The 56,516-nt window shown below is 63.6% G+C and carries 55 protein-coding genes (1 of these 55 running past the window's edge); 17 read left to right on the forward strand and 38 right to left on the reverse strand.

The annotated features are described in order from the left end of the window. Positions 1–22: 22 nt before the first annotated feature. The 4 genes from glyS to L981_RS21635 all read right to left on the reverse strand — a co-directional run bounded on the left by glyS (position 23) and on the right by L981_RS21635 (position 6,243). Positions 23–2,188, reverse strand: a complete 2,166-nt coding sequence (glyS, locus tag L981_RS21620; RefSeq protein WP_043620880.1) for a glycine--tRNA ligase subunit beta — start codon at positions 2,186–2,188, stop codon at positions 23–25. 112 nt (positions 2,189–2,300) lie between these two features. Further along, complete coding sequence (locus tag L981_RS21625) at positions 2,301–4,241, reverse strand: DUF2207 domain-containing protein (protein ID WP_043620882.1); 1,941 nt, start codon at positions 4,239–4,241, stop codon at positions 2,301–2,303. Between the two features lie 109 nt (positions 4,242–4,350). Further along, positions 4,351–5,622: a 3-phosphoshikimate 1-carboxyvinyltransferase gene (gene aroA, locus L981_RS21630; protein ID WP_043620886.1), complete on the reverse strand. Its 1,272-nt coding sequence runs from the start codon at positions 5,620–5,622 to the stop codon at positions 4,351–4,353. A 72-nt stretch (positions 5,623–5,694) separates the two neighbouring features. Next, entirely contained in the window at positions 5,695–6,243 is a 549-nt protein-coding gene (locus L981_RS21635; protein ID WP_043620889.1) for a LemA family protein, read from the reverse strand. 247 nt (positions 6,244–6,490) lie between these two features. Between L981_RS21635 and L981_RS21640 the strand changes: the two genes are divergently transcribed. Continuing rightward, complete coding sequence (locus L981_RS21640; protein WP_043621007.1) at positions 6,491–6,688, forward strand: hypothetical protein; 198 nt, start codon at positions 6,491–6,493, stop codon at positions 6,686–6,688. Here the strand turns inward: L981_RS21640 and L981_RS21645 are convergent. From L981_RS21645 to L981_RS21670, 6 genes are all read right to left on the reverse strand, one after another. Then, positions 6,681–7,247 (reverse strand): AAA family ATPase, encoded by a 567-nt coding sequence (locus tag L981_RS21645; protein ID WP_043620892.1) that lies wholly within the window; start codon positions 7,245–7,247, stop codon positions 6,681–6,683. The genes L981_RS21640 and L981_RS21645 overlap by 8 nt on opposite strands. Then, positions 7,244–8,200, reverse strand: coding sequence for a glycine--tRNA ligase subunit alpha (locus L981_RS21650; RefSeq protein ID WP_082006116.1), 957 nt, complete (start codon positions 8,198–8,200; stop codon positions 7,244–7,246). The genes L981_RS21645 and L981_RS21650 overlap by 4 nt, the downstream gene beginning before the upstream one ends. Before the next feature lie 125 nt (positions 8,201–8,325). Further along, a complete protein-coding gene (locus L981_RS21655) occupies positions 8,326–8,517 on the reverse strand; it encodes a hypothetical protein (protein ID WP_043620897.1) in 192 nt (63 codons plus the stop codon). Between the two features lie 34 nt (positions 8,518–8,551). Beyond that, positions 8,552–9,418 (reverse strand): S49 family peptidase, encoded by an 867-nt coding sequence (locus tag L981_RS21660; RefSeq protein ID WP_043620899.1) that lies wholly within the window; start codon positions 9,416–9,418, stop codon positions 8,552–8,554. Positions 9,419–9,601: 183 nt separating this feature from the next. Next, entirely contained in the window at positions 9,602–10,390 is a 789-nt protein-coding gene (locus L981_RS21665) for a tRNA1(Val) (adenine(37)-N6)-methyltransferase (protein ID WP_043620902.1), read from the reverse strand. Beyond that, entirely contained in the window at positions 10,387–10,608 is a 222-nt protein-coding gene (locus L981_RS21670; protein WP_043620908.1) for a DUF2007 domain-containing protein, read from the reverse strand. The genes L981_RS21665 and L981_RS21670 overlap by 4 nt, the downstream gene beginning before the upstream one ends. 107 nt (positions 10,609–10,715) lie before the next feature. Here L981_RS21670 and L981_RS21675 point away from each other — a divergent pair, with 107 nt between their 5' ends. The 4 genes from L981_RS21675 to moaB all read left to right on the forward strand — a co-directional run bounded on the left by L981_RS21675 (position 10,716) and on the right by moaB (position 15,193). Continuing rightward, positions 10,716–11,732 carry a polyprenyl synthetase family protein gene (locus tag L981_RS21675; protein WP_034801067.1) on the forward strand — a complete coding sequence of 339 codons (1,017 nt, stop codon included), beginning with the start codon at positions 10,716–10,718 and terminating at the stop codon, positions 11,730–11,732. A 159-nt stretch (positions 11,733–11,891) separates the two neighbouring features. Next, positions 11,892–13,727, forward strand: coding sequence for a tetratricopeptide repeat protein (locus L981_RS21680; RefSeq protein WP_043620913.1), 1,836 nt, complete (start codon positions 11,892–11,894; stop codon positions 13,725–13,727). Between the two features lie 7 nt (positions 13,728–13,734). Further along, positions 13,735–14,649, forward strand: a complete 915-nt coding sequence (locus tag L981_RS21685; protein ID WP_043620915.1) for a 4-(cytidine 5'-diphospho)-2-C-methyl-D-erythritol kinase — start codon at positions 13,735–13,737, stop codon at positions 14,647–14,649. A gap of 1 nt (position 14,650) precedes the next feature. Further along, positions 14,651–15,193 carry a molybdenum cofactor biosynthesis protein B gene (moaB, locus tag L981_RS21690; protein ID WP_043620917.1) on the forward strand — a complete coding sequence of 181 codons (543 nt, stop codon included), beginning with the start codon at positions 14,651–14,653 and terminating at the stop codon, positions 15,191–15,193. Positions 15,194–15,487: 294 nt separating this feature from the next. Here the strand turns inward: moaB and L981_RS21695 are convergent, their stop codons facing one another. Further along, entirely contained in the window at positions 15,488–16,009 is a 522-nt protein-coding gene (locus L981_RS21695; RefSeq protein ID WP_043620918.1) for a glycosyl transferase, read from the reverse strand. A 173-nt stretch (positions 16,010–16,182) separates the two neighbouring features. Between L981_RS21695 and L981_RS21700 the strand changes: the two genes are divergently transcribed. Together L981_RS21700 and L981_RS21705 are read left to right on the forward strand one after the other, a co-directional pair. Continuing rightward, the gene (locus L981_RS21700; protein WP_043620921.1) at positions 16,183–17,340 is read left to right on the forward strand and encodes a PA0069 family radical SAM protein; all 1,158 of its coding nucleotides are present in this window, start codon (positions 16,183–16,185) and stop codon (positions 17,338–17,340) included. Between the two features lie 212 nt (positions 17,341–17,552). After that, on the forward strand, positions 17,553–18,203 hold the full coding sequence (locus tag L981_RS21705; protein WP_043620924.1) for a ribonuclease HII: 651 nt from the start codon (positions 17,553–17,555) through the stop codon (positions 18,201–18,203). A gap of 298 nt (positions 18,204–18,501) precedes the next feature. On the opposite strand, the gene L981_RS21710 is transcribed toward L981_RS21705, so the two are convergent. From L981_RS21710 to L981_RS21765, 13 genes are all read right to left on the reverse strand, one after another. Further along, entirely contained in the window at positions 18,502–18,987 is a 486-nt protein-coding gene (locus L981_RS21710; RefSeq protein WP_043620926.1) for a F0F1 ATP synthase subunit B, read from the reverse strand. 13 nt (positions 18,988–19,000) lie between these two features. After that, positions 19,001–19,615 (reverse strand): F0F1 ATP synthase subunit B, encoded by a 615-nt coding sequence (locus L981_RS21715; RefSeq protein WP_043620929.1) that lies wholly within the window; start codon positions 19,613–19,615, stop codon positions 19,001–19,003. Positions 19,616–19,691: 76 nt separating this feature from the next. Beyond that, the gene (locus L981_RS21720; protein ID WP_025426100.1) at positions 19,692–19,919 is read right to left on the reverse strand and encodes a F0F1 ATP synthase subunit C; all 228 of its coding nucleotides are present in this window, start codon (positions 19,917–19,919) and stop codon (positions 19,692–19,694) included. A gap of 82 nt (positions 19,920–20,001) precedes the next feature. Then, positions 20,002–20,754: a F0F1 ATP synthase subunit A gene (locus tag L981_RS21725; protein WP_043620932.1), complete on the reverse strand. Its 753-nt coding sequence runs from the start codon at positions 20,752–20,754 to the stop codon at positions 20,002–20,004. A gap of 60 nt (positions 20,755–20,814) precedes the next feature. Next, a complete protein-coding gene (locus L981_RS21730; RefSeq protein WP_043620934.1) occupies positions 20,815–21,174 on the reverse strand; it encodes an AtpZ/AtpI family protein in 360 nt (119 codons plus the stop codon). 301 nt (positions 21,175–21,475) lie between these two features. Then, positions 21,476–22,597 carry a cell wall hydrolase gene (locus L981_RS21735; protein ID WP_052201935.1) on the reverse strand — a complete coding sequence of 374 codons (1,122 nt, stop codon included), beginning with the start codon at positions 22,595–22,597 and terminating at the stop codon, positions 21,476–21,478. 341 nt (positions 22,598–22,938) lie between these two features. After that, the gene (locus L981_RS21740) at positions 22,939–24,840 is read right to left on the reverse strand and encodes a potassium transporter Kup (RefSeq protein ID WP_043620935.1); all 1,902 of its coding nucleotides are present in this window, start codon (positions 24,838–24,840) and stop codon (positions 22,939–22,941) included. Positions 24,841–24,856: 16 nt separating this feature from the next. Further along, positions 24,857–25,834 carry a magnesium transporter CorA family protein gene (locus tag L981_RS21745; RefSeq protein ID WP_043620938.1) on the reverse strand — a complete coding sequence of 326 codons (978 nt, stop codon included), beginning with the start codon at positions 25,832–25,834 and terminating at the stop codon, positions 24,857–24,859. 358 nt (positions 25,835–26,192) lie between these two features. Continuing rightward, positions 26,193–27,356 carry an Mrp/NBP35 family ATP-binding protein gene (locus L981_RS21750; RefSeq protein WP_043620940.1) on the reverse strand — a complete coding sequence of 388 codons (1,164 nt, stop codon included), beginning with the start codon at positions 27,354–27,356 and terminating at the stop codon, positions 26,193–26,195. Between the two features lie 380 nt (positions 27,357–27,736). Next, positions 27,737–28,255: a flavin reductase family protein gene (locus tag L981_RS21755; RefSeq protein ID WP_052201936.1), complete on the reverse strand. Its 519-nt coding sequence runs from the start codon at positions 28,253–28,255 to the stop codon at positions 27,737–27,739. Beyond that, entirely contained in the window at positions 28,249–29,319 is a 1,071-nt protein-coding gene (locus tag L981_RS21760) for an LLM class oxidoreductase (protein ID WP_052201937.1), read from the reverse strand. Before L981_RS21760 ends, L981_RS21755 begins: the two co-directional genes overlap by 7 nt. Beyond that, positions 29,319–29,516: a glutathione binding-like protein gene (locus L981_RS36060; RefSeq protein ID WP_197067180.1), complete on the reverse strand. Its 198-nt coding sequence runs from the start codon at positions 29,514–29,516 to the stop codon at positions 29,319–29,321. The genes L981_RS21760 and L981_RS36060 overlap by 1 nt, the downstream gene beginning before the upstream one ends. Further along, positions 29,517–29,942, reverse strand: coding sequence for a glutathione S-transferase family protein (locus L981_RS21765; protein WP_197067181.1), 426 nt, complete (start codon positions 29,940–29,942; stop codon positions 29,517–29,519). It lies immediately after the preceding gene. Positions 29,943–30,156: 214 nt separating this feature from the next. Between L981_RS21765 and gcvA the strand changes: the two genes are divergently transcribed. Continuing rightward, positions 30,157–31,050: a transcriptional regulator GcvA gene (gene gcvA / locus L981_RS21770; RefSeq protein ID WP_043620942.1), complete on the forward strand. Its 894-nt coding sequence runs from the start codon at positions 30,157–30,159 to the stop codon at positions 31,048–31,050. Between the two features lie 190 nt (positions 31,051–31,240). On the opposite strand, the gene L981_RS21775 is transcribed toward gcvA, so the two are convergent. The 3 genes from L981_RS21775 to L981_RS21785 all read right to left on the reverse strand — a co-directional run bounded on the left by L981_RS21775 (position 31,241) and on the right by L981_RS21785 (position 33,912). Then, complete coding sequence (locus L981_RS21775) at positions 31,241–32,014, reverse strand: LuxR family transcriptional regulator (protein ID WP_052201938.1); 774 nt, start codon at positions 32,012–32,014, stop codon at positions 31,241–31,243. Positions 32,015–32,157: 143 nt separating this feature from the next. Next, positions 32,158–32,898 carry a LuxR family transcriptional regulator gene (locus L981_RS21780; protein WP_043620943.1) on the reverse strand — a complete coding sequence of 247 codons (741 nt, stop codon included), beginning with the start codon at positions 32,896–32,898 and terminating at the stop codon, positions 32,158–32,160. A 195-nt stretch (positions 32,899–33,093) separates the two neighbouring features. After that, a complete protein-coding gene (locus L981_RS21785; protein WP_043620944.1) occupies positions 33,094–33,912 on the reverse strand; it encodes an IclR family transcriptional regulator in 819 nt (272 codons plus the stop codon). Between the two features lie 150 nt (positions 33,913–34,062). Here L981_RS21785 and L981_RS21790 point away from each other — a divergent pair, with 150 nt between their 5' ends. From L981_RS21790 to L981_RS21810, 5 genes are all read left to right on the forward strand, one after another. Further along, complete coding sequence (locus tag L981_RS21790; protein WP_043620945.1) at positions 34,063–34,833, forward strand: SDR family NAD(P)-dependent oxidoreductase; 771 nt, start codon at positions 34,063–34,065, stop codon at positions 34,831–34,833. Next, positions 34,833–35,750 carry a 2-dehydro-3-deoxygalactonokinase gene (locus L981_RS21795; protein WP_043620946.1) on the forward strand — a complete coding sequence of 306 codons (918 nt, stop codon included), beginning with the start codon at positions 34,833–34,835 and terminating at the stop codon, positions 35,748–35,750. The genes L981_RS21790 and L981_RS21795 overlap by 1 nt, the downstream gene beginning before the upstream one ends. Positions 35,751–35,765: 15 nt before the next feature. After that, on the forward strand, positions 35,766–36,401 hold the full coding sequence (locus tag L981_RS21800) for a 2-dehydro-3-deoxy-6-phosphogalactonate aldolase (protein ID WP_043620947.1): 636 nt from the start codon (positions 35,766–35,768) through the stop codon (positions 36,399–36,401). Continuing rightward, a complete protein-coding gene (locus tag L981_RS21805; RefSeq protein WP_043620948.1) occupies positions 36,401–37,285 on the forward strand; it encodes an SMP-30/gluconolactonase/LRE family protein in 885 nt (294 codons plus the stop codon). Before L981_RS21800 ends, L981_RS21805 begins: the two co-directional genes overlap by 1 nt. 96 nt (positions 37,286–37,381) lie before the next feature. Continuing rightward, positions 37,382–39,106 carry an IlvD/Edd family dehydratase gene (locus L981_RS21810; protein ID WP_043620951.1) on the forward strand — a complete coding sequence of 575 codons (1,725 nt, stop codon included), beginning with the start codon at positions 37,382–37,384 and terminating at the stop codon, positions 39,104–39,106. A gap of 63 nt (positions 39,107–39,169) precedes the next feature. Here L981_RS21810 and L981_RS33405 read toward each other — a convergent pair whose 3' ends face one another. Beyond that, positions 39,170–40,264, reverse strand: coding sequence for a hypothetical protein (locus tag L981_RS33405; RefSeq protein WP_156134185.1), 1,095 nt, complete (start codon positions 40,262–40,264; stop codon positions 39,170–39,172). Between the two features lie 358 nt (positions 40,265–40,622). Here L981_RS33405 and L981_RS21820 point away from each other — a divergent pair, with 358 nt between their 5' ends. Further along, a complete protein-coding gene (locus L981_RS21820) occupies positions 40,623–41,240 on the forward strand; it encodes a PRC-barrel domain-containing protein (RefSeq protein WP_043620957.1) in 618 nt (205 codons plus the stop codon). Positions 41,241–41,303: 63 nt separating this feature from the next. On the opposite strand, the gene L981_RS21825 is transcribed toward L981_RS21820, so the two are convergent. Continuing rightward, the gene (locus tag L981_RS21825; protein ID WP_043620959.1) at positions 41,304–43,352 is read right to left on the reverse strand and encodes an NADH:flavin oxidoreductase; all 2,049 of its coding nucleotides are present in this window, start codon (positions 43,350–43,352) and stop codon (positions 41,304–41,306) included. 39 nt (positions 43,353–43,391) lie between these two features. Further along, positions 43,392–44,942: a trimethylamine methyltransferase family protein gene (locus L981_RS21830; RefSeq protein WP_043620964.1), complete on the reverse strand. Its 1,551-nt coding sequence runs from the start codon at positions 44,940–44,942 to the stop codon at positions 43,392–43,394. A 92-nt stretch (positions 44,943–45,034) separates the two neighbouring features. On the opposite strand from L981_RS21830, the gene L981_RS21835 reads away from it, so the two are divergent. Continuing rightward, the gene (locus L981_RS21835; protein WP_043620966.1) at positions 45,035–45,973 is read left to right on the forward strand and encodes a LysR substrate-binding domain-containing protein; all 939 of its coding nucleotides are present in this window, start codon (positions 45,035–45,037) and stop codon (positions 45,971–45,973) included. Between the two features lie 6 nt (positions 45,974–45,979). Here the strand turns inward: L981_RS21835 and L981_RS21840 are convergent, their stop codons facing one another. Further along, entirely contained in the window at positions 45,980–47,326 is a 1,347-nt protein-coding gene (locus L981_RS21840; RefSeq protein ID WP_043621020.1) for a bifunctional diguanylate cyclase/phosphodiesterase, read from the reverse strand. Between the two features lie 263 nt (positions 47,327–47,589). Next, on the reverse strand, positions 47,590–49,308 hold the full coding sequence (locus L981_RS21845) for a response regulator (RefSeq protein ID WP_043620968.1): 1,719 nt from the start codon (positions 49,306–49,308) through the stop codon (positions 47,590–47,592). A 385-nt stretch (positions 49,309–49,693) separates the two neighbouring features. On the opposite strand from L981_RS21845, the gene mutL reads away from it, so the two are divergent. Then, entirely contained in the window at positions 49,694–51,511 is a 1,818-nt protein-coding gene (gene mutL / locus L981_RS21850) for a DNA mismatch repair endonuclease MutL (protein WP_043620971.1), read from the forward strand. Between the two features lie 90 nt (positions 51,512–51,601). Continuing rightward, positions 51,602–51,835, forward strand: coding sequence for a DUF2093 domain-containing protein (locus L981_RS21855; protein WP_043620973.1), 234 nt, complete (start codon positions 51,602–51,604; stop codon positions 51,833–51,835). Between the two features lie 41 nt (positions 51,836–51,876). Here L981_RS21855 and lpxK read toward each other — a convergent pair whose 3' ends face one another. From lpxK to L981_RS21885, 6 genes are all read right to left on the reverse strand, one after another. After that, a complete protein-coding gene (lpxK, locus tag L981_RS21860; RefSeq protein ID WP_043620975.1) occupies positions 51,877–52,917 on the reverse strand; it encodes a tetraacyldisaccharide 4'-kinase in 1,041 nt (346 codons plus the stop codon). Positions 52,918–53,131: 214 nt separating this feature from the next. Beyond that, on the reverse strand, positions 53,132–53,836 hold the full coding sequence (locus L981_RS21865) for an HAD family hydrolase (protein ID WP_043620978.1): 705 nt from the start codon (positions 53,834–53,836) through the stop codon (positions 53,132–53,134). A gap of 24 nt (positions 53,837–53,860) precedes the next feature. Beyond that, on the reverse strand, positions 53,861–55,174 hold the full coding sequence (waaA, locus tag L981_RS21870; RefSeq protein ID WP_043620982.1) for a lipid IV(A) 3-deoxy-D-manno-octulosonic acid transferase: 1,314 nt from the start codon (positions 55,172–55,174) through the stop codon (positions 53,861–53,863). Between the two features lie 91 nt (positions 55,175–55,265). Next, positions 55,266–55,502 carry a DUF4170 domain-containing protein gene (locus L981_RS21875; protein WP_043620984.1) on the reverse strand — a complete coding sequence of 79 codons (237 nt, stop codon included), beginning with the start codon at positions 55,500–55,502 and terminating at the stop codon, positions 55,266–55,268. A 60-nt stretch (positions 55,503–55,562) separates the two neighbouring features. After that, complete coding sequence (locus tag L981_RS21880) at positions 55,563–56,378, reverse strand: 3'(2'),5'-bisphosphate nucleotidase CysQ (protein WP_043620987.1); 816 nt, start codon at positions 56,376–56,378, stop codon at positions 55,563–55,565. An 84-nt stretch (positions 56,379–56,462) separates the two neighbouring features. Continuing rightward, positions 56,463–56,516, reverse strand: partial view of a TldD/PmbA family protein gene (locus L981_RS21885; protein ID WP_043620992.1) — the 3' end only. 1,293 nt of this gene lie beyond the right edge of the window; the window shows 54 of its 1,347 coding nt (coding positions 1,294–1,347); its start codon lies beyond the right edge, outside the window — the gene reads right to left on this strand; it ends in the stop codon at positions 56,463–56,465.

Genomic DNA, 56,516 nt, shown 5'->3' on the forward strand with positions numbered 1-56,516 from the left:
GGTCTCCCGGCGGCATCACGCCTTATCCGACGATCTTCGAGAAGTCCGCGACCGTACCGGTGGCCGAGCGGATCAGGCCGAGCAGCGCCAAACGGTTCGCACGGATTGCCGCATCATCGTCGTTGACGAGCACGTCGTTGAAGAACTGGTCAACCGGTTCGCGCAGCTTGGCCAGCGCTTCCATGGCCGAACGGAAGTCTTCCTTGGCGACCGCGTCGCGCGCTTCAGCCGAAGCAATTTCGACGGCCTGGTGCAGCGCCTTTTCGGCATCGAGACGGAAGAGGCCGGCATCGACAGCGTCGGCGACGGCAGTGCCCTTCTTCTCTTCGGCGGCGAGGATCTGGGTGGCGCGTTTGGTGCCGGCCAAGAGGTTGCGGCCTTCCTCGTCGGTGATGAAGGCGGTCAGCGCCTCCACACGACGGGCGATCATCAGCAGGTCGTCGGCATCCGGCATCAGTACGGCGTCGATCAGGTCGTGACGGGCGCCGAGGTCGCGCAGGTAGACCTTGAGGCGATCATGGAAGAAGGAAAGCAGATCGGCCGAAACGTCATCCGAAAGTGCCGGTTTCTGCGCGCGAAGGGCGACGAGCGCCGTTTCAAAAGCGGGCAACAGCGCCAGGCGCGCCTTGCCTTCCAGAATCAGACGGATGACGCCGAGTGCTGCGCGGCGCAGCGCGAAGGGGTCCTTCGAGCCGGTCGGCTTTTCGTCGATCGCCCAGAAGCCGACGAGCGTGTCGAGCTTGTCGGCAAGTGCCACGGTCACTGCAACCGGATCGGTCGGCGCACGGTCCGAGGGACCGTTCGGCTTCCAGTGATCTTCGATCGCCGTGGCCACTGCGTCATCTTCACCCTGAAGCAATGCATACTTGCGACCCATGATGCCCTGAAGCTCGGGGAATTCGCCGACGGCTTCGGTGCGCAGGTCCGCCTTGGCGAGCACGACCGCGCGGTCGACGAGCTTGGCGTCGGCACCGGTCACCTTGGCGAGTTCACCGGCTAGCGCCCGAATGCGGGCGACACGCTCGCCCTGGGTGCCGAGCTTGGCATGGAAGGTGACGTTCAGCGCATCGAGCTTGGCCATGCGCTGGTCGAGCGGCTTGGCAAGATCAAGATTGAACGTCTTCGCCGATGCTTCCAGCGTTTCGAGGTCCGGCAGGTTGCCCTGGTCGCGGTGCCAGAAGTGCGCTGCGTCCGACAGGCGGGCGCGCACGACCTTGCCGTTGCCGTGCACGATCTCCTTGCCGCCGTCCTTCGCCTCGATGTTCGAGACGAGAATGAACTTGTTGGAGAGCGTGTCTGCACCCGGTGCGCGGGTAACGAAGCACTTCTGGTTGGTCTTGATCGTCAGCCGGATGATTTCCGAGGGGATTTCGAGATAGGCTTCCTCGAAGCTGCCCATCAGCACCTGCGGCCATTCGACGAGGCCGGAGACCTCTTCGAGCAGGCCTTCGTCTTCGACGAGTTCGAGGCCGTTGGCGAAGGCGACGTTGCGCGCGTCGGCAAGGATCATTTCCTTGCGGCGCTCGCCATCGAGAACGACCTTCGCCTTTTCTAGCTTCTCGGCATAGTCGGCAAAGCGGCGGACCGTGATCGCTTCGGGTGCATGGAAGCGGTGACCATAGGTGACGTTCGAGGCGACGATGCCGTCGACTTCAAACGCGATCACTTGGGTCTCGTCGGTTTCAGAACCGAAGGTGCAGACGATCGACTGCAGCGGGCGGACCCAGCGCAAAGCACCGGGCTTGGCCGAGGCCACGCCGGAGCGCATCGGCTTCGGCCAGGGGAAATTGCGGATGATTTCGGGCATCGCCTCGGCGATGATCTCTTCGGCGGGGCGTCCCGGCTTGACGATGTGGGCGACGTAGAAGTCGCCCTTCTTCGGGTCGCTATGGACATGCGCCTCGCTGATCGAGGAAAGGCCGGCGCCGCGCAGGAAGCCTTCGATCGCCTTCTCGTTGGCGTCGGTGCGCGGACCCTTGCGCTCTTCGCGAACATCGGCGGAGCGGGCGTTGAGGCCACGGATATCAAGCGTCAGCCGGCGCGGCGTCCAGTATTCGCGCGCACCCTCATAGGTCAGGCCCGCTTCGACCAGGGCATCGGTCAGCAGCTTCTTGAGGTCGCCGGCCGCCTTGCGCTGCAGGCGGGCAGGAATTTCCTCGGAGCGGAGTTCGATAAGAAGATCGGGCATGGGAGTGACTTTTTCTGTTCCTGACGGTTGCGGCGGACTTAGCAATCTCTGGCAAGATTGTCACCAAGCGCCGCGATGAATTTGGCTTTCCAAGGGCAAGTGCGCGGCGGATTTACCAGCCGCCGCCACCACCGCCGCCACCGCCACCGCCGGAGAAGCCGCCGCCGGTCGAAAAGCCTGACGATGACGACTTCGGCGGGGGCGGCAGGGAGGACGTCATCGTGTCGGCCATGGATCCGGCAAAACCGCCGATGCGATCGCCGAAGGTGCTCGAGCCGAAGCCGTCACCGTGATACCAGCCCGGCTGATAAGCGGCGGCCGCAGCCGCCCCCGCCGCCGCGGCCAGCAGCCAGCGATCGAAGGTCTCGGTCCACGGCTTCTCGACGCCGAGCGCCACGGCGTAAGGGAGCAGCGTCTCGAAATGCCGGGGCGACATTTCGGGCGCCCCCTGCATGTTCATCCGGTCCTTCTCGGCGAGCGTCATATATTGCCGGAGCCCGTCGATGCCATCCATCATCCGCGTTCCAAGCGGCGTCGGCGCCCCCATCAGGAAGAAAAACAGCACGTTGACGAGCACGATCGCGCCAATGACAAAGAGCAGCGGCAGCTCGTCGGTTTCGGCGGCCGAATAGAAGACGGTGGCGAGGATGGCCGAGAAGATCGTGAAGGCGACGAAGCCGATGAAGGCGACCACGACGATCGACATGATCCGGCTCATCAGGCTCTTCTCCCGTCGCAGCGACTTACCGAAGGAGACGGCGAGGATCGAGACGAAGAAGGCGATGAAGACGGGAACGATCACCAGCGGCAGACTGTCATCGCTGAGGTCTCCGAAGAGAAACACCCCCGCGACGGCCAGCACCGAGAGGATGACGCCGGCAACGATGTAACCGCTGTTGGCGTGGTAATACTTGCCGCGATGCTCGCGCTCCATGGCGTTGCGGAAATCGGCGCCGGTCGCCTGCACCCGGGTGCCATGCGCGCGGTCGATGGTGAGCTTGCCGCCGCTCGCATTGACCGCCTTCATCACCGCCGCCTCGCCGGTCGGCAGTTTTTCGTCGGCTTTCTTGCCGGTGGCGGCAATGACGATGGCGTTCTTCAGGTCTTCGAGAACGACGTGTCCCTTGACCGCGAGATTGAGTGCGGCCGCCGACAGCGCCGTCCAGCCTTCGCCGGAAAAGCCCCTGTTGTCGATATAGTTGACCAGAGCCGGCGAGATGCCCTCCGGCGGATCCCAGCGCGGCACCATGACGCCGCGGTGCGGGTCACGCCCGACCCTGAGCCAGGCCTGGCTATAGTAGAGAAGGACGACGGCCAGGCCTGCGCCGGCGATGACGAGCGCCAGATGGTCGTGCAGCCACCAGGCATTTTCCTGGCTGGAGGAAGGCCTGTCGATGCTGCCCTTCGGCATCTTGATCGCGATCGTCAGGCCTTCGCGGGGATCGAGACGGCGGGTGGTGGCAAAGAAGATCTCACTGCCGTCCCTGGAAGCGCGCGCATCCTTGCCGGTCGCGCCATAGCCGCCCGTGAAGTAGTCGAGCGCTTCGGCCCTGACACCCTGCGGCAACGTCACGGTCGCGCTTGCCTCGTCGATCGGGAAGTCCCATTCTGTGCCTGTGACGTTCCAATAGAGTTCGTCGTGATCGTCGAAGAAGCGGATCTGCCGGCCGGTTTCGTAGGTGAACTGGAAGGTATGCTCGCCCCGCTCCAGAAAGACCTCAGCCGAACCGGTATAGATGCGGATGCCGCCACTGATCGTCTCGGTGCGGTAAGATTCCTGCTCACCGTCACGCTCCACCGAGAGCAGCTTGAAATCGACCTTGTTGCGCTTGCCCTTGGCGTCCGTGAAAGTCAAAGGCATATCGCGATAGATGCCGCGACGGATCTTGTTGCCCTCGACCGTCGCGGTGATCGTCTCGGTCACCGTCATCGTGCCGTCCTTCGCGACATCGATGACGGAGCGATAGGCGGAGAAGACCTCCTCCGCCCGACCAGCCCCCGCCGTTGCCAGCAAAAACACCAGAACGGCAAATGCGGCAGCGAAACGAGGCATACGGATCAAGCTTTCTTCCGGTTGAGGTTCAAGGCACGAGATCGGTTCTTATGGGTGAGAGCGGGATGCGCGCGGAAACCGCAGACGCCGCCCCGCTTCCCGCCCGATATCAAGGCCGGTCGCCGCTGAATTCGACCCCCAGGGAAGCGAGCGCGTCCCAATAGGCCGGATAGGTCTTGGCGACGCAGCCGGGATCTTCGATGGTGATGCCGTGGATCTTCAGGCCGGCAAGCGCAAAGCTCATGGCGATGCGATGGTCGGCGAAGGTGTCGATCGAGGCAGGCAAGGTCTGGCCGGCAAGCGTGGGATCGGAGGAGACGATCAGGTCGTCGCCTTCCTCATGCGCCAGATCCGGCCGGATCGCCGTCAGACCGAGCGACAGGGCACGCACGCGGTCGCATTCCTTGACGCGCAGGTTGGCGAGACCGACGAAGCGCACCGGCGTGTTGTTGAAGGCTGCAAGCACGGCGATCGTCGGGATCGCGTCCTGCATCTGGGAACCGTCGATAGTGGCGGGCAGGTTCGGGAAACTCGCGATCACCGCATGGGCGCGGGCATCCGGCTGCGAGAAGGCGTCCGCCGGAACGCCGAGATCGATGGCGCCGCCGGTCAGGACTTCCGCAGCCCAGAGATAGGTCGCCGCCGAAGCATCCGGCTCGATGACATAGTCGGCTGCCTTGTAGCCGGTCGGCGCAACCCGCCAGACGGACGGGCTCACCTGCTCGACTTCGGCGCCGAAGGCGCGCATGGCGGCGACGGTCAGGTCGATGTAGCCGCGCGCGCCGATCTCGTCGCCGGCAAGCTCGATGCTGACCGGACCTTTGGCGCCGGGAGCCGCCATCAGCAGGGCCGAGACGTATTGGCTCGAAAGGCCGGCATCGATGACGACGCGGCCGGCCGGGAAACCGCCGGTGCCCTTGACGGTGACCGGCGGGCAGCCGGTCTCGGAGGTGACTTCGACGCCGAGCGTGCCGAGTGCCTCGACCAAGGGCTTGATCGGCCGCTTGCGCATGTGCTGGTCGCCATCGACCACGACAGTGCCATCGACGAGAGCGGCCGCCGCCGTCAGGAAGCGTGTCGCGGTTCCGGCATTGCCGAGGAACAAGGGAGCTGCCGGCGGGAGCAACTTGCCCGTGCTGGTGACGACGAAGGTCGTCTCATCGGGCTCGCTGACCTCGACGCCCATCGCGCGCAAGGCTTCCGCCATGTAGCGGGTGTCGTCGCTCTTCAGGGCACCGGTCAGCCGGCTCGTGCCCTTGGCAAGGCCGGCCAGAAGCAGCGCCCGGTTGGTGATCGACTTCGAGCCCGGCGGGCGGACATGGCCGCGGAGCGGATGGTCGGTCGGCAGGATGGTCAGTTTTTTCATGCTATCGGAGGTCATCGAATGGGTCTCTTGATGCGAATGGCGCCGCGGCGGGATCCCGCGGCGAGGAATGTTCGGGAAGCGTGGCGGTCAGAACTTGACCTGCGGCACCGCGCGGTCGGCCTCGTTGGTGATTTCGAAGTAGCCGGCTTTGACGAAGCGGAAGGCGTTGGCGATCAGGTTCGACGGGAAGCTCTCGACCTTGACGTTCAGGTCACGGGCCGCACCGTTGTAGTAGCGGCGCGACATCTGGATCTCGCCCTCGATCGTTTCCAGCGAGCGCTGCATCTCGGCGAAGTTCTCGTTGGCCTTGAGGTCCGGATAGGCTTCGGCCAGCGCAAACAGCTTGCCGAGCGCCTGGGAGAGCGCACCTTCCGCCTGGGCCCGCCCCTCGACGTCGCCTGCTGGCACCGCCTGCGCGCGGTTGCGCATGGCAATGACTTCTTCGAACGTCGATTTTTCGTGGGCGGCGTAGCCCTTCACGGTTTCGATCAGGTTCGGGATCAGATCGGCGCGGCGCTTCAACTGCACATCGATGCCGGACCACGCCTCCTCGGCGATCTGCCGCGCCTTGACGAGACCGTTATAGACGAAAACCAGATACAGGATCACGACGACGGCGATTGCCAGACCGATCATAGGGCACCCTCCAAAAAACTCGCGCAGAGATTAGCATTCGCTTCTCAGCTTCATAGCGCTTTCTGCAGCAATCGGGCCGAGAAACGCACTCCTCCCCAATTGCCACCTGCAGCGTGAACAGACTGTTCACCGCAGCAACGCCTCGGCAGGCGAAAACCTCTCGATTCCTGTTCCAATGGTAACGGCGGACCCGCCGGCGATCGGCGATAGTCGTTTCATCGAACAACCCGGAACCGAAGTGAAGACCATGAAAACGCTCGCAACTCTCATCAACGTGATCGCCTTTTCGGCGCTCTTCGTTGCCTATGCGAGCGCTCACTCGCCCGAACGGCCGGCCGGTGTTCGCCGCGCCCTGCAGACCTATTCCGGTCAAGTCTATACCGGCGCCTACCCGACGATGAAACCGTTCTGCAAGAACGACGTCGGCGCCACCCGGATCATCTGACCGTCGACCGCCCCTTGATCTGCGACACGATTGCTTCTGCCGCCTCATCCGCGCCCAGACCAGTGACGTCGATCTCGATCAGCAGGTCGCCGTTGCCGCGCAACAGCCTGTGGGCGCGCCGCAATCCGAGGAGCACCTCGGGATCGGTGAGCTTGTGCTGCTTGGCCCGGCCCGCGCGCGTCAGCCGCTTCAAGTTCTCCTCAAGATCGCAATCGATGACGACCGCGACGAAGCGCACACCCCGTCTTTGCGCGAGTGCTGCATAGTCTTCGAAGGCGCGGCTATCGGCGGCATCGTCCGAGAGTGCATCGGTGAAGACGAAGGATTGCTCGGCCGGCGCCTTGGCGACGTGCTCGAACACGCTTTCGCGGATCGCCGCCCGCAGCGACCGGTAGAGCGGCGTGCCGCGGGCAAACAGCGCCTCGGCCGGATTGATCAGCGTGTGATTGTCGGCGAGCCGCGCGCCCAACCTTTCGGCAAGGTGGCGCGCGATTGTCAGCTTGCCGGTGCCCGGCCAGCCGTTGATGTGAACGACAAGGCCGGACGGTTCAATGCTCAAGCGGCGTCCCGGCTGAGGTTCGCGCCACCGGCGTCGGTCAACAGGAAGGCTTCGCCGCAGGCCTTGGCGAGCGTGCGTACGCGCAGGATGTAGCTCTGGCGCTCGGTGACCGAGATCACACCGCGGGCGTCGAGCAGGTTGAACACGTGGCTCGCCTTGATGCACTGGTCATAGGCCGGGAAGACGCACTTGTGCAGGTGGTTGTTGCTGTTGTCGCCGGGAGCGCCGGCAGCCAGCAACGCCTGGCACTCGGCCTCTGCGTCGATGAAATGCTGATGCAGCATCGCGGTATTGGCGTATTCGAAATTGTAGCGCGAATATTCCTGTTCGGCCTGCAGGAAGACGTCGCCATAGCTGATCTTCTCGGCACCCTCGCGGCCGTTGAAGTTCAGGTCGTAGACGTTGTCGACGCCCTGCACATACATGGCCAGGCGTTCGAGACCGTAGGTCAGTTCGCCCGAGACCGGCGAGCATTCGATGCCGCAGACCTGCTGGAAGTACGTGAACTGCGAGACTTCCATGCCGTCGCACCAGCATTCCCAGCCGAGACCCCAGGCGCCGAGCGTCGGGCTTTCCCAGTCGTCCTCGACGAAGCGGATATCGTGCAGCAGCGGGTCGAGGCCGATCGCCTCGAGCGAACCGAGATAGAGTTCCTGCAGGTTGGACGGGTTCGGCTTCAGGATCACCTGATACTGATAGTAGTGCTGCAGGCGGTTCGGGTTTTCGCCGTAGCGGCCATCGGTCGGGCGACGCGACGGCTGGACGTAGGCCGCGCGCCAGGGACGCGGGCCCAATGCGCGCAAGGTCGTTGCCGGATGGAAGGTACCGGCGCCCACTTCCATGTCGTAGGGCTGCAGCACGGCGCAACCCTTGTCGGCCCAGTAGTTGTGGAGTGTCAGGATCAGAGCCTGAAACGAGCGCTTCGGGTTCATATGATCAGGCAGAGTGGTCATGGATCGCGTCCGGATTTCTTCTGGAAAATGTGCCGGACAGGTGCCACGCCTGATGACAGGGGTCAAGCGCTACGGCAGCGGGCAGGCAAATAGACCGCCGCCACACTGACGCGTTCAGACCGCCCTCACTCGCCGTCGCGCTTCAGTCTGTATTCGCCGGTTTCCGGATCCTTCACCAATGTTCCCTGGGCCCCGGTCTGCTCCTCGCGACGCGCCCGCTCGCGCCGGCGCGTCAGCTTCTGGGCATCCGCCACGAACTTGCGATAGCCGAGCCAGAAGACGAAACCTGCGATCAGGAGCAGGATGAGTTGCGGCATTTTCCCTCCAAGGACATGTCAGGCCGGGCAGGCATCAAAGCCCGAACCGGGCCCACAATGCCCTTTCCTCGATGGCTTCGGCAAGTCCCACCGCTGCGGAAGCGGCCAATGGAGCAGCGATCGCGCCGGCGACGGCGGCACCGCTCTGCCGGCGGCCGAAAAGGCTGCGCACCGGCTGAATGAGTTCGAGGCGCGCCTTGTCGCCATAGCGCTTCTTCACCTCGCCGCGCAGGTCGCCAAGCCCGTCGATGATGCCGAGCTCCAGCCCGCGCCGACCGGTCCAGAAAAGACCGGAGAAGATATCGGGATCGTCGGCGAGCAGCTGGCCGCGGCGGGCCTTGACCATCTGGATGAAGGTATCGTGGATATCGAGCTGCAGGTTCTTCAGGAAAGCGATGTCGTTTTCCTTCTCCGGCTGGAACGGATCGAGCATCACCTTGTTTTCACCGGCGGTGTAAACGCGCCGCTCGACGCCGATCTTCTTCAGGAGTTCCGGAAAACCGAAGCCGCCGGAGACAACGCCAATCGAGCCAACGATCGAGGTCGGGTCGGCGATGATTTCGTCACCGGCAAGCGCGATCATGTAGCCGCCGGATGCGGCGACGTCCTCGACGAAGATCAGCACGCGCTTTTTCTTCTCCTGGGCGAGATCGCGGATGCGCTGGTAGATCAGCCGCGACTGCACCGGCGAGCCGCCGGGCGAATTGACGGAGATCGCAACCGCCGGAGCCTCCTTGATTGCGAAGGCCTTTTCGAGAAGCGGAGCGGCCGTTGCCAGGTTGAGCGCCGGCCGAAATTGCCCACCGCCGGCCATGATCGCGCCGTGGAGCCGGACGACGGGGATCGTCACGCCTTCCTTGCGAAAACGCTTGGGCAACAACCGTCTCAGGAACGCCTTCATTTCAACTCCTGCCTGCTGGGCCATGCCTATGATCTTGGGCCGGAACAGCCGGAAATCAAAGACGTGACCGCGTCTCATTGGCGATAAGCGGAACGCTTCGCCTCCCCTGCCCGGATCGTCGTCAGGGGCTCTTCCATGCCATGTATGCACTGACGCGGCGAACGCAATGCCGCATACGGTAAATCAACGGCGGCGATAGGCGGCGCGGCCATTGTTGAGGTCGTCGACATGGTCGGCGAAGCGATGCCCCTCCTCGTGCATGACGAGCGGCGCGCGGAGGACCAGCCGCTTGCGGCTCTGCTTGATCGCCGTCACCAGGATGCGCACGGCATTTTCACCGACGCGCGGATGCAGCGCCGTGATCTCGATACCGCCAAAGCGGCGGCCACAGGCGGCGATGATCTCGGCGACCGATTCCGGCCGGGCGATCAGCGACAGTTGCCCGCCCGGCTTCATGATCGCGCCTGCCGTCTTCACCCAGATCTCGAACAGCCCGTCGCTCATCGCATGGGCCTCGGCCTTGAGCGCATCCGGCGTCTTGCGGTCGGAGGCATCGTTGAAGGGCGGGTTCATGATCACATGGTCGAAGCTGTCATCCGCCAGGCCCGTCGCGACGCGCGCCTTACCTGTCAACGAAACGTCGGCCTCGACGACCGAGACGCGCTGCGCAAAGCGGGCATTTTCTGCGAGCGCCAGGCTGCGGCGGGCAAACTCCGCCATAACGGGCGAGCGTTCCACCAGTACCACTTCCGCATCGTCGATCCGCGAAGCAACCGCCATGCCGGCCGCACCCGCGCCGGCACCGAGATCGGCGACGCGGCAGGGACGATCCGATGCGACGAGCGACGCCAAGAGCATGGCGTCCATGCCCGACCGGTGGCCCTGGCCGAGCGGCTGGACGACATGGAACTTGCCGCGGTGAAAGGCATCGACGGTCTCGGTTGCGGCCGCCGGAGCCGGAACCGAACTCACGATCGCAACTCCGCCTCGAGCCCGGCGTCGATCAGGATCCGGCGCGCGGCATCCGCGTCTTCCTCGGCGACCAGAAAGCGGCGGGGCAAGAGGCCAAGCGAGCCCTCGAGAATGCTCATCCCCTGATCGGCAATCAGGCTTGCGATGCCGGCGTCTTTCATCAGGCTCTCGGCGAAGGAGAGCAGGACGGCATCGTTGGTACGGATCAATTCCTTCATCCGGCGGTTTTTCCTGTCCTATTTCAGCAAGCGGGACAATTCGCCTCTTGCCGCACGGGACACCCCTTCCTATTGTCGAAAGCGACAATGAAAACAGGAGTCCCGGTGTGGGCGTAGTGATACCGCTGGAAGACAGCAAAAACAAACAGGCGTCCGTAAAGCCGCTCGTTGACCTGACAGCGGCGGACATGGAGCGCGTCAACCAGCTCATCCTGTCGAAGGCCGGCTCCGACGTTCAGATGATTCCTGAGGTCGCCAACCACCTGATTTCCTCGGGCGGCAAGCGCCTGCGCCCGATGCTGACGCTCGCCTCCGCTGCGATGTTCGGCTATGAGGGCGACGCCCACGTCAAGCTCGCAACCAGCGTCGAATTCATGCACACGGCGACGCTTCTCCATGACGACGTCGTCGATGAAAGCGACCTTCGCCGCGGCAAGTCCACCGCGCGCACGATCTGGGGCAACCAGGCAAGCGTGCTGGTCGGCGACTTCCTGCTCGGCCAGGCCTTCCGCATGATGGTCGATGTCGGCTCGCTCGACGCGCTCGACGTGCTGTCGACCGCCGCTTCGGTCATCGCCGAAGGGGAAGTGCTGCAGCTCTCGGTCGCCAAGAACATGGAAACGACAGAGGACGACTATCTCCAGGTCATTCGCGCCAAGACCGCAGCGCTCTTTGCCGCGGCCGCCGAAGTCGGCCCGATCGTTGCCCAGACCAGCAAATCCGACCGCAACGCGCTGAAATCCTACGGCATGAACCTCGGCCTCGCCTTCCAGCTCGTCGACGACGTGCTCGACTATGGCGGCTCGTCGAGCGATCTCGGCAAGAACGTCGGCGACGACTTCCGCGAAGGCAAGATCACCCTTCCGGTGATTCTCTCCTACCGCCGCGGGACGGCGGAAGACCGCGCCTTCTGGCGCGAGGCGATCGAAGGCGGCGACAGCAGCGACGCCAACCTCGACAAGGCGCTCGGGCTGATCAAGCGCTATGGCGGCTTGAGCGACACGATCGCGCGCGCTCAGCACTACGGCACGATTGCCCGCGACGCGCTGGCGCCGCTGCCGGCGTCACCCTGGAAATCGGCGCTTACGGAAGTCATCGACTTCTGCATCGATCGCGTCAGCTGACGGGCTCCGGGCAGGCCAGAACGAACGACAGGATTTTCTTGCCGCGTTGCGCCAAAAAAGCCATTCTGTTCCTCAAGAGTTGCGTTGGGCAATATGTGGCTGACTCCGAAACAACCCTTAGTGGTGCGAAAGCCGAGCAATCGGCGCGAAAGGTTTGACATGCGGCAAAAGACGATTCTCCGCCTCCTCAGCGGCGCAGCACTGCTGGCTCTCGCTGCTGTCAGCGGCGGCCACCAGGCATTTGCCGAGGAGAAGGCCGCAGCCGCCGAGGAAAGCGAACCCTTCGACATCAAATCGGTCAATACCTTTTCCGGCGCGTTTCTCGCTGCCCGCACCGCCGATACGGACCGCGACTTCGCTTCCGCCACCGAACTCTACAGGATCGCGCTGCAGTTCGAGCCCAACAACAACGACGTCAAGCAGCGGCTGATGATCACGCTCTTGATGGCGGGCCAATTCGACGAAGGCGCGAAGATCGCCGAGCAGCTGAAGTCCGACCCGGCCGTCGAGCGCATCACGACGGTCATTCGCGCGATCGAAGCAATCCGCAAGCGCGAGTATCGCAACGCGCAGAAGCTTCTGAACTACCAGGGCCCGAACGATCTCGACCGGCTGATGAACGGCCTGCTCTCTGCCTGGGCGAAATTCGGCCAGGGCAAGCCGAAGGAAGCGCTCGCCCAGATCAAGGAACTCGACGGTCCCGAATGGTTCCGCGTGTTCAAGAATTACCATGCCGGCGCGATCGCGGTTGCCGCGGGTGACAAGCAGACGGCACGCAGCAGGCTCAACGACGCCATTCTCGACCGCGAGGGCGGAAGCGCCGCTCCCGACACCTTCATGCGTGCAGTGGAAGCGCTCGCCCGTTTCGAGGCACGCGAAGGCAACAAGCAGAAGGCGCTCGACACCGTCGCCGTCGGCGAAAACATGGTCAACAACTACACGCCGCTGCAGGCGCTGAGGACCGAGATCGAGAACGGCGTCCCGCAGGAACAGCAGGTCAAGAACGCCACCCAGGGCACTGCGGCCGTGCTCTTTTCGATCGGTGCCGCACTCAACCGCGACGGCGCCGAAGATATCGTTTCGCTCTACCTGCAGACCGCGCGCCGGCTCGACCCTGATAGCGCCGACATCCTGGTCATGCTCGGCGGCATCGCTGAAAACCTGAAGAAGCCGAACGAGGCGATCGAACTCTACAAGGCCATCCCCGAGACCTCGCCGATGCGGCGCGTTTCGGAACTGCAGCTCGGCCTCAGCCTCGCCAGCATCGGCAAGGTCGACGAGGCGAAGAAGCACCTGAAGGCGCTGATCGACGTCGATCCGAAGAACATCCGCAACTATCTCGCCTATGGCAGCGTGCTTTCCGACGCCAAGGACTACAAGGAGATGGGCGAGCTTTACGATCGCGCCGTCGAACAGATCGGCTCCGTGCCGACGCGCAGCGATTGGACCGTGTTCTTCCAGCGCGGTATCGCATACGAGCGCCAGAAGCTCTGGGACAAGGCCGAGCCGAACTTCCGCAAGGCGCTGGAGCTCAATCCAGACCAGCCGCAGGTGCTGAACTATCTCGGCTATTCCTGGGTCGACATGAACATCAACCTCGAAGAAGGCCTGGAGATGATCCGCAAGGCCGTCGAGCTGAAGCCGGATGACGGCTATATCGTCGATTCCCTCGGCTGGGCCTATTTCCGCATGAACCGCTTCGACGACGCGGTTGTGGAGCTGGAGAAGGCGGCCGAACTGATGGCCGGCGACCCGACGATCAACGATCACCTTGGCGACGCCTACTGGCGCGTCGGCCGCAAGCTCGAGGCCGTGTTCCAGTGGACGCAGACGCTCGAACTGAAGCCCGAGGAAGCCGAGATCCCGAAGATCAAGGCAAAGATCGAGAACGGGCTGCCGCCGCTCAAGGAAACGGTCCCCGCCTCGGCCGACGCCAAGGAAACTGCGCCGAAGAAGGTGACCCCGGAAGCACCGGCGCCGGACAAGAAGTCCTGATCGTTCCATGTCGGACGGTGACATCGAGGGCTTCGCGCTGACGCGCGCAGCCCCCGCCAAGATCAATCTGGCCCTTCACGTCGTCGGCCAGCGCGCCGACGGCCACCACCTTCTCGAAAGCCTCGTCACTTTTGCCGATCGCGGCGACCGCATTGGTCTCTCGCGGGCGGATGCGGATCGCTTCACCGTATCGGGCGCGTTTGCCGCCGCGTTGCCGATGGATGCCGGCGCTGATGGCGGCAATCTGGTTCTGAAGGCACGAGACCTGCTGCGCGCCGAACTGCGGGCGCATGCCCCCGACTCGGCCGGGCCGGTTCACCTGCATCTCGAAAAGAACCTGCCGCTCGCCTCGGGCATCGGCGGTGGGTCGGCGGATGCCGCGGCGACGCTTCTTGGGCTTCTCGAACTCTGGGGCGCCACGATCGAGCCTTCCCACCTTGCCGCCATCGCGCTGCGGCTCGGGGCGGACGTGCCGATGTGCCTTGCCGGCAAGCCTCTCTTGGCGAAGGGGATCGGCGAGGAGATCACGCCGATCGACGATTTCCCCGCCCTGCCGATCGTGCTGGTCAATCCGCTCGTCGCCGTCTCAACGCCGGTCGTGTTCCGGACGCTCTCCAACAAAACGAACCCGCCGCTCGCTGCGCTTCACGGTGCCGGAACTGTTGCCGAGTGGATTTCCGCCATGGCCACGATGCGCAACGATCTGCAGCCGCCGGCAGAGAGCCTTGAACCCGTGATCGGCGAGGTCTGCCAAGCGCTGACGCAAGCCGGAGCGACACTCACGCGCATGTCCGGTTCAGGCGCCACGTGCTTCGGGCTTTTCGACAGCGAGGCGCGCGCGGCTGCGACAGCGCGCGCTCTTTCAGAGGCCTACCCCGGGTGGTACGTTCTCGCCTGCAATTCAGTGGGCAAAGGGAATTAGCATGGCCGGCATCGACGAAAAGCGCCCCTTCATTCCTGTCGGGATCGCCATCCTTACGGTCTCAGACACCCGCACGCGCGCCGACGACAAGTCGGGCGACACGTTGGAAGCGCGGGTGCGTGACGCCGGGCACCGCCTTGAGGCGCGCGCCATCGTTCCCGACGACAAGACGAAGATCTACGACCAGGTGAAGGCCTGGACGCTCGATCCCACCATCGACGTGGTGATCACGACAGGTGGAACGGGCTTCACCGGGCGGGACGTGACGCCCGAGGCGCTGGAACCGCTGTTCGAAAAGCGCATGGACGGGTTCTCCGAGGTCTTCCACCGTATCTCCTACGAGAAGATCGGGACGTCGACGATCCAGTCGCGCGCAACCGGCGGCGTTGCCAACGCCACCTTCATCTTCGTCCTTCCGGGTTCGCCCGGCGCCTGCCGCGATGCGTGGGACGGCATCCTCAAACAGCAGCTCGACTACCGGCACATGCCCTGCAATTTCGTGGAGATCATGCCGCGGCTCGACGAGCACCTGAAACGCGGCTGAAGAGCATGGACCGTTCCGGCCCGGCCGACCTGTTACCTTAGTAACTGACGCTCGCTTCGCCTCCCGATAGTTTTCAAGCGTTGACACAGCGAGGAACGACCGCCGCACGTTCCGTTCCTCGCACCGCAAGACCCTTCCGCCTCTGTCCCCCGGGCGGAATGAAATGTTGGATACGACGGGCAGCCAGAATGCTGCCCGGACAGAAATCTTCCAAACAAGGTCATTTGAGAGCCGCTTGGAGGTGCCGTCCCCTAAGGGACTGGCACCTTTAATTTTTTCGCGCGGGAACCGGCGTTACCGCCTGGCTTCGACAGCGACCCAGGCCGGAACGAGTTCGGTCGAAAGCCTGCGGACAGAGCGGACATTCGTCATCGCATCCAGCCCCATGTTGCCGCGGGCGGCCGCAAGCGCGTCGTTCTTGCGCAGGAGAAATCCCGTCTCCAGCGGCTTTCCACGCCCGGTCAGCCGGCGGAAGAAAGGCTTGCGATGTAGTCTCGATCCGGAGAAACGGGCCGGTGCCTTGTTCATCGACACGTACTCGGCCAACTCATCGATCCAGCGGCCGATCGGGCGCGCACCCGGCTCCAGCAACATCAGCCACTCGCCGCGCGCCGAGCCCACCACATCAGCGAGATCCCAATCCCGGCAGAAACGGCATCCGGCGGCATCGGCCACGTCGGACGAACCGTCCTTCGAGCCGTGATCGAGGATGATCACATCGCTGACCAGGCCTTCCACGGCGCCCGCCACCAACACAGCAAGCGTCTGTGCCAGTTCGGCCTCGTTGTCGCGGGTTTCCATGATGATCGTGAGCATGGTTTCTCGTAACGCATCGGCACGGCAATTGCTACATCCGGGACACGGCCTGCAGCGGCACCTTCATCGGCAAATTCGAAACTCCAATTTTGTTCTTGAATTGTTCCTCCATTCGCGATAGGAAAATAATCAGAACAAAACGGGATCAAATATCTGATTCCGGGGAGATTCCAATGACCGAGCTGTCTCAGATCAGGCAGGGTGCGCTTGCGCCCGCCAATACGGCAGATGTGGCCGAAGCGATGATGAGCGCAACGGGCCTGCGGATCGATATCGATCGCCGTCGCGGCCGCGGCGCCGGGATCAACATGTCCGGCCGCTTCGAACCGCGCAGCCGCGAGACGTTCGACGACGGCTGGGAAAGCCTGGAGGATCTGCCGCCCTTCAAGACCGAGGTTCAGGTCGAGAAGCCGCGCACGGTGATCACCAGGAACGAGTCGCCCGACATTTCTTTCGACCGCTCGATCAATCCCTATCGCGGCTGCGAGCATGGCTGCATCTATTGCTTCGCCCGCCCCACACACGCCTATATGGGCCTCTCGGCCGGCCTCGACTTCGAGGCGAAGCTGTTTGCCAAGCCGGACGCACCGCGGCTTCTGGAGCGCGAACTGGCGCGGCAGGACTACAGGGTGCGGCCGATCGCGATCGGCACCAACACCGACCCCTACCAGCCGATCGAGAAGGAGTGGCGGGTCATGCGCCAGATCCTCGAGGTGCTGCGGGATGCCAACCATCCAGTCATGATCGTCACCAAATCGGCGATGGTCACCCGCGACATCGATATCCTGGCACCGATGGCGGAAAAGGGACTGGTGCGCGTCGGCATCTCCGTCACGACGCTCGACCGGAAACTGGCCCGCACGATGGAGCCACGGGCCTCGACCCCGAGCAAGCGGCTGGAGGCGATCCGCATGCTTGCCGAAGCGGGAATCCCGGCCGGCGTTCTCGTTTCGCCGATCATTCCGGCTCTGAACGACCACGAGATCGAGCGTGTGCTCGAAGGTGCAAGGACGGCCGGAGCAACCGAAGCAAGCTATGTGCTGCTGCGGCTGCCGCTCGAGGTCAGCCCGCTCTTTCGCGACTGGCTGCTGCGCAATTATCCGGACCGCTACCGGCACGTCATGTCGCTCATCCGCTCCATGCGGGGCGGCAAGGACTATGACGCCGAGTTCGGCAAACGCATGAAGGGCGCCGGCCCTTATGCGTGGCAGATCGGCCGCCGCTTCGACCTGGCAGTCAAGCGTCTCGGCTTCAACCCGACGCGCCGGCAGCTGCGGGACGATCTCTTCGTGCCGCCGCTTGGAACGGGGGTGCAGCTCTCGCTTCTTTGAAGGCTTTCCGATGTCTCGGTAACCGTCGCTACCCGTAATGGCGCACGGTGAGAGATGATCGCCCCGCCAGGCAAGACCGATGGCGGGCGCCTGAGACCACATAGCAGTTCCGGTGCCCCCTTACCCGCCGTGGGCCCCGGTAATCCCCCGTCCGCCGCCGCACTCGGACCTGGGGGCTTGAAGAGAATCGGTCGATCATGCGATCTAGACTTATGTCTCGCAGATCGACCGATTCTCCCCTTTTTCCCGATATCATCGTAGCGCCCGATTTCAGTTTCGAGCTTTCGGCCAAGGGCGATGGGTTCTGGCCGGTCGCCGGAGCGGATGAGGCCGGTCGTGGGCCGCTCGCGGGGCCGGTGGTTGCCGCTGCCGTCATTCTCGATCCGGACGCCATTCCCGCAGGACTCGACGACAGCAAGAAGCTGACGGCCCAGGCGCGCGAAAAACTGTTCGAAGAAATCCTCGCCACATCCGAAGTGTCGATCGCCTCGGCGTCGGCCGGCACGATCGACGCCACCGACATCCGCAAGGCAAGCCTCGAAGCGATGCGGCGGGCCGTCGCCGGCCTGCCCTCGAACGCACGCTTCGTGCTCGTCGACGGCCGCGACGTACCGCCCGGCCTCTCCTGCCACGCCAAGGCGGTGGTCAAGGGCGACGCGCGGTCGCTGTCGATCGCCGCTGCTTCGATCGTCGCCAAGGTTACCCGCGACCGCATGATGGCTCGCGCCGACCTTGCGCATCCCGGCTACGGCTTTGCGCTCCATGCCGGCTATGCGACGGTGACCCACCGTCGCGCCATTGAGACCCACGGCCCCTGCCCGCTGCACCGCATGAGCTTCCGGCCGCTGCGCCAGGACGGCTAACCGCCGCGCAACCACGTAGCGAGGGCCACGCCGGCACTTCCGGTTTCGGTTTCGGTTCCGACATATCTCGCCAACAGCTTTTCTCGCGTCAGCAGCCGTCCGGTGCCGCGTATGCTGCCGTGCGCCACGTTTGGCCTTGAACGCTGGCACTACTTCGCTTCGGCAGCTGAAGGCGAGACGCCTGCCGAAATCCCAGCGGACCTTGGCGCCTCATCCTTCGGGCCAATGCAGCTTCTACAGACAGGCATAAAAAAGCCCCGCGCGAAGCGGGGCTCTTTCAATCGGAATGTCCGAACGCTTAGTTCAGGCGCGCCTTGACGTCGCCAAGTGCCTTCTTGAACAGATCGTTCTGAGCGCCGGCGTCGGCCTTGGCGGCAACGACCTTCTCGGCAGCGGCAATCGCGAGATCGACAGCAGCGGAACGAACCGCGTTGATCGCATCGCTTTCGGCCTGCTTGATCTTCTGTTCCGAAAGAGCCGTGCGACGAGCGACGTATTCCTCGGTCTTCTGCTTGGCTTCCGCGGTCAGCATTTCGGCTTCGCGCTGGGCGGCAGCGACGATGCCGGCAGCTTCCGCTTCGGCATCCTTACGCTTGCGCTGGTACTCAGCGACGAGGCCCTGAGCTTCTTCGCGCAGGCGCTTGGCTTCGGTCAGCTCGTTGCCGATCTTTTCGGCGCGGGCGTCGAGCGCCTTGCCGACCATGCCCGGAACCTTGAGATAGGCAATCAGGACGAAGAACAGGATCAGGCCAACGAAGGCATAGAAAGTTGCATCAAGATGCATAGTTCAGTGCTCCTCAGTTGCCACCCGATGCCTTGACGGCAGCGGTGATCTCGGCCTTGGTGACGGTTCCGCCGATCAGCTGCTTCACGACAGCCGTTGCGGTTTCCTCGGCGATGGCGCCGACGTCGGCCAGTGCCTTTGCCTTGATGTCGGCGATGCGGTCTTCTGCAGCCGAGATCTTCTTGGCAAGGTCGGCTTCGACGGCGGTGCGGTCAGCATTGGCCTTGGCCTTTGCGGATTCGCGGGCGTCGTCGGCGATCTTGTGACCCTTGGACTTGGCGGCTGCCAGGTCCTGCTCGTAGGAAGCGATGGCAGCGTCGGCTTCGCCCTTGAGGCGGGACGCTTCATCGAGATCCTGAGCGATCCGATCGTGACGGGTTTCCAGAATTCCGCCGATCCGCGGAATGATGACCTTCGACATCAGGAGATAGAAGAGGCCGAACGTGATCGCGAGCCAAAGCAGCTGCGATGCGAAATGGGTCGTATCGAAGGGCGGGAACACGCCGGAGCCAGCCTCGCCTTCGTGAGCCACACCCGTTTCGGTGTGCACCTCACCGGCCGCAGCGGCATCGTGTGCTTCGGCGCCTTCAGTGGTGGTTGACTGGGCATAAGCCGCGGTCACAAACATGCTCACCTCCAGGTGCACTCAAGAATATGCGCGGCCGCGACCTTTTGACGGGTCGCGGCCGAAACTCCAGCCGATATTAGACGGCGAAGAGGAGGAGCAGGGCTACGAGCAGCGAGAAGATGCCCAGAGCTTCCGTAACGGCGAAGCCGAATACGAGGCGGCCGAACTGGCCGTCAGCAGCCGACGGGTTACGCAGCGCGCCAGAGAGGTAGCTGCCGAAGATGTTGCCGAGGCCGAGAGCCGTGCCGGCCATGCCGAGGCAAGCGAGACCTGCGCCGATGTACTTTGCTGCTTCCGCTTCCATGTGTGAACTCCTTCGAATGGTGTTGCGGCTTAGGATTGCGCTTCCGACGGAGGACCGGCCGGAAGCAAGCGACTGTTATTCCTTAGTGGCTTCCGGGATGGACAGCGTCGTTGAGGTACATGCAAGTCAGTACCGCGAAGACATAGGCCTGGAGGAAGCAGACGAGGAACTCAAGACCGGTAATGGCGACGGTCATGATGAGCGGCAGGATGGCGCCACCGATGCCGACCGCGCCGAGGGCGCTGAGCGAGGTGACGAAGCCTGCGAAGACCTTCAGCGTGATGTGGCCGGCCAACATGTTGGCGAAAAGACGGACCGAAAGGCTGATGGGGCGGGAAAGGAACGAGATGACTTCGATCGCGACGACGAGCGGCAGAAGCACGCCAGGAACGCCATGCGGCACGAAGAGCTTCAGGAAGCCGAGACCGTGCTTGTAGAAGCCGTAGAGAATGACGGTACCGATAACGAACAGCGCCAGAGCGAAAGTGACGATGATCTGGCTGGTGACCGTGAAGAAGTAGGGCATCATGCCGAGCAGGTTCGCCGTCAGGATGAACATGAACAGCGAGAACACCATCGGGAAGAACTTCATGCCACCGCTGCCGGCGCCTTCGCGCAGCATCGAGGCGATGAATTCGTAGGACATTTCCGAGACCGACTGCATGCGGGTCGGGATAAGACCGCGCTGCGACGTCGTCAGATAAAGAAAGCCTGCGGCAACACCTACGGTCGCAACCATGAACAGCGACGCATTGGTGAAGGAAAAGTCCATTCCGCCAATTTCGATCGGGACAATCTTATTGACCAGGAACTGGTGGGTCGGATCGTTTGACACCGCGCTTCTCTTTCGTTCTACCCGCCCGGAAGCGGAAACCGTTTTCTTCGGGGCAACGCCTCAGCGGGCGTCGCCGTCCTTCTTGTCATTCCCAGAACCGCCTCTTCCGGCTTCCGGTGTCGCCACCATACCGGCCGAGCGCAGCACATTCAGCACGCCAGCGCAGAAGCCGAGAAGCAGGAAGATAATCAATCCCCACGGCCCTGTACCCGCAAAGTGGTCCAAAAGATAGCCCAGAAACGCCCCGACAACGATGCCGGCGATGAACTCGCTCGAGAGCTTCATCGCCGCCGCATAGCCTTTACGGCTCTCGGCGGCTCTGGCTTCCGCTGCATCAGGCGTATTGGGCCTCTTGGACTCAATCTTGTCGCCGAGCTGCTTCAGCCGCGCTTCCAGACTTTCTTCAGGTTTCTCCGCCACGTGGCTACTCCCTTGTCGTCCTTATCGGGTCTCAGACCGCGATTTCGGTCACACAACAGGCCTTCGCACAAGCCACGTTTCGGCCCCATTTGAAGTCGCGCGCAACATAGTTTTAGGCACCCGCATAGTCAAGGCGTGCGGGCCGCTTGATCGTGGACAATGTTTTCCATGAAATTCAATGAGCTAAGCACGCATTCATCGATCTGCAGCAAGGTCGCGGCAGGATTCCGGCCGGAGACCGGCGGGAATCTCCCCTTTGGCGTGCGCGGAGGAAAGACGGCGGAATCGCGTCAGGCGCCGATCAGCTCCAGCCGCCGCCATAGGTGCGGTAGAAGATATGCATGCCGATCTTGCCGACCCGCTTCATCGTCTTCGCCCACGGCGGATTGACGTAGGTCGCATGGTAATGGGTGGCCGAGCCCACTTCCGGCAGCCAGATCTTGCCGGCGGTGACGGCCATGGCAACTTCCTTGGCGGTCTTCCAGTGCGAGCGGGAATAGATAAGGTCGCGGATCATGTCGCAGGCGAAGGAAAACTGGCAACGGTTGCGCCAGGCCTTGTTCTGGTAAACGACGCCGCAAATGGTCTTCGGATAGGTGGGATTGCGCACGCGATTGAGAATCACCTGCGCGACAGCGGCCTGGCCTTTGAGCGGCTCGCTGCGGGCTTCGAAGTAGATGCCTTCGGCCAGACAGGTCTGCTCTTCCTTGCTGAAAACCGAGCCCGGCAATGCCGTGGCGGCCCAGGCGTGATCGTCCGGCGCAATCTCGGGAATGAAGCGGCCGGCGTTCTTGTCTTCGCGCAGGATCGAATCGAAGGGCGATTCACGCGCATAGTCCGGCTCGGGCCGGACGTAAGCAGTCGCAAGAATGTCGGGGCGATCGTTCGTAACGAGCTTGGCCAGCATCGGCGAGACGCCGGGCTCCGCCTTTGGCGGCGTCTTCCGATAGAAGGCGGTGGCGATCTCGATCTCCTTGCCTTCGATGCGAGACTTGGCGAAGACCATCTTCTCCCCCTCCCCCAGGCTTGGCTCCATCAGGGAGCTGGTGCGCTGCAGGATGGAGCCGGCGGAGAAATCCTTGGGCGGCGTTACCGGGGTCACGGCGACGACGCGGCCTTTCTTTGCCTGACGGTTGACGCGGTCCTCGTCGGGCGTGCCCGAATGTTTAGTTTCCGCGGTCAGCGCGACGCGGCTGCCATCGGGCATGGTGATGCCGGCACCGCCGTCGAGCGCGCCCGTGGTGACCGGATCGGCAAACACCATTTCGGCTTCATGGATCGAACCGGCGGGCGACGCGGTCATATACATGCGCCAGCGCTCGCCGCCCCGGTTGATGCCGGACAAGAAGGTCGCAAGGTCGGCATAGGCGGCAGCCGAGGGAAAGCCCAGATAAAGTGCAAGGCCGATGATCGCGGGCGCCATCCAGGCAGACGGGCTCAGGCGAGACTTTAGACGCAGGTTCCGACTCTTACGCACCAACCGACTCCACGCAACGCTATCAGGCGGCACGGCTTCGCCCGCGCCGGCTATGCGCCAGCGTCGAGAATTCCGCGCGGGAAGATTAGACAATCAAGCAGCCGGACACTTCGCCGGGACCGCTCCGTTCGTGCTTTGAAAATGAAGCATTAACCTTGATGTTTGGTTAATGCGCGATCGCTGAAAGGCGGATGCCCCATAAAGCAGCGAAGCCGCCCTCCCGTCGGAAGGCGGCTTCTTCTGTTGCAGATCAGCGCTTCTCGCGCTCGACCAAGGACCGGATAAGGTCAGATGATCACGTGCGAACCGAGTTCGACCACACGGTTGGTCGGCAGCCGGAAGTAATCCGAAGGGTCGATTGCCGCATTCGCAAGCGCGATGAACAACCGGTCCTGCCAGTGCGGCATGCCGCTCTCCGCATCGGGCACGAGCTTGCGGCGGCCGAGATAGAAGGACGTCGACATGATGTCGAACTTCAGGCCCGACTTGCGGAACAGGCCGAGTGCCTGCGAGACGTTCTGCGTTTCCATGAAGCCGAAGCGCATTTCGAGCAATGTGAAGCGGTCCGACAACGGCTGCATGCTCACCCGTTCCGACTTCGGCACCTTCGGCGTATTGGCCGTGCGGATCGTCAGGATGAAGTTCTGATTGTGCAGCACGTGGTTGTGCTTGATGTTGTGGAGCAGTGCGGCCGGCGTCGATTCCGGATCGCTCGTCAGGAACACGGCGGTTCCGGGCACGGCCACTGGCGCGTGTTCGCTCTTGCGTTCGATCGACTTGATGAAGCTTGCCAGCGGAATGTCGATATGGCGCGTCTTGGCGTGCAGGATCTGTGTGCCGCGCCGCCAGGTCCACATGATGATGATGAAGGTGGCGGCGATCAGCACCGGAACGTAGCCGCCGTCGTGGATCTTCAGCATGTTGGCGCCGAGGAAGATGAACTCCAGCGCAAAGAGCGGCACCAGCACCGCGGCAGCCGCGAGCGCCGACCAGTTCCAGCGCATGCGCAGGAACTCGAAGGAAAGCACGGTCGTCACCACCATCGCGCCGGTGACCGAGATGCCGTAGGCGGTCGCGAGCGATTCGGACGAACCGAAGACGAAGACCAGGGCCATAACGCCGAACATCAGCAGCGTGTTGACGTTGGGCAGGTAGATCTGGCCCGTATGGGTCTCGGACGTATGGAAGATCGCCATGCGCGGCAGGAAGCCGAGGTGGATCGCTTGGCGCGTCAGCGAGAAGGCGCCGGTTATCACCGCCTGGCTGGCGATGATGGTTGCCGCCGTCGCCAGAATGACGACCGGCAGCAGCGCCCATTTCGGGAACATCAGGAAGAACGGATCCGACATCGCTTCCGGGTTCTTCAGGACGAAGGCGCCCTGGCCGAGATAGTTGAGGGTTAGCGCCGGAAAGACGATCAGGAACCAGGCCCACTGGATCGGCCGACGGCCGAAGTGGCCAAGGTCGGCGTAGAGCGCCTCGGCACCCGTCACCGTCAGGAAGACGGCGCCGAGCACAATGATGCCGACATAGCCTTCGCTGAGCATGAAGCTCACGGCGTAATAGGGATTGAAGGCCTTGAAGATCGACAGGTCGTCGGCGATGTGCACGAAGCCGATGCCGCCCATCACCAGGAACCAGACGAGCGTGATCGGACCGAAGAAGTTCGAGACCGCCGCCGTTCCCTTGGATTGCACCGCAAAAAGCATGAGCAGGATGACCACCGCGATCGGCACGACATATTCCGACAGCGCCGGCGTCACCAGCTTCAGGCCTTCGACCGCCGAAAGAACGGAGAGCGCCGGCGTGATCATCGCGTCGCCGATAAAGAGCGCGGCGCCGGCAATGCCCATGAAGAAGAGAATGGACGCGTGGCCGTTGGCGGACTTCATCAACAGGGCCAGCAGCGACAGCGTGCCGCCCTCGCCCTGGTTGTCGGCGCGCAGAAGGAACAGCACGTATTTGATCGTGACGATGATCGTCAGCGTCCAGATCATCAGCGAGATCAGGCCGATGATCTCCGCATCGGTTACACCGTCATGGGAAACCGGGCGCAACGCTTCGCGGAAGGCATAGAGCGGGCTGGTGCCGATGTCGCCATAGACGACACCGATCGAACCAAGCCCGAGGACCAGCAGGCGGCGCAGGTCCTTCGGCTCTTGAGTGGAAGGGGCATGCGATTGGGTCATGCAAACCTACTGGCGTTCAAAGCCAGCCTTTCCAGCGAAAAAAGAAAAAGGGGATCACGGCCGATATCACCATCGCCGCGATCGCCCAGGGATAACCGAATTGCCATTCCAGTTCGGGCATGACGCGGAAGTTCATGCCGTAGACCGAGGCGACCAGCGTCGGCGGCAGGAGCACGACCGACGCGATCGAGAAAATCTTGATGATGGCGTTCTGCTCGACATTGATCAGGCCGAGCGATGCATCGAGCAGGAAGGTAATGTTGCCGGAAATGAAGCCGGCATGTTCGGACAGCGATTGGATATCGCGCGAAATCGAGCGGCAGAGTTCGCGCGTTTCCTTGTCGTCCTGCACCTGCGGGACCGTGTAGACGAATGTCAGCAGGCGCGAGAGCGAGGCAAGGCTGTCGCGGGTCTTGGCGACCAGGCGATGATGCCCGGCGACGTCGCGCAGGCGCGCCTCGAGAAAATGCGGCGGGCGGCGCTTGCCGGCCGCCTTGTCGCCGAAGACGGCGATCGACAGATCGTCGATCTTGGTCACGGCCTCTTCGAGAATTTCGGCAGTTCGGTCGGCGATCGTTTCCAGCAGCCGGGTCAGAACCACCGCGCCGTCGCGGCAGTTTCCGGGGAAACGATGCATCGACGCCTTGAAGAGCGCAAAGGACCGGGGTTCGGCGTATCGGATGGTGACGAGCCGGCTACCCGCCAGGATAAAGCCGACGTCGGTCAGGCCGGGTATCTCCGTCTCCGACCGAAACACCAGCGACGCCGTCATGAACACGGCGCTCTCCTCGACATAGAGACGGCTCGAAGGCTCGATGTCCTTGAGGTCGTCGCGCGTCGGGATGGAGATGCCGAGCAGCTTTTCCATCATCAGGTCTTCGGCCTTGCTCGGTTCGAGCAGATCCACCCAGATGACGTCCGGGCGCAAGCTATCGGGCGGCTCGGCGGGCGTCAGGACGACGGCCGTTCCATCGGCGCAATAGCCGGTGATCATGCGAGCATCCTCGTCATGCCAACCTTAGGGTCGAATGGAAGAGGCGAAAGGTCGTGCGCCACAAAATACCCACAATAGAGATCCATCGGATGGAACGTTCCGCCAGTCAGGACAAAGTCTTCAACTCAGTCATCGCGAGAGGCCAAGATCTCGGGCGAGAGGGCGTCAAGTTGGGCACCTTCGCAAGTGCGGCAAGGCATATGGCGCAACGCAAACGCAAAATCAATGCCCTCTTGCAATCCGGCACGCGGGCATGCGCCGCCAGTTCGGCGCCACCCTATCCCATGTTCGCCTAAATCAAAATCGAATCAAGGGCAAAACTACGCGGGGCGAAGAGCCAAAGTTCCCGTGGGGAACTTCACTCGAACACGATGTTCGGCGCGGCGCGGCTCTTGTCCTGCTGCGTGGCCGATACCTGCTCCCAGACCTTGGTCGCGATATCGCGATAGACGCGCGCGACTTCGCCGGCCGGATCGGAGGCAACCAGCGGCGTTCCCGCATCCGACGTTTCGCGAATCCCCATTGTCAGCGGCACTTCGCCGAGGAAGGGCACGCCGATGCGTTCTGCCTCCTTGCGGGCGCCGCCATGACCGAAGATGTCATAGCGATTTCCGGTGTCGGGCGCGATGAAGTAGCTCATGTTCTCGACGATGCCGAGCACCGGGACTTCCACCTTGCGGAACATGGCGAGGCCCTTGCGGGCATCGATCAGCGCCAGGTCCTGCGGCGTCGAGACGATGACCGCGCCGGCCAGCGGCACCTGCTGGGCCATGGTGAGCTGGGCGTCGCCCGTGCCCGGCGGCATGTCGACGACGAGAACATCGAGATCGCCCCAGGCAACTTCGCGCAACATCTGCAGCAGCGCCGACTGGATCATCGGTCCGCGCCAGATCATCGCCACTTCCTCATCGACGAGGAAACCCATGGACATGACCTTGAGGCCGTAATTTTCCATCGGGCGGATGAGCCGGCCCTCGATCTGCTGCGGCCGGCCGGAGATCTTCAGGAGCCGCGGCATCGAGGGGCCGTAGATGTCCGCGTCGAGCAGGCCGACCTTCAGGCCGTTTGCCTTGAGCGCCAGCGCCAGATTGACCGAGGTGGTCGACTTGCCGACACCGCCCTTGCCCGAGGCGACGGCGATGATCGCGCCGACGCCGGGGATGCCCGCCTTGGCAGGCGGTCCGCCAGCCGGACGCGGCGCGTGGGAATGGCCTGCATGGGATGGCGCCTGCGGCTGCGGGCGCTGCACCGGCGCACTGCCGGCGGCAGCCTTGCGATCGGCCGTCAAAGCGACCATTGCCGCGGTGATCCCGGGAATGTCGCGCACCACGCGCTCGGCTGCAGCGCGCATCGGCTCCAGTTCCTTGGCGCGTTCGGCCGGCACGGTGATCGAGAAATAGGCCTTGCCGTCGGAGATGAAGACGTCAGACACAAGCCCGAGGTCGACGATGTTGCCTTCCATGCCCGGGCCACGCACCGTGCGCAGTTTTTCAAGCACCACTTCTTTCGTGACTTCCGGCATCGCGCCCTCTCATTCTTTTGTTATCTCTTAGATAGTCGAGGCTAGGCGCTTCGCCAATGCGACATATCGGAAAAAGCAAGGGCCACCACCCGCCTTGGTGTCCGTACATCCGGGATCACCTTTGAGCGGGCAGTGGCCCTTTTCATCGCGACCTTCGTGGGCGCTGTCTTCTTTTTAGTCCCCTCTGGACATGCCAATAGAAATGCAGGATGCGTGCCAGATTCACATCCGGCGAAAATAATCAGCAATTTCAGAAAGATAAACTCATACTCCGCTTATCGATCGACGATGGCATATGCCCAGTTTCTGAGCAACCGTCTGCAAATCGTCCAATGATGGAGCAGATTGCCGGGATGCTGGCGAACGAAAGACCGTGCCCGCTATCTCGAATCGGGCCCGGCCGTCCCGTGTTCGGCAAGCGACCGGAATTCCCGCCTCCAGTATACCAGCGGTGCGCCAGCTTCGATCTCTGCGTGTTTGACTTCGGCCGTGACGAGCATGTGATCGCCCAGACGCACCCGGTCTCGCACCCGCGCAGCAATCCAGACCAGAGCATCATCGATGCGAGGCAGGTCATTCTCCTCGCACCAATGTGTCAGGCCAAAGCGATCGATACCAGGTGTTGAAAATCGCCGGGCTATGTCGTGCTGCCTGGCTGCGAGCAGATTGAAGCCGATCGGCGAGCCCACGTCGAGGCGACGCAGAAGGATGGACTCCTCCTTCATCGCAAACATCAGCAATGGAGGATCGAGCGAAAGAGCCCCCACCGATCCGACCGTCGCCCCGTAGCGCTCCCCTCCGGTTCCCACCGTTACGATCGTTACTGCGGTAGGAATCTGCGCGAACAGCGATTTCAACGCCGCATCGGGTGAGGCCGCGTCCTTGGCCGGTGTTACCATTTTGCGGCAAGCGGCTTCGGCCCCTCCAGCGACGGAAATTGGGGCAAGACCTCTTCCGCCAGTTCCTGAATAATTTCGGGCGCCGGCCGGCCGGCGAACTGCATTCCCAGTGCGGCGTGATTGACCCCTGCCTCGCGCCACTCGCCGAGAAGATCGATCAATCCCTTTCGACCCGTCTTGAGGACGAAGCCGCCGCGAAGCGGCGTTCTCGGGAAATTCGGATCGTCGGCGAGGTCGATCCATTCATTGGTCATGTGCGGCCTGAACCCGCCATCCGCGATCCGCTCGCGCCAGGCGCGTATGTTCAGAGCGAGCCGCCGCGGACCATCGGCCGTATGCGTGGATTGCGGATAGGTCAACCAACCGTCGGCCTGTTCCGCGACCCATGCGGAGGATTGCCGGCTGGAACCCGTGACGATCAGCGGAATTCGGCCGACCGGCGGTTTGGGCAAGAAATCCGCGCCGGTGACCATGCCGAGGCCCGTATCGATGGCCAAACGTCCGGGGGCAAGGAGTTGCCGGAAATAGGCTACGGCCTGCGCAAACCGAGTACCCCGCTCGTCCATGTCCAGGCCATAGGCCGGGAACTCGACCGGTCTGTCGCCCGATGCGATTCCGAGTACAAGCCGACCGCCTGAAAGATGATCGATCGTGCTTGCCGCCTTTGCCAGATCGATCGGATGCCGAAGCGAAAAGATCGCGCTGCCGGTCGCCAGCGCGATCCTGTTCGTGCGCGCGGCGAGATAGGACAGGTAGGTGAAAGGTTCGAAAAGCTGCCCGGCGTCGCCGAATGCGGGATCGAACAACGGTACGTCACGCACCCAGACTGCCGCAAAGCCGCGCCGATCCGCCTCAGCGACAAGATCAGCCTGCCCCTGCAATACCGCCATGTCGCCTTGATAGAAACGCAGCGGCAGGAAGATGCCGACGGTCAGGTGATCTCGGGCGAACATGCGTCGATAGCCCGGGTGGTCGGCAAACGTCTCGGACGAAGCGCCCGCGAGCGCGCCGGACGTTGCAATACTTGAAGTCGCAATGTTCAAGGGAAACTCCTCTTCTATCATCAGGGGCCGGTCGCCGGCGCAGGAAGCAAGACGCCGCGCGCGACGGCCGGGCGTGCACTCACCTGTTCGTGCCAACGCGTCAGATATCGGTGCTGGGCGAAGGTGAAACCGCTGATAGCCGCGATATGAGTCCAGCCGAACGTGGCAATGTCGGCGACGGAGTAGTCCTCGCCCGCAAGCCAGCGATTGCCGGCCAATTACCCGTCGAGAACGGCGAAAGCATCGTCGGTCAAGCGCCTGTAGCGGTCGATGGCGGCAGGGATCTTCTCATCGGCGAAGATCTCGAAATGGACACGCTGGCCGAGGATCGGTCCCATGCTCGATGCATGGAACTGCAGCCACTTGATCGCCTCCCAGCGCGCCCTTTGCTCCTTCGGCAGGAGCCGGCCGGTCTTCTCGGCAAGGTAGAGCAGGATGGCCGCCGACTCGAAAAGGATGATGCCCGTCTCGCGATCCACGATCGCGGGGATGCGGCCATGCGGGTTAAGGCTGAGGAATTCGGGCCGCCGATGCTCGCCCTTGTCGATGTTCACATGGTGCAGGCGATAGGGCAGCGCCAGTTCCTCGAGAGCGATCGTCGCCTTGAAGCCGTTCGGGGACGATTCCGTGTAGAGGTCGATCATCTGCCAGCCCTCCTTACCAGCGCCAGCCACGCGCTGGCGTCCGCCTCTCGGCGACTGTCCTTGTGTGTCGAGATCTCCATAGCCAACCGATCCGCTTTGAAATTAAAATTGAGGAAAGCTCAGTTATGGCTTCCCCTTCACGTGCAGAATTACCCATTTTCATAGCGGATCGGAAACGATACGATCTGAGCAAAGAATTTAGGAAAACTACATAATGAACCCTGTTCTCCCGCTCCTTGCCCTGAGGGCCTTTACCGAGACCGGCCGGTATCGCAGCCTCAAAAAGGCCGCCGAAGCCATGGGCGTTACGTCCGGAGCAGTGAGCCAGCAGATCAGACAGTTGGAAGAGCGCCTCGGCGTGACGCTATTCACACGCACACGTTATGGCGTTCGCCTGACCGAAGCGGGCGCCAAGGTTCACCCGGCCCTTGTCCTGGCGTTCGACCAGATCGCGTCGAGCCTCGAAACACTGGAAGCCATCAACGCCCGACCGACGTTGACCATCAGCACGGTCCCATCCTTTGCAGCATCCTGGCTCGTGCCCCGTCTCGGGCGGTTCACAAGCCGACATCCACATGTGGAGGTCCGCGTCGAGGCAACGGCGAGCTTGGTCGACCTGCACAAGGACCGGGTCGACGTTGCCATTCGGCACGGCCTCGGGGAATATCCCGGCCTCGTGGCGGAGCGTTTGATGGCACCGGTGCTGTTGCCGGTCATATCTCCGGCCCTGCTTGAAAGGGGGCCACGACTACAGGTGCCAGTTGATTGCTTGGGCTACCCACTGCTTCAGGATTCTGACAGAGCCGATTGGCAGTTGTGGTTTCGGGCAATGGGCGTCGCCGACGATCCGCGCGCTGAACGCGGCGTGTCATTCGAGGATGATTTCCTGCTTTTGCGCGCTGCAATCGCCGGACAGGGGCTGGCGCTGGTGCGGGACGTCTATGCGGTCGATGACATTGCAGCCGGCCGCCTGGCGCTCGCACTGGACCTGCCTTGGCCGACTGACTTCGCCTACTATGCCGTCACGATGCCGAACGCCGCGAAACGCGACCTGGTACGGGCCTTCATCGATTGGCTAAAGGACGAGGCGGCAAAAGAGCGGATTTGAAACCGGGGCGCCTTGAAACGAATCGGCGGCTTCACATCGCGGTGGCTGTCGCCATGCGTTTAAAGGAACAGACCTCACCGATACCGGAGTGCTTTGGGACGAGACGAGCGCAATCCCTTGGCACAGCTGGTCCGCCGGATCGGCCAGGAGCCGATAGCGGACTACAGCCAAGCGTGAACGGGGTCGCCGCCTAGCTGATGTAGCCCTTCTTCATCGCCTTCACGACCGCCTGGGTGCGGTTGACGGCGTCAAGCTTCTTGGTCACGTGGTTGAGGTAGTGGTTGACCGTATGCTCGGAGAGCCCGAGGATGCCGGCAATCTCGGCGCTGGTCTTTCCGGCCGCCGTCCAGCTCAGGCACTGGATCTCGCGCTCGGATAGTGCGGCACCGCTGCTTTTCCACACGGAGCCAATTTCAGCGAGACGGTTATAGACATGGATTGCAATCATCTGCAGTTCCATGGTCACCGTCATCGGCAGTTCGACTAGCGGGCCCATCAGGATGACCGCGCCACGGCCGCCCTCTGCGTCATGCACCGGGAAGTAGCTAGCCTGGAAGATGCCGTTTTCGCGCAGCATCGCGATGTATTCGGCCGCCGTTTCCGGCTTGCCGCCCTCGCCCTCCCACGCCGCAAGCGTCACCTGGAACGGCGTCGTCGTCTCGCGCAGGCGGCGCACGCCGGTGCTGAAGCGCAGCATCGACAGGCTGTCATACTTGTTCAGCAGTTCGGCCGGCATATTGGAGATGACCGTGCTCGCAGCAAGGCGCTCCACGTCGATCGAGGGGATCGAGCAGATCAGAAACGTCTTGAAGCCAAAGACCTGCGTGATCCGCCGCATGTAGCGGATGATATCGAACTGGGTCTCAAGCTTTGCGATCTCGGACGCGAAATCGCCGCCCCGGGGCAGATCTGCGTCAGTCATCCCGGTCGTCATCGTATCCTGCATTCGCGCGTTCCATGGCATTCATCACGTATCAAATAGACCGAGCAGCCTGCCAATGCCAACAGATGATCGAAAATCCCTGCCGCCTCGACCCAAAAGTCTGTGTATTTCCCCTCGTGAGGGCCGATATGGCCATCAGCCTCGCGCACGACGCGTGCCGGCGATCAGTTGATCAACCCGGCGCGCACGGCCTTTGCAACGGTCTGAACGCGATTGACCGAATCCAGCTTGCGCGTTGCCCGGTTGAGGTAGTGGTTGACCGTATACTCGGACAGCGCCAGAATTTTCGCCATTTCGCTGGTGGTCTTGCCGGCCGCCGCCCAGCGCAGACACTCGACCTCGCGGCGCGAAAGGCTTCCCGCTCCGCGCTTGTCGCGATCGCGAACCTCCATGTATTTGCTGTAGAGCACACCGGCCCAAAGATTGAGCTCCTGAAGCTCGTCATTGGAAACCACGGGGCGGTCGCCGCCAAAGGCGATCGCGGCGCGGTGGCCGCTCGCATCGTGCACCGGCAGATAGAGGCCGCGCGGCATGTTCGCCTGTTCGAAGACGCAGACCGCCGCGTCGCCCTTGCCGTCGGCACGGCGGCGCGCGAGCTGGTGCGCGTCGTAGGTAAAGGGAATGGTGCTGCGCCGCAGCCGCTGGATCACCGGGCTGCCGTTGATCAGGCCCGCGCTGTCATAACCCTTGAGAAAGGCAGCCGGGTAGTTCGTCATCAGTGCGCTGACCGACAGGCTGTTGCTCTCAGTCTCCGGAATGGCCAGCACCAGGAAACCACGGAAACCATAGGAATCCGCAACCTGGGCAATCACGCGCCTGATATCCTCTTCACAACAAATCGGCCCACGGATGGTTCGCCCATCAGGAAGCGCCAACGCCGACAAATTCGCGCTGAAATCGATCATCTTCCGCCCTTCTCCACATCCGGTTCCATGCGGGAACCGGCCGCTGACGCCGCATGAAGATCACGTCAAAAATTTATACCAATACCAAAAACGAACCAGACTAAGACCATCCACGAACCTGAGTCTGATATATTAAAGCTATCGAGCGAGACGCGCCACGTCCAGTCGATGTTTCTAATTTACCGTAAAGTGAATTCAAGGTCCACCACGGCCGGGCCCGAGACGGATCGCCGCGTCCTCGCCAACCGCTTGCGCCGCGGCCCGAACCGCAGCTGCCCAGGCCGACAATTGATCCATGGTGACCCGGTAGGCGGGCCCCGTCACCGACAGGCCGGCCGCAAGTTCGCTGCCGGGAATGAGGATGGGCGCGGCAACGCAGCGGATCTCCGTTTCATGCTCCTCGCGATCGAAAGCGTGTCCGTCGCGCCGGATTTCCTCGATCTCCGCCAGCAAGGTGGCGGCCGAGCGATGGGTGTGCGGCGTGAAAGCGTGAAACTCGGTTCGAGCCAGAACGCCTTCCAACTCCGGCTGCCCAAGCAGGGACAGCGCCGCTTTGCCGATGCCGGTGCAATAGGCCGGCGAGGCCTTGCCGATCTGCGAACTCATGCGCACCGTCTGGCGGCTCTCGACCTTGTCGACATAGACGATCTCGGTCTCGCGCAGGATGCCGAGATGCACGGTCTCGCCCGTCAACTCGTGCAGGCGCTGCAGGTGCGGTTCGGCAACATCGCGGAAGCGATTGGCAGACCAGGAGCGGTAGGCAAGCGTCAGCAGCCGGAGGCCAGGCTCATAAGAGAGGTCGCGACGCTGGATCAGCAGTCCTTCCTCGACGAGGTGGCTGAGTAGCCGATGCAACGTGCCACGCGGCTGGCCGGACCGGGCGAGAATATCGGTGAAGCGCTGCGGGCCGTCGGCGGTGACCACCGCTTCCAGCACGGCGATCGCCTTGCCGAGCGTGCCCGTGCCAGCCTCCGCACGACTCTCGTCCCCGCCGCCTGCCTCTTTGCTCGTCATCGTCGCTCGCTTGTGTCCGATTGCCGTCGCGCGATCGGCGCGCGACCTTGACAAGATAGACGCTTCGACGCGATAATTCCATATAATAAAATCAAGTTCCAAATATTGGAACAATAATCTCGTCACAAAACTGATCGGGGATACAGGAATATGCCGGTGCCGAGGGCACAGATTCATGATCTCAAAGACCGCGCGGTGCTGATCACCGGTGGCGGTTCCGGCATTGGCGCTGCGCTTGTCGAGGGTTTCGTCGACCAGGGCGCACGCGTGGCCTTCGTCGATATCGACGAACGGGCAAGTATCGACCTCGTCGAAAGGCTCGCCGCCAGGGCCAGCACGGCACCACTCTATATTCCCGCCGACTTGCGCGACATCGACGCGGTAAAGAAGGCCGCGGAGACTGCGGCGACCGCGCTCGGCGCGGTCCATGTGCTCGTCAACAATGCCGCGCGTGACGATCGCGAGCCGCTGGAGAGCGTGACAGAAGAGAGCTGGGACGAGAGCCAGGCGGTCAACCTCAGGCATCTGTTCTTCATGAGCCAAACGATTGCGCCGCATATGCGCCAAGCCGGCGGCGGGTCGATCGTCAATTTCTCCTCGATCGCCTATCTGCTCAACATGGCCGAAATCCCGGCCTATGCGACGGCGAAGGCTGCGATCGTCGGCCTGACCAAATCGCTCGCCGGAAAGCTCGGCCCCGACAATATCCGTGTCAACGCGATTCTGCCCGGCATGATCGTCACCGAGCGACAGAAGCGGCTGTGGCTGAGCGACGCGGCGATCGCCGGCATGCAGGAACGGCAGTGCCTGAAGCGAAGCCTCACCGCCGACGATCTCGTCGGCCCTTGCCTATTTCTCGCGTCGGCTTGTTCCTCGGGCATGACCGCGCAAACAATGATTATAGATGGAGGCGCACTGTGATGACGGCAGCCTATTATGCCGCGGTCGATTGGGGAACGACGAGTTTCCGGCTGTGGATCATCGGCGAGGACGGCACGGTACTCGCCGAACGCCGTAGCGGCGAAGGCATGACCACCGCCAACAAGACCGGGTTCCATTCGATCCTTGAAAAACACCTGTCCGCCGTCGATGCGCCAGGCCACCTGCCGGCGATCATCTGCGGCATGGCCGGCGCCAAGCAGGGTTGGGTCGAAGCCGGCTATCTCGATACGCCGGCCGCGCTCGCCGATATCGCCTCCCATGCGGTGGCGGTGCCGGATCTCGATCGCGACATCCGCATCTTGCCGGGCCTCGCGCAACGCGACCGACGGCATCCGGACGTGATGCGCGGCGAGGAGACGCAATTGCTCGGCGCGGCCGGCGATCTCGGTCGCGGTCGGCATCTCGTCTGCATGCCGGGCACGCACAGCAAATGGGTGCGGCTCGAAGACGGCGCCGTCAGCGGCTTTTCCACCTTCATGACCGGCGAATTGTTCGACGTGATCTCCAAGCACTCGATCCTCAGCCACTCGATCGCCGACGCCCATGCCTTTGCCGGCGACCACCCCGCCTTTGCGGCGGCGGTGGCCGAGGCGCGCACCAATCCGGCGCTTGCCACCAGCCTGATCTTCGGCGCGCGCTCCGGCCAACTGCTGCACGGCGCAAGCGCGACCGATGCCAAGGCGTTGCTGTCGGGCACGCTGATCGGGCTTGAGATCGCCGGGGCGCTGGCTTCGGCCAAGACGATCGACAGCATCTGCCTCGTCGCCTCCGGTTCCCTCGGCACGCTCTATCAGGCGGCGCTCGAAAGCCTCGACTGCCCGCTCCAGGTGGTCGATGCCGACACCGCCGTCCGCTCCGGCCTTTCGACCGCCGCCCAGGCGATCTGGCCCCTCTGAACGAAAGACACGCTCATGACCCGCATTCCCTTTCCGCCGATGAAGTACCCGCTGATCGCCATCCTGCGCGGCCTCAAGCCCGAGGAAACCGCAGGCGTCGTCGGCGCTCTGATCGAAACCGGCTTCACCGCGATCGAGATCCCGCTGAACTCGCCCGATCCGTTCCGCTCGATCGAGACCGCCGTGAAGATGGCGCCCGAGGGCTGCCTGATCGGCGCCGGCACGGTGCTGACGACGGCGCAGGTGGAACAGCTTGCCGATGTGGGCGGCCGCCTGATGGTGAGCCCGAATGTCGAGCCAGCGGTCATCTCGCTTGCCGCAGAGAAGGGCATGGTCACCATGCCGGGCGTGCTGACCCCGACCGAAGCACTGTCGGCCGCAGCAGCCGGCGCGACCGGCCTCAAGTTCTTTCCGGCAAGCGTGCTCGGCCCATCGGGCATCATCGCGATCCGCGCGATCCTGCCGCCAGAGCTTGAGATCGCTGCCGTCGGCGGTGTTTCCGACGCGAACTTCGGCGACTACGCCAAGGCCGGCATCCGCAGCTTCGGTCTCGGATCGAGCCTCTACAAGCCCGGCATGAGCGCGGCTGAAGTCCGCGAGCGCGCCGTTGCCACCATCAAGGCCTACGACGCCGTCTACGGAGCACAGTGATGAGCGACACCATTCCCTTTGCCGGCAGCATTCTCTGCGAAGCGACGTCGATCCTCGGCGAAGGCCCGACCTATGATCCGGCGACCGGCACCGCCTGGTGGTTCAACATCAAGGGTCAGGAACTGCATGAGCTGCACCTGGAAAGCGGGCGCAAGACCGTGCATGCCCTGCCCTTCCTCGGCAGCGTGCTCGCCGTCATCGATCCGGCCCGGCAACTGATTGCCTCCGACCAGGGCCTCTTTGTCAGGGATACGCGGACCGGTGCCCTCAGCCTGCTCACCACGCTTGAGGACAAGCCGATCAATCGCTCGAACGACGGCCGCGTGCATGCGTCCGGTTCGCTGTGGATCGGCACCATGGGCCGCAGCGCCGAAAAGGGCTCCGGCGCGATCTATCACGTCGCCGGCACCAGGGTGACGAAGCTCTACGACGCCATCACCATTCCCAACAGCATCTGCTTCTCGCCGGATGGAACCGTCGCCTATTTCGTCGACACCGACATCAACCACCTGATGCGCGTCGACATCGATGCCGAGACGGGACTGCCCAAGGGCGAACCGAGCCTGCTCGTCGATGGCAGCGGTGAAGCTGGCGGCATCGACGGTTCCGTCTGCGATGCCGACGGCCTGATCTGGAACGCCCGCTGGGGCAGCGGCACGGTCGATGTCTACCGCCCCGACGGCGCGCGCATCGCGCGTTACGCGATGCCGACGACGCAGCCGAGCTGCACAGCATTCATCGGGCCGAAGGCCGACCGCATGCTGGTGACATCCGCCTGGCAGGACATGGACGAGGCAACGCGTGCGGCGGACCCGCATGCCGGCAAGACCTTCGACCTCGGCGTCAGCGTCAAGGGACGGCTCGAGCCGTCTTTCCGTCTCTGACCGGAAATTCTTGGCCACGGGACTCTTGGCGAAACGCCAATAAAAAGTCATACAATTCAGCCACGCGTTGGATCGCATGGTGAGGAGGAAGCTCGCATGAGCGACAAGAAGAAAGAACTGCGCAGCCGTCACTGGTACGGCGGCACCGACAAGGATGGCTTCATCCATCGTTCCTGGATGAAGAACCAGGGATTTCCGGACCACGTCTTCGATGGCCGCCCGATCATCGGCATCTGTAACACCTGGTCGGAACTGACCCCCTGTAACAGCCACCTGCGCATCCTGGCTGAAGGCGTGAAGCGCGGCGTCTGGGAAGCCGGCGGTTTCCCGGTCGAGTTCCCGGTGTCCTCGCTCGGCGAAACACAGATGCGCCCGACCGCGATGCTCTTCCGAAACCTGCTCGCCATGGACGTCGAAGAGGCGATCCGCGCCTATGGCATCGACGGCGTGGTGCTGCTCGGCGGCTGCGACAAGACCACACCCGGCCAGCTGATGGGCGCTGCTTCCGTCGACCTGCCGACGATCGTCGTCTCCTCCGGCCCGATGCTGAACGGCAAGTGGAAGGGCAAGGACATCGGCTCCGGCACGGATGTCTGGAAGTTCTCCGAGGCCGTGCGTGCCGGTGACATGAGCATGCAGGAATTCATGGCGGCCGAAAGCGGCATGTCGCGCTCACCGGGCGTGTGCATGACCATGGGCACGGCCACCACCATGGCCTCGATCGTCGAAGCCATGGGCCTGTCGCTGCCGACCAATGCGGCACTGCCCGCCGTCGACGCCCGCCGGATGGCGCTGTCGCACATGACCGGCAAGCGCATCGTCGAGATGGTGCATGAAGACCTGCGCCTGTCGAAGGTGCTGACCAAGAAGAATTTCGAGAACGGTATCATCGCCAATGCCGCCGTGGGCGGCTCGACCAATGCCGTCGTGCACATGCTGGCGATCGCGGGTCGCGCCGGCGTCGATCTCTGTCTTGAGGATTTCGACCGGGTCGGAAGCCAGGTGCCCTGCATCGTCAACTGCATGCCATCAGGCAAGTATCTGATCGAAGACCTCGCCTATGCCGGCGGCCTGCCGGCGGTGATGAACCGCATCCAGCACCTGCTGCATGCCGACGCGCCGACGGTGTTCGGCGTGCCGATCAGCAAATATTGGGAAGACGCCGAAGTCTATAACGACGACGTGATCCGCCCGCTCGACAATCCGCTGCGGGCAGCCGCCGGCATTCGCGTGCTCAAGGGCAACCTTGCGCCGAACGGCGCCGTCATCAAGCCGTCGGCGGCCAGCGAGCATCTCTTGGTGCATGAGGGCCCGGCCTATGTCTTCGAGACGATCGAGGAACTGAAGGCGAAGATCGACGATCCGGACCTGCCGGTCACGGAAGACACGATCCTCGTGCTCAAGGGCTGCGGGCCCAAGGGCTATCCGGGGATGGCCGAGGTCGGCAACATGCCGATCCCGCGGCGCCTCGTCGAAAAAGGCGTGCGCGACATGGTGCGCGTGTCCGACGCCCGCATGTCGGGCACCGCCTTCGGCACCGTGGTCCTGCATGTCAGCCCGGAATCGAATGCCGGCGGGCCGCTCGCCATCGTCAAGACCGGCGACCGCATCCGCCTCGACGCGATGAAGGGCGAACTCAACCTGATGATCAGCGAGGAAGAGTTTCAGACGCGCATGGCCGCCTGGCAGGCGCCGCCGCAGAAATGGACCCGCGGCTACTACAAGCTCTACCAGGATACGGTGCTGCAGGCCGACAAGGGTGCTGACCTCGACTTCCTCGTCGGCGCCAGCGGCAGCGAAGTGCTGCGCGAAAGCCACTGACGGGTTCGCATCCAGTTCGAAGCAGAAGCGCTCCAGATACCCCGCCCATCCGGCGGGGTATTTTTATCCGGCCAGGGGACGGGAGCCCAATCGCGAAAGGCTCGAGGCCGGCGAACGCAGCCGCACCCAGGTTTCAAAGCCGTAGATGGCAAGCCCGAGCGCGATGAAAAACTCCTTGTACTCGGTCGGGTCCCAAAGGCGCACGAGCGTGGAAGCCTGGAGGATGAACAGTTCCTGGATCGCGACAATCAGAACGGCGCCGGCCGTCAGCACGATGAACTCGCGCCAGTGCCCCGCCCTCAGCGCGATGTCGGCGATCACCAGCAGTATGATCACGGTCATCATCACCATCATCTGTGTCGGCAGCATGCTCCAGTTGTCGCTGTTGAAGGCGGCCATCGGGGCGCTTGCCACCAGCACCAGCACGCTCGGGGCGAAGGCATCGAGCCGGCCAAGACTGACGTTCTTGCGCAGATAGAGCCAGACGAAGGGCGCGAGCGTCAGAAGGAAGAAGCTGCCGGTGTAGTAGAGCAGCTCCGAGAAGCCGGTGGAGATGTTGTGCAGGTTCAGTTCCTGCTGCTTGTTGAGCGCGAGCAGGCCCTCCGGCGTGTCGATGCCGAAGACGCGCTGCATCCAGGATACCTCCTCCATGCCGACCACGAAGAAGCAAAGCGCCAGAAGCGCTGCAAAGGCCGCGGCCATCCAGGCGCGGCGCCCCATTCCCGAACGGGCCACGCGCAGCTGCCCGACGGCGGTAAATGCAAAGAAGCCGCTGGCGATGAAGATCAAAAGGGCAGACGCCCATTCGACCAGGCCGTCTTCGCGGGCCAGAAGGCTGAAGCTGAGGGGATCGGCAACGAACACCAGCGCCATCAGCACGGCGAGCATCCAGCTGGCGACACAAAGCCCAAGCTCACGCCCGGACGCCAGCCGCAGCTCCGGCGCGCCCAGCCAGGCGGCGTCGCGGGTAAATCCCTGAACAGCCGCCAGCGACAGGCTCAGCGCCACCCAGGCATGCCAGAGATTGTAGGGCTCGACGCCGGGAACCCGCTCCGAAAAATAGCGCAGGCCGAAAAGATTGCGCTCGATCAGAACGAGGCCAGCCATCGCCAGAACGGAGAGCAAGGAAATCGAAAGAAAGCGGCGCGGCAAGAACATCGTGAAAACCATCCCGGCATAACAGGGTGACGACGCTGCGCGCTATTTCCTGCCATCGGACAAGTATCAGCAAGAACACTCAAGAATTCATGAATGACCCTAAGTACATAATTGATCACTAAAATACATATATTCGGAAGATGAAATACATGTCCGCAGGAGATTGCCGGCAATCCTTGGAAAATCGCGATCCGAGGCCACGCTCACCGGCAACGGATCTTTCGTCCCTGAAACTTTGACTATTTTTCCGGAACCGTTCGCGCCCCCGGGCGTTGACACCATATCACCGGCGCGGTGGACCTGGCGGCAGAAGCCAGGCCCGCGCCCTGATCGAAACGTCAAGGAAAGGCAGTTTGAGATGATCAAGAAACTCGTAACAACCGTCGCAGCCGGCGCGCTCTTCGCGGGTCTTACTGTCGCCCCGGTGGCTTTCGCGCAGGACGCAACCAAGCCGATGGATCAGCCGCAGACGATGCAGCCGGCGCAGCCTGCGCCGGACGCCACGGCTCCGGCCGACCAGGCCGAAACGAAGCCGCCGATCACGGAAACCAAGCCTGCTGATATGGCGCAATCGAACGCCACCTATCTGACCGAGCAGGAGAGCGATCAGATCGCGGCCAGCACCTATATCGGCCAGAGCGTCTATAATGCCGGTGACGAAAGCATCGGCGAGATCAACGACCTGATCATGAAGAAGGATGGCGGCGTGGAAGCGGCCGTGATCGGTGTCGGCGGCTTCCTGGGCCTCGGTGAAAAGGACGTAGCGGTTCCGTTTGATCGCATCACGATTGCCGAGCAGCCCAACACGGACAAGCTGAAGCTGACGACGACGGAAACCGCCGATACGCTGAAGGCGGCTCCGGAATTCAAGACCAAGTCGCAGAAGATCGCCGAGCAGAACGCCAACCAGCCGGTTGATACATCGACGACCTCTTCGACAAGCACGGCACCGGCACCGGCTCAGCCGCAGCAGTAATCGGTATCAGGTTGTTGTTGAGTGCGCAGGGAGCGGCGGTTCACACCGCCGCTCTTGCCGTGTTCAGACGAGCACGCCGTAACGCAAGGCATCGTAGATCCCCGCATGGATGTTGCGGCTGGAAACCGCATCGCCGATGCGGAACATGTCGAAACCGGCATCCGGGTTTTTCTGCGGGATGGGGTTCTCGCCGCGAAGCAGCGCCTTGTAGTCGACGGCGCCCAGATTGCGCGAAAGCGGCTTCAGTTCACGATAGAGGTCGTCCATCGGCATCGTGCCATGCTCGACCACCACTTGCGCCACACGTCGCTCGACCGTGGCCTTGTCCGAAAAATCGGAACCGAGCGTCGCCACCAGGCCGTTGCCCTCCCGCCGCACGGATTTCAGCCGCGTGTTGATCGTCACCCGGACATTGTGTTCGGCAAAGGCGGCGGCATAGGGCACATGGTTCATGCCCCCAACCTCGGGCGCGAACATGCGCTCGGGCGAGACGATTTCGAGCTCGACGCCGGCACGCGCGATCAACTCGGCCGCCGTCATGCCGCTATGGGCACCGTTGTCGTCATAGAGCAGCACCGGCCCCTCCGGCTTCACTGTTCCGGCGATGATATCCCAGCTCGACACGACGAGGTCGTCGCCTTTGTCGAGTGCGGGATTTTGGGCAATGCCGCCGGTCGCGACGACGACGAGATCCGGGACGCGCTCTTGAATGTCGTCCACGCCGGCAAAGATGTTGTAGTGGATCGGCACGCCGAGCCGCTCCAGTTCGGAGAGCCGCCAGTCGACGATGCCGATCAGCTCGCGGCGGCGTGGATTGCGCTGGGCGAGCAGGATCTGGCCGCCCGCCTCGCCGGTCGCCTCCAGCACCTCCACCTGATGCCCGCGCTCGGCAAGCACCCGGGCCGCCTCGAGCCCAGCCGGGCCGGCGCCGACGACCACGGCCTTGCGCTTCGGCCCTTCGCTTTTGCGGATGACATGCGGCACGATCGCCTCACGCCCGGTAGCGGCATTGTGGATGCAGAGCGCACCGCCGCCTTCATAGATGCGATCGAGGCAGTAGGTGGCGCCGACGCAGGGGCGGATTTGGGCCTCCCGGCCCTCCTCGATCTTCCTGACGATGTGCGGGTCGGCGATATGGGCGCGGGTCATGCCGACCATGTCGAGCTTGCCTTCGGCAATCGCGTGGCGGGCGGTCGCCACATCGGCGATGCGGGCGGCATGGAAGACCGGGAACTTCGTCGCCGCCCTCACCTCTCCGGCGAAATCGAGATGCGGTGACGCAGCCATGCCCTGGATCGGGATGACCTTGGTGAGCGGCGCGTCGTGATCGATATGGCCGCGGATGACGTTGAGGAAATCGACCTTGCCGGACCCCGCGAGCCGCCGGGCGATCTCGACGCCCTCCTCCTTCGAAAGCCCCTTGTCCCAATCCTCGTCGGCGACCATGCGGATGCCGACGATGAAGTCCTTGCCCACGGAGGCGCGGATGGCGTCGAGCACCATGTCAGTGAACCGCAGGCGGTTGTCGAGCGAGCCGCCGAAGGCGTCGTCGCGCTGGTTCGTTGCCGGCGACCAGAAACCGTCCATCAGATGGCCGTAGGCCTCTAGCTCGATACCGTCGAGACCGGCGGCCTGCATGCGGCTTGCCGCCGCTGCATAGTCGCTAACGATGCGCTCGATGTCCCAGTCCTCGATCTCCTTCGGAAAAGAACGATGCGCCGCCTCGCGCACCGGCGAGGCGGAGAGCACCGGCAGCCAGTCACCCTTGTTCCAGCCGGTGCGGCGGCCGAGATGGGTAAGCTGGATCATCACGGCGCAGTCATGCTCATGACAGTCGTCGGCGATCTTCTTCAGCCACGGCACGATCTCGTCTGAGTAGGCGTGGAGATTGCCGAAGGCCGGCGGCGAATCCTCCGACACGATCGCCGAGCCGGCGGTCATCGTCAGCGCCATGCCGCCCTTGGCCTTTTCCAGGTGATAGAGCCGGTAGCGGTCCTTCGGCATGCCATCTTCGGAATAGGCCGGCTCATGAGACGTCGACATGATCCGATTCTTGAGCGTCAGGTGTTTCAGGCTGTAAGGCTGCAGCAGCGGGTCTTTCGACGATGTCATTTCCTGTTCCTTGAAAGGCGACCGAGCATGCCGGCTTCGTCAGTACCAAGCATCCGCCATGCTGTCCTTGCGACGCGTGACATAATCGATCAGCGCCTCGTCGAGCGCCACATCCAGCGGCGGCGCTTCATATTCGGCAAGCGTCTTCTTCCAGGCGCGGTTGGCGCGTGTCGCCATGTCGGTCTCGCCCTCCTCAAGCCATTTCTCGAAGGGTTCGTTATCCGAAAGGGCCGAGTCCCAGAAGGCGGTCTGGTAATTGCGCATCGTGTGGTCGCAGCCCAGGAAATGGCTGCCGGGACCGACCTGCAGGAAGGCGTCCATGGCGAGCGTGTTGTCGTCGACGACGACGCCGGCGAGATAGGAATGCAGCGCGCCGCAGAAGTCTGTGTCCATGACGAACTTCTCGTAGGACATGGCGAGCAGCCCATCGACGAAGCCGGCGGAATGCAGGATGAAATTCGCGCCGCAATGCACCGCCGAGAGCATCGACATCGCGCCTTCCTGCATCGCCTGTGCATCCGGCAGCTTCGAATTGGAGAAATTGCCGGCACAGCGCAGCGGCAGGCCGAGCCGGCGCGCAAGCTGGCCGACCACCATGCTGCCGATCGCCGGCTCCGGCGTGCCGAAGGTGGGCGAGCCCGAGCGCAGCGACATGGACGACAGGAAGTTGCCGAAGATGACCGGGGCGCCCTTGCGTTCGAGCTGGGTCAGCGCACAGCCGGCGAGTGTTTCGGCATAGGACTGGGCAATGGCGCCGGCATTGGTGACCGGCCCCATGGCGCCCCCGAGGATGAAGGGCACGATGACTGCGGCCTGGTTCGCCCGCGCATAGGCGCGCAGAGACTTCGTCATCGTGCCGTCCCAGACCAGCGGCGAGTTGACGTTGACATTGCCGAGGATGACGCAGTTCCGGTCGACGAAATCGCGGCCAAAAAGAATGCGCGCCATCTCGATCGAATCTTCGGCACGGTCTTCCGCCGTGATCGAACCCATGAAGGCGCGGTCGGAATATTTGATGTGGCTGTAGACCATGTCGAGGTGGCGCTTGTTGACCGGCACGTCGACCGGCTCGCAGATCGTGCCGCCCGAATGGTGCAGCCAGGGGCTCGACTGCGCCAGCTTGATCAGGTTGCGGAAGTCCTCGATCGTGCCGTAGCGCCGCCCCTTGTCGAGATCCATGACGAAGGGCGAACCATAGGCAGGCGAAAAGACGACGCTGTTGCCGCCGATCTCGACATTGCGGGCCGGATTGCGGGCATGCTGGGTAAACTGGCGCGGCGCCGAGGCGACGATTTCCTTGAGCATGCCCGGCTCGAAGGTCACCCGGACGCCATCGACCTTCGCACCGGCCCGCTTCCAGTGGTCGAGCGCTTCGGGGTCGTCGCGGAACTCGATGCCCACCTCGGCGAGAATACGATCGGCGACCGCCTCGATCCGAAGCAGGCTTTCCTCGCCGAGAATATCGTAGGTGGGAATGTTGCGGAGAATGTAGGGAACGCCAAGGCTGCGCCCCGCGCCCTCGCGCCGGTTCGGCCGTGTGCCGCGCGTCCGTCTCGGTGCCGCCGCGTCCGTTGCCAATGCTGTCTCCATGCCCGCATCCTCCCATCATCTCAGGTGATGCTATGGGCGAAAAATTCCACTGTAACGCTGGAAAAATTCGATCCATGCTATAAGCATGGTTTATGGAAAACCTGCGCCGCCTGCTTCCGTCCGCCGCAAGCCTCATCGTGTTCGAGGCGGCCGGCCGCCACCAGAACTTCACCCGTGCCGCCAACGAGCTCGGCATGACCCAGGCTGCGGTCTCCTACGCCGTGCGCGGACTTGAGGAACAGCTGGGCGTGCCGCTGTTTCACCGCGTGCACCGCGCCGTGGAACTGACCGAGGCGGGGGAAAAATTTCATGCCGACGTGTCGGTCGGCCTGTCGCGCATCCAGAAGTCGGCCGAAGACATTCGCGCCAAGGGCCGCGAGACCAACGTGACGCTGGCGGCGTCGACCGCCTTTGCCTCGATGTGGATGCTGCCCCGCCTCAACCGCATGCGCGAGGACCTGCCGGAAATCGATCTCCGGATCCAGACCAGCGTGCGCGACCTCGACCTGGAGGAGGAGCCGATCCCGCTCGGCATTCGCGGCGGCGACCCCAGCCATTGGCCGCGTTACCATGCCGCCCTGCTCGCCGACGAGGTGGTCAACGCGGTCGCGACCCCCGCCTACATCGAGCGGCATGGCCTGCCGAAGACGGCCGCCGACCTGCTCAACCACAATCTCATCCACCTGGAAGAGCCGGTGCGCCGCGCCTGCGATTGGACTGAGTGGTTTGCGAGCGCCGGCCATGCCTATCCCAAGCAGGCGCGGCGCCTTTCGATCAACGACTATGTCCTGGTGATCCAGGCAGTATTGTCCGGCGAAGGCGTGGCGCTCGGCTGGGAACACCTGATCTATCCGCAGATCCGCTCGGGCGCGCTGGTCCCGGTCGCCGGGCACGTGCTGAAGACGGGCCTTGCCTTCTACGTCGTCTGGCCGCGATCGCGCGAACTGAATGCGCAGGCCAAAAGGGTGCGTGACTGGCTGCTGGATGAAGGACGGCGCGACCGCGCTGAGATGTCCGGGACCGAGGACTAACCCGGATCAGGCCTGGACGGGAAGATCGCGGTAGCGATCGGCAAGATAGCGCATCGTCGCCACCGCATCGGCGGGTTTTCCGTAAAAATAGCCCTGCCCCAGGCCGCAGCCGAGTGCCTTCAGTTTCAGGGCCTCGGAAAAATCCTCGATACCTTCGGCGACGACCTCGAGCTCGAGACCCTCGCACATCGACACGATCGCCTTGATGATGTGCTCCGAGGCGCGATCGGCCGAGATGCGCGAGACGAAGGCCCGGTCGATCTTGACCTTGTCGAAGGAGAAGTCGCGGAGCCGGCCGAGGCTCGACTGGCCGGTGCCGAAATCGTCGAGCGAGACGCGGACGCCGGCGGCGCGCAGTTCCGCAACGATCTTCTGGGCGATATCCGCATCGGCCATGACGGCCGTCTCGGTAATTTCCAGCTCCAGGCGCCGTGGGTCGAGGCCGATCTGGCTGATGATCGACAGCAGGCGTCGGCTGGTGGTCGGGTCCGTCAGCTGCGCCGAGGAGAGATTGAAGGAAAGGAAGAGTTCCTTCGGCCAGGAAAGGGCGGCATGGGCCGCCTTGCGCAGCAGCACCTCGGCGAGCGAATCGATGAAGCCGCGCTCCTCGGCGAGCGGCACGAACACCGCCGGAGAGACATAACCGAGATCGGCATCGCACCAGCGCGCCAGGGCCTCGAAGCCGACAACCGCGTCGTTGCGCAGATCGACGATCGGCTGGAAGTGCACGTCGACCTCGTTGGCGATGATGGCATTGCGCAGCGCCTGTTCGAGCTGCGTCGCGCGCTTCATCTCCTGGGCGATCTCCTGCGAATAGACGGTGATCTGCCCGCGGCCGCGGCGCTTCGAGCGATAAAGCGCAGTGTCGGCGCTTTTCAGGAGATCCTCGAACACCTCGCCCGCAAAGGGATAGACGGCGAAGCCGAAGGAGGCGGACAGACGAACATGGCGGTCGCCGAGATCGAAGGGGGCAGACAGCACTTCCTTCAGCATCTGCCCGATCTTCTCGGCGCCCTTGCGCTCGAAGATCAGCGGCAACACGAATGCGAATTCGTCGCTGTCGAAACGGGTGATGGTGGCGCCTTCAGGCGCGCAGGCCTTCAGCCGATAGGCCACCTGGCAGAGGATCTCGTCGCCTGCCTCGGGTCCGAACAGGTCATTGATCGGCTTGAAACCGTCGATATTGGCAAGGCCGATGGTGAACGGCGCCGGGTCGCTGGCCCGCTCCTCAGCGAGGTCAAGCACGCTCTGGCGCAGGCAACGGGCGTTGCCGAGACCGGTCAGCGGATCGACGTCGCCCCAGGCAGCAGACGCCTCGCGGCCAACGCGGTGGTAGGGCGTTTCAGCTGTCATCATCGCCGTCCCCCATTCATCTGGCAGGGGCGATGCCCAATAGACCGCACCGCCAGCCCGCGCCACGACGCAGACCGGCTGTGTCCTTCCGACACGACCGGGGCTTGGGCAACGAGGTGGATGCGAGGCATACGGATGGGGCTCTACACTTTAGCGGCAATTCGGTGCAGACGATCGCAATCGGCGGTTAACAATCCGATATCGCGCCGCTCCAAGATTTGCCATTGGCCTCCCCAATTCTAGCGAGTTGACACGCCTTTTACTCAACCAGCCGTTCGTACTGCCTTCACCGGCATGAATTTTCTCAGCACAGCCTCGATCATGTCGGGGCTCACCGGCTTCATGATGTGGTCGTCCATGCCGGATGCCTTGCATTGCTGCAGGTCGATATCCAGGGCCTGGGCGGTAACGCCGATGATCGGCGTTTTCTGTGTGCGTCCCTTCTCCGCCGACCGGATCGCGACGGTGGCGTCGAAGCCGTTCATGACCGGCATCGACACATCCATCAGCACAAGGGCCGGTTGCAGTTCGTGCCAGAGTTCGACGGCCTCGCGACCGTTGGCGGCGATCCGATGAGAAACGCCGAGCCCTTCGAGGATCTGGGTGAAGACGAACTGGTTGATCTGGTTGTCCTCGGCAACGAGCACATCGACCTGCGGCGCCGGCGGCGGCGGCGCGATCTCCTCGGCCTCGAACGATAGCGACCATTCCTGTTGCGGCGCGGCGCCAGCCCGCTCTGAGCAGACGCGGAAGACTTCCGCAAGCACCGCCGCCCCGTCCTGATCCTCAGACACCGGGAGGATCGGGCTGTCGCGCCAGCCTGCGGCGACCTTCTGCCGCTCCGGGAAAGCCGCGTCGAGCAAGAGGATGTCGAGTTTCAGCCCCGCCTCGTCGACGGCCGCGCAGAAGGCGCGCAATTCGTCGGCATCGCGAACGGCGCAGGCGTCGAGCCCGGAGCCGCGCAGCCGGGCGACAAGCCGCTCTTCCAGCGATCGGTCGTCGGTCGCCAGAAGCACCCGCAGCCCCCGCGCCGGCAAGGTCTCGATCATCGACCCCGCCTCGACGAGCTGCTGGACATTCAGCGCCCGGAAAGGATCGTAGAAATTCTGTGCCGCGGCAAAAATGCTGTAGTCGCGGATTTGCAGCGTGACCTCGGCCGGAGGTTCCTCGCCGCCCTGATACCAGACGGCAATATCGGTCACGTCGTTCATGCAGGTGACGACGAAATGGCGGCCAGGCATGCCGACGCGGTACTTGCGGGTCAGCACCCAGAGATCGCTGCCATCGGCACGCACGATGTGCTCGGCCTGCGAAAACGGCTTGCCGGTTTCAAGCACCATGCGATCGGACTGTTCGAAGCGCTCCGCCAGGTCGCTCTCGACCAGGTCCCAGGCCGACCGGCCGAGAATGGCGTCCTGCGCCAGGTCATGGATCAGGCAGAAGGCCTTGTTGACCGCGATGTAATTGAGATTGCGGTCCTTGACGCAGATGGGATTGGGCTGGGCGTCGAGGATCTGCTCGGTCAGTTCCACCCGCTCCAGGTCGGTCTGCAGCTGTTCGTCGCGCTTCTTCTGGTCGGAGACGTCGCTGATCGACAGGATGCCCATGCCGCTCGACAGGCGGCGCTTGCGCATGGAAACCCAGCGGGTGCGGCCGGCGCGCTCGACGCTCTCGTAGCGCTCGCGCCAATGCAGCGCCATGTGCTCGGCAATCCATTCCTCGCGGTTGGTGCGCCGGCGGCTGTTTTCCGGAACGGTGCCCGGACGGACGCCGGTGTCATAGACGGCGCCGAGGAATTCGCGGAGCCGCGTGCCCGGCATCAGGGCTTCCGCCGGCACCGGGAAAAATTGCAGCATCGTGCGGCTGGCAAAGAGAATGGTATCGTCCCGGCTGCAGACAAGCACAGCGATGCCGAGTGCGTCGCAACTCGACTCAAGAATGACCCTGTTGATGTCCGCGCCGTTGGGCGCCCCATCGCTCATCGCACTGTCCTCACTCGCCTACCGCATGTGTCCCTGGATCACCCTTGGATCAAGGCAGAACAGGCGGCCATTCAAAGTGCCACAACGGCCTGCCGCGTCTTTACAAGGACGCGCGGCGCTGCAACGGCGGTTTCATTTCGGGACATGCTGGGGTGGCCTTGGCAGGCGTCTCTTCGAGCGGCGGGAGTGCGGCGTCCAGCTACGCCGCAAGGCTCAAAAGACAAAACCCGTGATCATTCAGGTTGTTGTGGAAAATCGCAGCAGAGTGTTAAGGGCCGATTAAACCCTCGCTCATTTTTCAAGGGTAACCGAACCAGACGCTCGTGACCGGGGACGAGATATCGTTCCCCCTTCCGTTTCCATGGCGAATCCCGGAAAATGGGGCATGGCCATCAAGCAGCTTTCAGAAACCCTCATCAACCAGATCGCCGCCGGCGAGGTGATCGAACGTCCCGCCAGCGCCGCCAAGGAGCTGATCGAGAATGCGCTCGACGCCGGCGCGACCCGCATCGAGATCGCAACCGCCGGCGGTGGCAAGACGCTGCTGCGCGTCACCGACAACGGCTCGGGCATGACGCCTGGCGACCTTGAATTGGCAGTCCGCAGGCATTGTACGTCGAAGCTCGACGACAGCCTGTTCGACATCCGCACCCTCGGCTTCCGCGGCGAGGCTCTGCCGTCGATCGGTTCGGTCGCCCGGCTGTCGATCACGACACGCAAGGCCGGCGCGAGCGAAGGAGCGATCATCGCCATTGCCGGAGGGAAGACCGATCCGGTGCGCCCATCGCCCGCCAATACCGGCACGGTGGTCGAGGTACGCGACCTGTTCTTCGCCACCCCGGCCCGGCTGAAGTTCATGAAGACCGAGAAGGCAGAAGCGGCCGCCATTTCGGAAGTGGTGCGCCGCATGGCGATCGCGTTTCCGGCGGTTCGTTTCGTGCTTTCCGGCAGCGACCGCTCGACGCTCGAATTCCCGGCAACCGGCGACGACCGGCTGGCGCGCATGGCGCAGGTGCTCGGCAAGGATTTCCGCGACAACGCGATCGAGATCGATGCAGCGCGGGAAGACGTGGAACTGACCGGCTTTGCCGGCGTGCCGACCTACAATCGCGGCAACTCGCTGCAGCAATATGTCTTCGTCAACGGCCGCCCGGTGCAGGACAAGTTGCTGCTGTCGGCGATCCGTGCCGCCTATTCCGAGACGATCCCGAGCGGCCGCTATCCGGTCGCCGTTTTGTCGATCACGCTCGACCCGGCGCTCGTCGACGTCAACGTGCATCCGGCAAAGTCCGACGTGCGCTTCCGCGACCCCGGCCTTATCCGCGGACTGATCATCGGCGCGATCCGCCAGGCGCTGACACGCGACGGCGACCGCGCCGCGACGACGGGCGCCCGCGGCATGATGCAGGCGTTCCGCTCCGGTGATTACCGCCCGCAGCCCTGGAGCGCCGAGACCTCCCCTTCCCGGCCGACACAATTTGACTCCATGCTGCGCCATCTCGGCGAGCAGCCGCAGGCGAGCTTTGCGGCGTTTTCCGCCCCATCGGCGCGTGTTGCCACCCCGTTCGAGCGGGACATGCCCGTGCCGGCGCCGGAGGTCCAGCAACCGCCGCAGCCGCAGTCCTTCCCGCTCGGCGCCGTGCGCGCCCAGTTGCACGAAAACTACATCGTCGCCCAGACCAATGACGGCCTCGTCATCGTCGACCAGCATGCCGCCCACGAGCGGCTGGTGTTCGAAGCCATGCGTACGGCACTGCATTCGCGGCCGGTCGCCGCCCAGGCGCTGCTGATCCCGGAGATCGTCGATCTGCCCGAAGACGACTGCGACCGCTTGATGACCCATGCGGAGGAGTTCTCCCGCCTGGGCCTTGCGATCGAGCGCTTCGGCCCGGGCGCGATCGCGGTGCGCGAAACGCCGGCCATGCTCGGCGAAATGGATGCCGTCGGTCTCGTGCGCCAACTCGCCGACGAGCTTGCCGAATGGGATACGGCAAGCGGGCTGACAAACCGGCTCGAATATCTCGCCGCGACCATGGCCTGCCACGGATCGGTGCGCTCGGGCCGGCGCATGCGCACCGAGGAGATGAACGCGCTCTTGAGGCAAATGGAGGCGACGCCCGGCTCCGGCCAGTGCAACCACGGCCGCCCCACCTATATCGAACTCAAGCTCTCGGATATCGAACGGCTGTTCGGCCGGAGCTGATCTTCCCGTCCGGCGAAATGCGACTGGCATTTTTCCGGGCGGCGAGCTAGACCAGAGAACCCACAACGAAGACGGAAACAGGCGCCGAGCATGATGAACCGGTTTGAAGGAAGCGCTTCGCGCGAAGCGAAGATCCGTTATCTCGACGGCGACTTTCAGATCGTGCTTGCGGGCTCGCACGTGATCTGCGCGATGACCGGCAAGATCATCCCCGTCGATGAGCTGCGTTACTGGAGCGTCGCCCGGCAGGAGCCCTATGTCGACGCGGAAGCCTCGCTCGAAGCGGAAAAGCGCGCAGGCGCGCTGCCCAACCAACGCCGCTAACCAAGCTCGAGCGCCGGCACACCAAAGCCCGAAAGGCGCCGTTACTTAGCCGCGCCTTCGCGCAGCTTGCGGGCACGCGCCGCGGCAAGCGCCGTCTCGATGATCTTTTTTGGAGCCATCGGATCGTCGAAGCGTACGTCGATCTCGATCACCCTGCTCGCTGCGGCAAGCTCCGCGGCGCGGCCGTGGCCGGGCTCCAGGCGCACCAGGTCCTTGGCGGTGGTGACGAGCTGGCATCCGAGCGCTGCAGCGCGGTCGAGCAGATCGGCGATCTCGTCCTCGGAAAAATGGTGATGGTCGGGAAAACTGCGGGTTTCCTCGATGACGGCGCCCGTCTCCCGGACGGTGCGATAGAACTTCTCCGGATCGGCAATGCCCGCCCAGGCAAGCACCTTGACGCCGTCAAGCGATCCGTCGTCGTGCCTTATGACCTCGGCTTCATAGATCTGCTTGCCGGCGCGGGCGGCGCGACGGATCAGGGCGTCGGCTTCGGTGCCGTCGCCGATCTTGAGCAGGGCCGTGGCGTGGCGGAGCTGGTTCGACAGCGGCGCGCGCACCGGACCGGCCGGGACCAGATAGCCGTTGCCGATGCCGCGGCGGGAATCGATCACCAAAAGCGCGAAGTCGAAGGCCAGCCGCGCGCTCTGGAAGCCGTCGTCCATGATGATGATGTCGACACCTTCCTTCACCAGCCGACGAGCCCCATCGACGCGACGGCGGCAGACGACGGTCAAGGCTTCCTTCGCCAGAAGCAACGGTTCGTCGCCGACATCGCGGGCGCGGTGATGTTCCAGATCGACGACGGTCGTCACGTCGAGCGAGCCGCCATAACCGCGGCTCAAGAACCCGGGCTTCAGCCCCTTCTCGCGGATGACGCGGGCAAGCGCGATGGAGGTCGGCGTCTTGCCGGCGCCGCCGACGGTGAAGTTGCCGATGCAGATGACCGGGACCGGCACCGAGGCGCGCTGCGCGCGATCCATGCGCATGCCGGCGATCCGTCCGTAAACCCATGAGAACGGCCACAACGCGCGCGCACGCCAATCCGCCTTGGTCCACCAGAATGGCGGCGCTTCCGATACCATCTTCGTTCCGTGGCCTCCCGGCCGCTCAGGTCCTTCCTTGTCCGGGAGGGACGGTTTGTTCGCCGGTCGAAACCGGCGGATTGCGACAAAAAACGTCAGAACGGGAAAAAACGCAAGCTATGGAGACCGATGCAACCACGGCAGGGGCGCTGAACCGGACCGATCGCGGTGCGCAACCGAAGGCAATCGCGGCAGGCCGCTGCCACAACCCGATCTAGAGGACAGCTTCGAGTTCGGTGATGTCGGCGAGGCAATGATCCGACGCCGCCGCAAGCGACTGTCGTGAGCCGGTGCCCGTGAGGACCGCCACCGTCATGCCGACGCCGGCGCTGCGGCCCATGTGCATGTCGTGATTGTTGTCGCCGACAACGACGACCTGCTGCGGCTCAAGGCCGGTCGCCGCACAAAAGCCAAGCACCATGCCCGGCTCGGGCTTGACGCCGTAGCCGCTGTCATAGCCCGCCACATAGTGCAGGTAGTTCTCGAAGCCGAAGCGCTTTGCGGTTTCGCGGATCGAGCGCTCGTTGTCGCTGGAGGCGACACCAAGGCGGTAGCCCTTGGCATGCAGCCCGGCGAAGAAAGCACCGAGATCGGTCACCGGCACGGCATATTCCGCCGAGCGCGCAAACAGGCCGTCAAGCAGGGTCGTCAGTTCGGCAATCGTGAAGGGCGCGCCTGCGCCGACGAAGCCGGTCGCGATCTCGACCGTGTTGCCGGCGGCCAGCAGGCTGTCGGGCAGCACGTGGCCGGTGTCAGCATCCATGCCGCCGGCTGCAAGCAGCGTGCGGGCCAGGGCCTCGTCACCCTTTGCCGCGATCCGCGCCAGTTCGTAGTTCACCGGCACCCAGCTCTTTGCGTAGTCGAGCAGGGTTCCATCCTTGTCGAAAAGGATGCCGGCGATGGCTTTGGCTGCGGTCATGACGAGGCTTCGTCTCCTGCTGGATCAGTTGTCGGTCGGCGGGTTGAGGCGCGCCTTGACGACGAGCGGATTGATATAGGGCTCGAGCCCCTTCATCGTCGCCGACAGGGCACCGCGCATCTCTTGCACGGTTTCAAGGCCGGCATCGATCATCGAGCGACGCATGTCGTCGTTGGCGAGCAGATAGTTGACGCCCTTGGCCAGCATCTCGACATCGCGCACGATCTTGGCGCTGCCGTTCTTGGCCAGCGTCTGGTAGGTCTCGCGAAAGTTCTGGACGTTGCCGCCCGAAAGGATCGCGCAGCCGAGCATCGCCGGCTCCAGCGGGTTCTGGCCGCCTTCGGCAAACAGCGAACGGCCAACGAAGGCAACCTCGGTCAGGCGAAGATAGAGACCCATTTCGCCGATCGTATCGCCAAGGAAGATATCGACGTCGGGGGTGAGCGGATCGCGGCGCGTGCGCCGGGCGACCTTCAGCCCCTTGGCCGTCAGCGCCGCCTCGATGGCGTCGCTGCGATCGGGATGGCGCGGAACGATGATCGTCAGAAGGCCGGTTCGCTCCTTGAGCGCGCGGTGCACGACGCCGGCGGCGGCCTCTTCGCCGTCGAAGGTCGAGATCGCCGCCCAGGTCTTGCGGGCGCCGATCTGCTGGCGGTATTCCTTCAGCGCCTGCGGATCGTGTGGCGGTGCGTCGGTGTCGACCTTTAGATTGCCCGACACCATCACCGGCAGCGCGCCGAGCGTGCGGAAGCGCTCCGCGTCGACGTCGGACTGGGCAATGACGAGCGCAAGGTTCTCAAACAGCGCGTCGGCGAGCGCCGGCCGGCGCTTCCAGCGCGCAAAGGTCCGGTCGGACATGCGCCCGTTCACCAGAACCTGCGGGATATGGCGACGGCCGAGTTCCAGGATGGTCATCGGCCAGATTTCGGATTCGGCGATGATCGCCAGATCCGGCTCCCAATAGTTCAGGAACCGGCTGACGGCCGGCTTGAAATCGAGCGGGACATACTGGTGGATGACCGTCGACCCCAGGCGTTCGGCCACGACCCGCGCCGAGGTCATCGTCCCGGTCGTCAAGACGACGTGGATGCCGCGCCGCCTGATTTCCTTGATCATCGGGATGACGGCGTTGGTCTCGCCGACGCTTGCCGCGTGGAACCACACCAGAGGACCCTGCGGCCGCGGCTCGCTGGCATGGCCGTAGCGCTCGCGGCGACGCGCCGGATCCTCCTTGCCCTTCGCGGCGCGAACGGCAAGGTAGGACCAGACGAGGGGATAGATGGCCGAGCCGATCCAGCGGTAGCTGGAGAGCGCCAGGCGCGCGCGAAAGCTGCTCATGACAGGTCACCTTCCCCGGCCGTTCCGGCCCGGAGAGACTTAAGGGCGACTGGCATGCGGGTAAACACCGCGCATCCCGACCTCATCGGCATCAGCCGTTTTCCGGGTCGAGCAGACGGTGCATGTGGACGATGAAGTAACGCATGTGCGCGTTGTCGACGGTCATCTGCGCCTTGGATTTCCAGGCAGTCAGGGCGCTGTCGTAGTCCGGGTAGATGCCGACGATATCGAGCTTGTCCAGGTCGCGGAAATGCACGTCAGTCAGCGTGGTGAGTTCGCCGCCGAAGACGAGGTGCAGACGTTGTTTTTTCTCGGTGTCGTGAGCCATTGGACTTCCATTTATTCTTGTTGGGTATGGGCGTTGATTTGAGGCATTCAGCCTCAAAGGTCAATGGGGCTCCATGGACCGCGATGCGGCGATCAGGTCCGGCAAGAGCGGCTTTGCCGCCGCGCAGAGAACCCCGTGAACGACAGTGGATCGATTGTAGAAAAGCGCCCGCCCGTCGAGATCGACCAGCGCGCCGTTGGCGCTCGCTAGAATGAGGTCGGCCGCAGCCAGGTCCCAGTCGTGGGCGTTCTTCTTCACCAGCGTACCGTCGATCCGCCCGTCGGCAACCATGGCCAGCCGATAGGCAAGAGACGGCACATGCGGGATACGGGTAACGGCGCTGCGATAGGGCGCCGGAAGCTTGTCGATCGTGTCTTCGGCGGCCGCCAGATGCAGCGTTTCCCCGGGCTTTGCTTCGCGCACCGAGATTTGCGCACCGTTCTTCAGCGCGCGGCCGCCTGCGACCGCCTCGAAGAGTTCATCGAGCGCCGGAGCATAGAGCACGCCGGCAACGGGCTGGCCACGATGCACGACGGCGACGCTGACACACCAGAGCTCCTTGCCGGCGATGAAGGCGCGCGTGCCATCGATCGGATCGACGACGAAGACGGTTTCGCGCGACAGCCGGCTCAGATCGTCGTCCGTCTCTTCCGAGAGCCAGCCGTAATCGGGCCGGGCCGCAAGCAGGCGCGTCTTCAACACATCGTTTGCGGCGAGATCCGCCTCGCTGACCGGCGAGCGGCCCTCGTTCTTCCAGCGGACGTCGGGCGCCTTGCGGAAGTAGCCGAGCGCGGTTTCGCCGGCGACGACCGCAGCGGCGCGGATCACGTCGAGATCCGGCTTCCAGTCCGCGCCCGATGGTGCAGTGTCAGACATTCAAAACCCCGTCAGCCCGCCTCTCCCTTGTCCGGAAGGCGGGATCGGCGCGGGCTCCCCGCGCCTGCTTTTCCTGCGGCCTTGTCAGAGGCCGGCGAGCGTCATGCCCTCGATGGCGAGCGTTGGTGCCGCGACGCC

The organism is Ensifer sp. ZNC0028 (assembly GCF_000799055.1).
Lineage (GTDB): Bacteria > Pseudomonadota > Alphaproteobacteria > Rhizobiales > Rhizobiaceae > Ensifer.

Excerpts from the sequence above, each read along its gene's own strand:
- L981_RS21790 (WP_043620945.1), top strand. The coding sequence starts at position 34,063 with ATGCCGGTGCCGAGGGCACAGATTCATGATCTCAAAGACCGCGCGGTG.
- L981_RS21685 (WP_043620915.1), top strand. The coding sequence starts at position 13,735 with ATGTCGGACGGTGACATCGAGGGCTTCGCGCTGACGCGCGCAGCCCCC.
- L981_RS21635 (WP_043620889.1), bottom strand. The coding sequence starts at position 6,243 with ATGATCGGTCTGGCAATCGCCGTCGTCGTGATCCTGTATCTGGTTTTC.
- gcvA (WP_043620942.1), top strand. The coding sequence starts at position 30,157 with ATGAACCCTGTTCTCCCGCTCCTTGCCCTGAGGGCCTTTACCGAGACC.
- L981_RS21745 (WP_043620938.1), bottom strand. The coding sequence starts at position 25,834 with ATGATCACCGGCTATTGCGCCGATGGAACGGCCGTCGTCCTGACGCCC.
- L981_RS21650 (WP_082006116.1), bottom strand. The coding sequence starts at position 8,200 with ATGACCACTCTGCCTGATCATATGAACCCGAAGCGCTCGTTTCAGGCT.
- L981_RS21715 (WP_043620929.1), bottom strand. The coding sequence starts at position 19,615 with ATGTTTGTGACCGCGGCTTATGCCCAGTCAACCACCACTGAAGGCGCC.
- L981_RS21640 (WP_043621007.1), top strand. The coding sequence starts at position 6,491 with ATGAAAACGCTCGCAACTCTCATCAACGTGATCGCCTTTTCGGCGCTC.
- L981_RS21760 (WP_052201937.1), bottom strand. The coding sequence starts at position 29,319 with ATGATAGAAGAGGAGTTTCCCTTGAACATTGCGACTTCAAGTATTGCA.
- L981_RS21750 (WP_043620940.1), bottom strand. The coding sequence starts at position 27,356 with ATGCCGGAAGTCACGAAAGAAGTGGTGCTTGAAAAACTGCGCACGGTG.
- L981_RS21830 (WP_043620964.1), bottom strand. The coding sequence starts at position 44,942 with ATGGAGACAGCATTGGCAACGGACGCGGCGGCACCGAGACGGACGCGC.
- L981_RS21740 (WP_043620935.1), bottom strand. The coding sequence starts at position 24,840 with ATGACCCAATCGCATGCCCCTTCCACTCAAGAGCCGAAGGACCTGCGC.
- L981_RS21825 (WP_043620959.1), bottom strand. The coding sequence starts at position 43,352 with ATGACATCGTCGAAAGACCCGCTGCTGCAGCCTTACAGCCTGAAACAC.
- L981_RS21785 (WP_043620944.1), bottom strand. The coding sequence starts at position 33,912 with ATGACGAGCAAAGAGGCAGGCGGCGGGGACGAGAGTCGTGCGGAGGCT.
- L981_RS21840 (WP_043621020.1), bottom strand. The coding sequence starts at position 47,326 with ATGACAGCTGAAACGCCCTACCACCGCGTTGGCCGCGAGGCGTCTGCT.
- moaB (WP_043620917.1), top strand. The coding sequence starts at position 14,651 with ATGGCCGGCATCGACGAAAAGCGCCCCTTCATTCCTGTCGGGATCGCC.
- L981_RS21655 (WP_043620897.1), bottom strand. The coding sequence starts at position 8,517 with ATGCCGCAACTCATCCTGCTCCTGATCGCAGGTTTCGTCTTCTGGCTC.
- waaA (WP_043620982.1), bottom strand. The coding sequence starts at position 55,174 with ATGAGCAGCTTTCGCGCGCGCCTGGCGCTCTCCAGCTACCGCTGGATC.
- L981_RS21780 (WP_043620943.1), bottom strand. The coding sequence starts at position 32,898 with ATGATCGATTTCAGCGCGAATTTGTCGGCGTTGGCGCTTCCTGATGGG.
- L981_RS21820 (WP_043620957.1), top strand. The coding sequence starts at position 40,623 with ATGATCAAGAAACTCGTAACAACCGTCGCAGCCGGCGCGCTCTTCGCG.
- glyS (WP_043620880.1), bottom strand. The coding sequence starts at position 2,188 with ATGCCCGATCTTCTTATCGAACTCCGCTCCGAGGAAATTCCTGCCCGC.
- L981_RS33405 (WP_156134185.1), bottom strand. The coding sequence starts at position 40,264 with ATGTTCTTGCCGCGCCGCTTTCTTTCGATTTCCTTGCTCTCCGTTCTG.
- L981_RS21865 (WP_043620978.1), bottom strand. The coding sequence starts at position 53,836 with ATGACCGCAGCCAAAGCCATCGCCGGCATCCTTTTCGACAAGGATGGA.
- L981_RS21810 (WP_043620951.1), top strand. The coding sequence starts at position 37,382 with ATGAGCGACAAGAAGAAAGAACTGCGCAGCCGTCACTGGTACGGCGGC.
- lpxK (WP_043620975.1), bottom strand. The coding sequence starts at position 52,917 with ATGGTATCGGAAGCGCCGCCATTCTGGTGGACCAAGGCGGATTGGCGT.
- L981_RS21710 (WP_043620926.1), bottom strand. The coding sequence starts at position 18,987 with ATGCATCTTGATGCAACTTTCTATGCCTTCGTTGGCCTGATCCTGTTC.
- L981_RS21700 (WP_043620921.1), top strand. The coding sequence starts at position 16,183 with ATGACCGAGCTGTCTCAGATCAGGCAGGGTGCGCTTGCGCCCGCCAAT.
- L981_RS21795 (WP_043620946.1), top strand. The coding sequence starts at position 34,833 with ATGACGGCAGCCTATTATGCCGCGGTCGATTGGGGAACGACGAGTTTC.
- L981_RS21705 (WP_043620924.1), top strand. The coding sequence starts at position 17,553 with ATGTCTCGCAGATCGACCGATTCTCCCCTTTTTCCCGATATCATCGTA.
- L981_RS21680 (WP_043620913.1), top strand. The coding sequence starts at position 11,892 with ATGCGGCAAAAGACGATTCTCCGCCTCCTCAGCGGCGCAGCACTGCTG.
- L981_RS21800 (WP_043620947.1), top strand. The coding sequence starts at position 35,766 with ATGACCCGCATTCCCTTTCCGCCGATGAAGTACCCGCTGATCGCCATC.
- L981_RS21875 (WP_043620984.1), bottom strand. The coding sequence starts at position 55,502 with ATGGCTCACGACACCGAGAAAAAACAACGTCTGCACCTCGTCTTCGGC.
- L981_RS21755 (WP_052201936.1), bottom strand. The coding sequence starts at position 28,255 with ATGGTAACACCGGCCAAGGACGCGGCCTCACCCGATGCGGCGTTGAAA.
- L981_RS21720 (WP_025426100.1), bottom strand. The coding sequence starts at position 19,919 with ATGGAAGCGGAAGCAGCAAAGTACATCGGCGCAGGTCTCGCTTGCCTC.
- L981_RS21765 (WP_197067181.1), bottom strand. The coding sequence starts at position 29,942 with ATGATCGACCTCTACACGGAATCGTCCCCGAACGGCTTCAAGGCGACG.
- L981_RS21625 (WP_043620882.1), bottom strand. The coding sequence starts at position 4,241 with ATGCCTCGTTTCGCTGCCGCATTTGCCGTTCTGGTGTTTTTGCTGGCA.
- L981_RS21660 (WP_043620899.1), bottom strand. The coding sequence starts at position 9,418 with ATGAAGGCGTTCCTGAGACGGTTGTTGCCCAAGCGTTTTCGCAAGGAA.
- L981_RS21695 (WP_043620918.1), bottom strand. The coding sequence starts at position 16,009 with ATGCTCACGATCATCATGGAAACCCGCGACAACGAGGCCGAACTGGCA.
- L981_RS21805 (WP_043620948.1), top strand. The coding sequence starts at position 36,401 with ATGAGCGACACCATTCCCTTTGCCGGCAGCATTCTCTGCGAAGCGACG.
- L981_RS21835 (WP_043620966.1), top strand. The coding sequence starts at position 45,035 with ATGGAAAACCTGCGCCGCCTGCTTCCGTCCGCCGCAAGCCTCATCGTG.
- L981_RS21880 (WP_043620987.1), bottom strand. The coding sequence starts at position 56,378 with ATGTCTGACACTGCACCATCGGGCGCGGACTGGAAGCCGGATCTCGAC.
- L981_RS21775 (WP_052201938.1), bottom strand. The coding sequence starts at position 32,014 with ATGCCATGGAACGCGCGAATGCAGGATACGATGACGACCGGGATGACT.
- aroA (WP_043620886.1), bottom strand. The coding sequence starts at position 5,622 with ATGACCTCCGATAGCATGAAAAAACTGACCATCCTGCCGACCGACCAT.
- L981_RS21670 (WP_043620908.1), bottom strand. The coding sequence starts at position 10,608 with ATGAAGGAATTGATCCGTACCAACGATGCCGTCCTGCTCTCCTTCGCC.
- L981_RS21735 (WP_052201935.1), bottom strand. The coding sequence starts at position 22,597 with ATGGCGCCCGCGATCATCGGCCTTGCACTTTATCTGGGCTTTCCCTCG.
- L981_RS21855 (WP_043620973.1), top strand. The coding sequence starts at position 51,602 with ATGATGAACCGGTTTGAAGGAAGCGCTTCGCGCGAAGCGAAGATCCGT.
- mutL (WP_043620971.1), top strand. The coding sequence starts at position 49,694 with ATGGCCATCAAGCAGCTTTCAGAAACCCTCATCAACCAGATCGCCGCC.
- L981_RS21845 (WP_043620968.1), bottom strand. The coding sequence starts at position 49,308 with ATGAGCGATGGGGCGCCCAACGGCGCGGACATCAACAGGGTCATTCTT.